The organism is Amycolatopsis sp. NPDC003731, assembly GCF_053586895.1.
Genome location: NZ_JBSFNC010000060.1, coordinates 1 through 50,135, shown reverse-complemented (window position 1 = coordinate 50,135; position 50,135 = coordinate 1). Strand labels below are relative to the sequence as shown.

At 73.0% G+C, this 50,135-nt stretch carries 43 protein-coding genes and 1 pseudogene; 17 read left to right on the top strand and 27 right to left on the bottom strand.

Annotation, left to right across the window (positions count from 1 at the left end; translation table 11 throughout):
- Nucleotides 1-99 precede the first annotated feature (99 nt).
- Together ACWDN5_RS24560 and ACWDN5_RS24555 are read right to left on the bottom strand one after the other, a co-directional pair.
- Nucleotides 100-1,794 (bottom strand): AMP-binding protein, encoded by a 1,695-nt coding sequence (locus ACWDN5_RS24560; protein WP_449677905.1) that lies wholly within the window; start codon nt 1,792-1,794, stop codon nt 100-102.
- Between the two features lie 13 nt (nt 1,795-1,807).
- Complete coding sequence (locus ACWDN5_RS24555) at nt 1,808-2,650, bottom strand: crotonase/enoyl-CoA hydratase family protein (protein WP_449677904.1); 843 nt, start codon at nt 2,648-2,650, stop codon at nt 1,808-1,810.
- A gap of 135 nt (nt 2,651-2,785) precedes the next feature.
- Between ACWDN5_RS24555 and ACWDN5_RS24550 the strand changes: the two genes are divergently transcribed.
- Nucleotides 2,786-3,661: an alpha/beta fold hydrolase gene (locus tag ACWDN5_RS24550; protein ID WP_310973032.1), complete on the top strand. Its 876-nt coding sequence runs from the start codon at nt 2,786-2,788 to the stop codon at nt 3,659-3,661.
- A gap of 12 nt (nt 3,662-3,673) precedes the next feature.
- Nucleotides 3,674-4,231: an AAA family ATPase gene (locus tag ACWDN5_RS24545; protein WP_449677903.1), complete on the top strand. Its 558-nt coding sequence runs from the start codon at nt 3,674-3,676 to the stop codon at nt 4,229-4,231.
- Nucleotides 4,232-4,337: 106 nt separating this feature from the next.
- On the opposite strand, the gene cobA is transcribed toward ACWDN5_RS24545, so the two are convergent.
- The 7 genes from cobA to rpmB form a co-directional block, all read right to left on the bottom strand.
- On the bottom strand, nt 4,338-5,558 hold the full coding sequence (gene cobA / locus ACWDN5_RS24540) for a uroporphyrinogen-III C-methyltransferase (protein ID WP_449677902.1): 1,221 nt from the start codon (nt 5,556-5,558) through the stop codon (nt 4,338-4,340).
- Between the two features lie 47 nt (nt 5,559-5,605).
- The gene (locus ACWDN5_RS24535; protein ID WP_449677901.1) at nt 5,606-7,474 is read right to left on the bottom strand and encodes a vWA domain-containing protein; all 1,869 of its coding nucleotides are present in this window, start codon (nt 7,472-7,474) and stop codon (nt 5,606-5,608) included.
- Entirely contained in the window at nt 7,471-8,532 is a 1,062-nt protein-coding gene (locus ACWDN5_RS24530; RefSeq protein ID WP_310973036.1) for an ATP-binding protein, read from the bottom strand. The genes ACWDN5_RS24535 and ACWDN5_RS24530 overlap by 4 nt, the downstream gene beginning before the upstream one ends.
- 90 nt (nt 8,533-8,622) lie before the next feature.
- Complete coding sequence (gene rpsR, locus ACWDN5_RS24525) at nt 8,623-8,877, bottom strand: 30S ribosomal protein S18 (protein WP_191306290.1); 255 nt, start codon at nt 8,875-8,877, stop codon at nt 8,623-8,625.
- The gene (rpsN, locus tag ACWDN5_RS24520) at nt 8,874-9,179 is read right to left on the bottom strand and encodes a 30S ribosomal protein S14 (RefSeq protein WP_310973037.1); all 306 of its coding nucleotides are present in this window, start codon (nt 9,177-9,179) and stop codon (nt 8,874-8,876) included. The genes rpsR and rpsN overlap by 4 nt, the downstream gene beginning before the upstream one ends.
- Nucleotides 9,179-9,346: a 50S ribosomal protein L33 gene (rpmG, locus tag ACWDN5_RS24515; protein WP_310973038.1), complete on the bottom strand. Its 168-nt coding sequence runs from the start codon at nt 9,344-9,346 to the stop codon at nt 9,179-9,181. Before rpmG ends, rpsN begins: the two co-directional genes overlap by 1 nt.
- Nucleotides 9,346-9,582, bottom strand: coding sequence for a 50S ribosomal protein L28 (gene rpmB / locus ACWDN5_RS24510; RefSeq protein WP_003091680.1), 237 nt, complete (start codon nt 9,580-9,582; stop codon nt 9,346-9,348). The genes rpmG and rpmB overlap by 1 nt, the downstream gene beginning before the upstream one ends.
- 79 nt (nt 9,583-9,661) lie before the next feature.
- Here rpmB and mrf point away from each other — a divergent pair, with 79 nt between their 5' ends.
- The 4 genes from mrf to ACWDN5_RS24490 are packed head-to-tail and all read left to right on the top strand — an operon-like array spanning nt 9,662 to nt 12,355.
- Nucleotides 9,662-10,906 (top strand): ribosome hibernation factor-recruiting GTPase MRF, encoded by a 1,245-nt coding sequence (mrf, locus tag ACWDN5_RS24505; protein WP_449677900.1) that lies wholly within the window; start codon nt 9,662-9,664, stop codon nt 10,904-10,906.
- Nucleotides 10,903-11,157: a type B 50S ribosomal protein L31 gene (locus ACWDN5_RS24500; protein WP_449677899.1), complete on the top strand. Its 255-nt coding sequence runs from the start codon at nt 10,903-10,905 to the stop codon at nt 11,155-11,157. The genes mrf and ACWDN5_RS24500 overlap by 4 nt, the downstream gene beginning before the upstream one ends.
- Nucleotides 11,157-11,309 (top strand): 50S ribosomal protein L32, encoded by a 153-nt coding sequence (gene rpmF / locus ACWDN5_RS24495; RefSeq protein WP_449677898.1) that lies wholly within the window; start codon nt 11,157-11,159, stop codon nt 11,307-11,309. The genes ACWDN5_RS24500 and rpmF overlap by 1 nt, the downstream gene beginning before the upstream one ends.
- On the top strand, nt 11,306-12,355 hold the full coding sequence (locus ACWDN5_RS24490; protein WP_310973042.1) for a GTP-binding protein: 1,050 nt from the start codon (nt 11,306-11,308) through the stop codon (nt 12,353-12,355). The genes rpmF and ACWDN5_RS24490 overlap by 4 nt, the downstream gene beginning before the upstream one ends.
- Nucleotides 12,356-12,373: 18 nt before the next feature.
- Here the strand turns inward: ACWDN5_RS24490 and ACWDN5_RS24485 are convergent, their stop codons facing one another.
- Complete coding sequence (locus tag ACWDN5_RS24485) at nt 12,374-12,670, bottom strand: hypothetical protein (protein ID WP_449677897.1); 297 nt, start codon at nt 12,668-12,670, stop codon at nt 12,374-12,376.
- A gap of 131 nt (nt 12,671-12,801) precedes the next feature.
- On the opposite strand from ACWDN5_RS24485, the gene ACWDN5_RS24480 reads away from it, so the two are divergent.
- The 4 genes from ACWDN5_RS24480 to ACWDN5_RS24465 are packed head-to-tail and all read left to right on the top strand — an operon-like array spanning nt 12,802 to nt 15,925.
- On the top strand, nt 12,802-13,236 hold the full coding sequence (locus tag ACWDN5_RS24480; RefSeq protein WP_310973044.1) for a MarR family winged helix-turn-helix transcriptional regulator: 435 nt from the start codon (nt 12,802-12,804) through the stop codon (nt 13,234-13,236).
- Nucleotides 13,233-14,903, top strand: a complete 1,671-nt coding sequence (locus tag ACWDN5_RS24475) for an MFS transporter (protein ID WP_310973045.1) — start codon at nt 13,233-13,235, stop codon at nt 14,901-14,903. Before ACWDN5_RS24480 ends, ACWDN5_RS24475 begins: the two co-directional genes overlap by 4 nt.
- Nucleotides 14,900-15,640, top strand: a complete 741-nt coding sequence (locus tag ACWDN5_RS24470; RefSeq protein WP_449677896.1) for a dienelactone hydrolase family protein — start codon at nt 14,900-14,902, stop codon at nt 15,638-15,640. Before ACWDN5_RS24475 ends, ACWDN5_RS24470 begins: the two co-directional genes overlap by 4 nt.
- Nucleotides 15,641-15,652: 12 nt before the next feature.
- Nucleotides 15,653-15,925: a DUF6295 family protein gene (locus ACWDN5_RS24465; protein WP_310973047.1), complete on the top strand. Its 273-nt coding sequence runs from the start codon at nt 15,653-15,655 to the stop codon at nt 15,923-15,925.
- Nucleotides 15,926-16,205: 280 nt separating this feature from the next.
- On the opposite strand, the gene ACWDN5_RS24460 is transcribed toward ACWDN5_RS24465, so the two are convergent.
- The 4 genes and pseudogenes from ACWDN5_RS24460 to ACWDN5_RS24445 form a co-directional block, all read right to left on the bottom strand.
- Entirely contained in the window at nt 16,206-17,621 is a 1,416-nt protein-coding gene (locus ACWDN5_RS24460) for a pyridoxal phosphate-dependent decarboxylase family protein (RefSeq protein ID WP_449677895.1), read from the bottom strand.
- Complete coding sequence (locus ACWDN5_RS24455) at nt 17,608-18,921, bottom strand: MFS transporter (protein ID WP_310973049.1); 1,314 nt, start codon at nt 18,919-18,921, stop codon at nt 17,608-17,610. The genes ACWDN5_RS24460 and ACWDN5_RS24455 overlap by 14 nt, the downstream gene beginning before the upstream one ends.
- Before the next feature lie 119 nt (nt 18,922-19,040).
- Nucleotides 19,041-20,066: an LLM class F420-dependent oxidoreductase gene (locus tag ACWDN5_RS24450; RefSeq protein ID WP_310973050.1), complete on the bottom strand. Its 1,026-nt coding sequence runs from the start codon at nt 20,064-20,066 to the stop codon at nt 19,041-19,043.
- A 95-nt stretch (nt 20,067-20,161) separates the two neighbouring features.
- Nucleotides 20,162-21,055 (bottom strand): annotated as a pseudogene (locus ACWDN5_RS24445) (oxygenase MpaB family protein); the annotation flags it as partial.
- 86 nt (nt 21,056-21,141) lie between these two features.
- Here ACWDN5_RS24445 and ACWDN5_RS24440 point away from each other — a divergent pair.
- The 3 genes from ACWDN5_RS24440 (at nt 21,142) to ACWDN5_RS24430 (ending at nt 24,654) form a co-directional block, all read left to right on the top strand.
- Nucleotides 21,142-21,732 carry a TetR/AcrR family transcriptional regulator gene (locus ACWDN5_RS24440; RefSeq protein WP_449677894.1) on the top strand — a complete coding sequence of 197 codons (591 nt, stop codon included), beginning with the start codon at nt 21,142-21,144 and terminating at the stop codon, nt 21,730-21,732.
- A 50-nt stretch (nt 21,733-21,782) separates the two neighbouring features.
- Nucleotides 21,783-22,568, top strand: coding sequence for an IclR family transcriptional regulator (locus ACWDN5_RS24435; RefSeq protein WP_310973052.1), 786 nt, complete (start codon nt 21,783-21,785; stop codon nt 22,566-22,568).
- A gap of 76 nt (nt 22,569-22,644) precedes the next feature.
- Nucleotides 22,645-24,654, top strand: coding sequence for a glycosyl transferase (locus tag ACWDN5_RS24430; protein WP_449677893.1), 2,010 nt, complete (start codon nt 22,645-22,647; stop codon nt 24,652-24,654).
- 42 nt (nt 24,655-24,696) lie between these two features.
- Here the strand turns inward: ACWDN5_RS24430 and ACWDN5_RS24425 are convergent, their stop codons facing one another.
- The 6 genes from ACWDN5_RS24425 to ACWDN5_RS24400 form a co-directional block, all read right to left on the bottom strand.
- Complete coding sequence (locus tag ACWDN5_RS24425) at nt 24,697-25,848, bottom strand: LLM class flavin-dependent oxidoreductase (RefSeq protein ID WP_310973054.1); 1,152 nt, start codon at nt 25,846-25,848, stop codon at nt 24,697-24,699.
- On the bottom strand, nt 25,845-26,852 hold the full coding sequence (locus ACWDN5_RS24420; RefSeq protein ID WP_449677892.1) for an ABC transporter substrate-binding protein: 1,008 nt from the start codon (nt 26,850-26,852) through the stop codon (nt 25,845-25,847). Before ACWDN5_RS24420 ends, ACWDN5_RS24425 begins: the two co-directional genes overlap by 4 nt.
- A complete protein-coding gene (locus ACWDN5_RS24415; RefSeq protein ID WP_449677891.1) occupies nt 26,839-27,543 on the bottom strand; it encodes an ABC transporter ATP-binding protein in 705 nt (234 codons plus the stop codon). Before ACWDN5_RS24415 ends, ACWDN5_RS24420 begins: the two co-directional genes overlap by 14 nt.
- On the bottom strand, nt 27,528-28,349 hold the full coding sequence (locus ACWDN5_RS24410) for an ABC transporter permease (protein ID WP_449677890.1): 822 nt from the start codon (nt 28,347-28,349) through the stop codon (nt 27,528-27,530). The genes ACWDN5_RS24415 and ACWDN5_RS24410 overlap by 16 nt, the downstream gene beginning before the upstream one ends.
- Before the next feature lie 120 nt (nt 28,350-28,469).
- Nucleotides 28,470-29,180: an MBL fold metallo-hydrolase gene (locus ACWDN5_RS24405; protein WP_449677889.1), complete on the bottom strand. Its 711-nt coding sequence runs from the start codon at nt 29,178-29,180 to the stop codon at nt 28,470-28,472.
- A 10-nt stretch (nt 29,181-29,190) separates the two neighbouring features.
- Complete coding sequence (locus ACWDN5_RS24400) at nt 29,191-30,063, bottom strand: LysR family transcriptional regulator (RefSeq protein ID WP_449677888.1); 873 nt, start codon at nt 30,061-30,063, stop codon at nt 29,191-29,193.
- 104 nt (nt 30,064-30,167) lie between these two features.
- On the opposite strand from ACWDN5_RS24400, the gene ACWDN5_RS24395 reads away from it, so the two are divergent.
- On the top strand, nt 30,168-30,779 hold the full coding sequence (locus ACWDN5_RS24395; RefSeq protein ID WP_449677887.1) for a dihydrofolate reductase family protein: 612 nt from the start codon (nt 30,168-30,170) through the stop codon (nt 30,777-30,779).
- Here ACWDN5_RS24395 and srmL read toward each other — a convergent pair.
- Nucleotides 30,748-31,869, bottom strand: a complete 1,122-nt coding sequence (gene srmL / locus ACWDN5_RS24390) for a PheS-related mystery ligase SrmL (RefSeq protein WP_449677886.1) — start codon at nt 31,867-31,869, stop codon at nt 30,748-30,750. The two genes, ACWDN5_RS24395 and srmL, sit on opposite strands and share 32 nt — an antisense overlap.
- Nucleotides 31,870-32,090: 221 nt before the next feature.
- Complete coding sequence (locus ACWDN5_RS24385; protein WP_310973062.1) at nt 32,091-32,603, bottom strand: DinB family protein; 513 nt, start codon at nt 32,601-32,603, stop codon at nt 32,091-32,093.
- Nucleotides 32,604-32,647: 44 nt separating this feature from the next.
- Between ACWDN5_RS24385 and ACWDN5_RS24380 the strand changes: the two genes are divergently transcribed.
- Genes ACWDN5_RS24380 through ACWDN5_RS24370 form a run of 3 tightly spaced genes read left to right on the top strand, consistent with a single transcriptional unit; the run spans nt 32,648 to nt 36,980 of the window.
- A complete protein-coding gene (locus ACWDN5_RS24380) occupies nt 32,648-33,508 on the top strand; it encodes a DMT family protein (protein WP_310973063.1) in 861 nt (286 codons plus the stop codon).
- 53 nt (nt 33,509-33,561) lie between these two features.
- Nucleotides 33,562-35,232: an ABC transporter ATP-binding protein gene (locus tag ACWDN5_RS24375; RefSeq protein WP_310973064.1), complete on the top strand. Its 1,671-nt coding sequence runs from the start codon at nt 33,562-33,564 to the stop codon at nt 35,230-35,232.
- Nucleotides 35,229-36,980: an ABC transporter ATP-binding protein gene (locus ACWDN5_RS24370; RefSeq protein ID WP_449677885.1), complete on the top strand. Its 1,752-nt coding sequence runs from the start codon at nt 35,229-35,231 to the stop codon at nt 36,978-36,980. The genes ACWDN5_RS24375 and ACWDN5_RS24370 overlap by 4 nt, the downstream gene beginning before the upstream one ends.
- 29 nt (nt 36,981-37,009) lie before the next feature.
- Here ACWDN5_RS24370 and ACWDN5_RS24365 read toward each other — a convergent pair whose 3' ends face one another.
- From ACWDN5_RS24365 to ACWDN5_RS24345, 5 genes are all read right to left on the bottom strand, one after another.
- Nucleotides 37,010-37,891, bottom strand: a complete 882-nt coding sequence (locus ACWDN5_RS24365; RefSeq protein ID WP_449677884.1) for an RICIN domain-containing protein — start codon at nt 37,889-37,891, stop codon at nt 37,010-37,012.
- 118 nt (nt 37,892-38,009) lie between these two features.
- Nucleotides 38,010-38,219 carry an MbtH family protein gene (locus tag ACWDN5_RS24360; RefSeq protein WP_191306322.1) on the bottom strand — a complete coding sequence of 70 codons (210 nt, stop codon included), beginning with the start codon at nt 38,217-38,219 and terminating at the stop codon, nt 38,010-38,012.
- An 11-nt stretch (nt 38,220-38,230) separates the two neighbouring features.
- Nucleotides 38,231-39,253 (bottom strand): ABC transporter substrate-binding protein, encoded by a 1,023-nt coding sequence (locus ACWDN5_RS24355; RefSeq protein WP_449677883.1) that lies wholly within the window; start codon nt 39,251-39,253, stop codon nt 38,231-38,233.
- Nucleotides 39,254-39,320: 67 nt separating this feature from the next.
- Nucleotides 39,321-39,734, bottom strand: coding sequence for an aspartate 1-decarboxylase (gene panD, locus ACWDN5_RS24350; RefSeq protein ID WP_449677882.1), 414 nt, complete (start codon nt 39,732-39,734; stop codon nt 39,321-39,323).
- Nucleotides 39,735-39,736: 2 nt separating this feature from the next.
- Nucleotides 39,737-50,135, bottom strand: a 10,399-nt coding sequence (locus ACWDN5_RS24345) for an amino acid adenylation domain-containing protein (RefSeq protein ID WP_449677881.1), incomplete at its 5' end; no start/stop codon positions are given.

Below are 50,135 nucleotides of genomic sequence, written 5' to 3'. Positions count from 1 at the left end.
CATCGGGTGACGCGCTCAGCCCTGCAGTGACCCGGCAGACCCGGGGTGCAGACAAGACGCATACGCCTGTCCACCCCCCAACGTCCACCAGTGAGCGCCTCAGGACTTGAGGTCCGGGAAGTCCTCCTCGCGGTACTCCGTCCCCTCGCCGCGCTTCGGGTCGCTCTCGCGGCCCCGCAGCTCGACGCGGCGGATCTTGCCCGAGATCGTCTTCGGCAGCTCCGCGAACTCCAGCCGCCGGATGCGCTTGTACGGCGCCAGGTGCTCGCGGCAGTACGCCAGGATCGACCGCGCGGTCCCGGCGTCCGCCGCGAAGCCCGCAGCCAGCACGACGTACGCCTTGGGCACCGCGAGCCGGATCGGGTCGGGGGCCGGGACGACCGCGGCCTCGGCCACCGCCTCGTGCTCGATCAGGACGCTCTCCAGCTCGAACGGCGAGATCCGGTAGTCCGACGCCTTGAACACGTCGTCGGTGCGCCCGACGTAGGTGATGTAGCCGCGTTCGTCGATCGAACCGACGTCACCCGTGTGGTAGAAGCCGCCGGCGAAGGCCGCCGACGTGCGCTCGTCGTCGCCGGCGTAGCCGGTCATCAGGCCCACCGGCCGGTGCGCGAGGTCCAGGCAGATTTCGCCCTCGGAAGCGCGTTCGCCGCTGACCGGGTCGACCAGCGCCACCACGAACCCCGGCAGCGGGCGGCCCATCGAGCCGGGCACGACGTCCTGGCCCGGCGTGTTCGCGATCTGGACGCTGCTTTCGGTCTGGCCGAAGCCGTCGCGGATGGTGACGCCCCACGCCTTCTCGACCTGGTCGATCACCTCGGGGTTCAACGGCTCCCCGGCGCCCACCACCTTGCGCGGCGGCGTCTTCAGCGCGCTCAGGTCGGCCTGGATGAGCATCCGCCACACCGTCGGCGGCGCGCAGAAGCTGGTGACACCGCAGCGGTCCATCTGCGCCATCAGCGCGCCCGCGTCGAACCGGCTGTAGTTGTAGAGGAACACCGTCGCCTCGGCGTTCCACGGCGCGAAGAAGTTGCTCCACGCGTGCTTGGCCCAGCCGGGCGAGGAGATGTTCAGGTGGACGTCGCCGGGTTCCAGGCCGATCCAGTACATCGTGGACAGGTGACCGACCGGGTACGAGACGTGCGTGTGCTGCACCAGCTTCGGCTTCGCGGTCGTGCCGGAGGTGAAGTACAGCAGCAGCGGGTCGCCGGCCTTCGTCGGGCCGTCCGGGGTGAACTCCGGGGACTCGGCGGACGCGGCCGAGTACGCGTGCCAGCCTTCGACCGGGTCCCCCACCGCGATCCGCGTGTAGCCGCCCTCGATGCCGTCGAACTTCGGCGCGTCGACCGAGCGGACGACGACGTGCTTCGCGGCGCCGCGCTCCACGCGGTCGGTCAGGTCGGCCGGCCCGAGCAGCGTGGACGCCGGGATGATCACCGCGCCGAGCTTGATCGCGGCGAGGATCGTCTCCCACAGCTCGCCCTGGTTGCCCAGCATGAGGATGAGCCGGTCGCCGCGGCGGACGCCGAGCGCGCGCAGCCAGTTCGCCACCTGGTTGGACCGGCCGGACATCTCCGGGAAGGTCCAGCGGTTCTCGCGGCCGTCCTCCTCGACGATCCACAGCGCGTACCGCTCGGCGTTGTCCGGGTCGTGCGCGACGACGTCGAACCAGTCGATCGCCCAGTTGAACTCGTCGAACTCCGGCCAGGCGAAGTCGCGGTACGCCGTCTCGTAGTCCTCGCGGTGGGCCTGCAGGTAGTCCCGCGCGACGCGGAAGGTGTGGTGGACGCTCACGCTGCCTCTCCTCCTACTCGCCCTTGAACTCCGGCGGCCGGCGTTCCAGGAAGGCCTGGACCGCCTCGCCGAGGTCCTTGCTGGGCAGGAACGCCGAGTTCCACGCCGCGACGTACCGGAGGCCGTCGGCGACCTGGCGCTCGGTGTTCGCCGCCAGTACCTGCTTCGTACCCTGCACCACCAGCGGCGGGTTCGCAGCGATCTCGCCGGCGAGTTCGCGGGCGGCCGTCAGCAGCGCCTCCTGGTCCGGGTAGACGTCGTTCACCAGGCCGATCTTCTCGGCGCGGGCGGCGTCGACGTCCTTGCCGGTGAGGGCGAGCTCGCGCAGGTGCCCCTCGCCGATGATCGAGGCGAGCCGCTGGAGGCTCCCGAGGTCGGCGACGATGGCGACGCGCACCTCGCGGACGCTGAACTTCGCGTCGGCGCTGGCCAGGCGGACGTCGGCGGCCGCGACGACGTCGACCCCGCCGCCGATGCACCAGCCCGAAACGGCCGCGACGACCGGTTTGCGGCATTCCGCGATCGAACTGACCGCCGCCTGCAGCGAGCGGACCTGGTCGAGAAACGCCGTCCGCGGGCCGGCCAGGTTGTCCCCGCCCAGCATCGGCGCCCAGTCGCCCATCATCGCGGGCAGGTCCAGGCCGTAGGAGAAGTGCTTGCCGCTGCCGGTCAGCACCACGGCCCTGACCTGCGGGTCGGCGTCCAGCGCGCGGAAGACCAGGGGCAGCTCGCGCCAGAAGTCCGGGCCCATCGCGTTGCCCTTGGACGGGCCGAGAAGCGTCACTTCGGCCACATGGCCGGCGACGTCGACCTTGAGGGACACCAGGTCGGGCAGACTGTCAGCAGTAGCGGTCATGGGGTCATCTTGACCCATGCCCGCGGCCACCCGCCATTGGCACCTTGTCAATTGGCCCCTCGGGTCACTGTGCCAACCCGGCCGGGGGATGCTTTCCTGAAACAACCGGCACCGACACGGGGAGGACGGTGGGACATGAGCCCGGCCAGCGCGACCGCGATCGAGTCCGAACCCCCGTCCGCCCCGGTCCGGCGGGCCTCCCGCCCGATCGAGCTGACCGGCTCGTTCGACCACGAGGGCCACCGGCTCTGGTACACCGAGTTCGGCAGCGGCGACAAGGTCGTCGTCCTCACCCACGGGATCATGTTGACCCGCCGGATGCACGCGCCCCTCGCCCGCCGGCTGGCCCGCGCCGGGTTCCGGGTGATCACCCTCGACCTGCTCGGCCACGGCGACTCCGACCGGCCGACCGAGTCGTGGCTGTACTCGATGCCGTCGTTCGCCGAGCAGACCCTGGCCCTGCTCGATCACCTCGAGGTGGACTCCGCCGTGATCGGCGGGACGTCACTGGGCGCGAACGTCTCCCTGGAAGTGGCGGTGCAGGCGCCCGCGCGGGCGCGGGGGCTGATCGTCGAGATGCCGGTGCTGGACAACGCGATCGTCGCCGGGCTGGTCACCTTCGCACCGCTGCTGATGGCGGCCCGGTTCCTGCCGTTCACCGTGCAGGCGGTGGCGCTGGCGGCCTCGGTGGTCCCGCACGGCAACCAGTGGGTCGACGTCGTCACGGACACGCTCTCCCAGCGCCCGGCCCCGATGGCGGCGCTGCTGCACGGGGTGCTGTTCGGCCGGATCGCGCCGCCGAAGTCGGTGCGCCGCAAGATCTCGACGCGCGCGCTGGTGATCGGTCACCAGGGCGACCCGATCCACCCGTTCGGCGACGCGGACACCCTGGCCGTCGACATGCCGGACGCGGAGTTCGTCCAGGCCCGCAGCCCGGTCGAGCTGCGGTTCGACCCGACCCGGTTGTCGGACGCGATCCGGGATTTCGCCGCGAGCTGCTACGAGAACTGACATCCTTCGCCCATGCCTTTGGTGTGGGTGACCGGCAACGCGGGAGCGGGCAAGTCGGCGGTCTGCGCGCTCCTGAAGGAGCGGGGCGAGCTCGCGGTCGACGCGGACAACGAGGGCTACCACCACTGGGCGGACCGGACGACCGGCGAAGTCGTCACCGACCCGCCCGACCCGGTGCCGGCGGGCTGGCTCGACCGCTTCGGCTGGCGGATCAGCCGCGCGAAGGTCGAAGCCCTGGCGGCGCGGACGGCCGGCGGGGTCGCGTTCTTCTGCGGCTGCCCCGAGAACCACGAGGACGTGCGGGATCTGTTCGACCTCGTGATCTGCCTGGTGATCGACGAGGACACGCTCCGCCACCGGCTCATGACCCGCACGTCGAACAGCTTCGGCAAGCACCCCGAGGAGCTGGCCGCGGCCCTCGCCGACAACGCCTACCGCCACCCCGGCGCCACGATCGTCGACGCCACCCGCCCCCTCCCCGAAGTCGCCGACGCCATCCTCACCGCGGCCCGGCTCCCGCGTGATGGAAACGCCGGCTCGCGTGATTGGAAAGCGAACTCGCGTGATTGAAGGGTCGACACGACGTCCGGCCGAAGCCTTGCCGTGTCGACCCTCCGATCACGGGTGTCGACCCTTCGATCACGGGTGTCGACTCCCGGATCACGCGGGAATCCGGTCAGGAGACGGGGGCGAGGCCGGCCACCGGGCCGATCACGATCACCGCGGGCGGGCGGACGCCGGAGGCGGCCGCGTCGGTGACCACTGTGTCCAAAGTGGACCGGAGGGAGCGCTGGGTGCGCATCGTGCCGTCCTCGATGATCGCGACCGGGGTGTCGGCCGGGCGGCCGCCGTCCAGGAGGGCCTTCGCGAACTGCGGGAGCCTTTCAACGCCCATCATCAGGACGATCGTGCCGCGCATGCGGGCCAGCAGCTCCCAGTCCACCAGGGACCGGTCGTCGCCGGGGGCGACGTGGCCGGAGACCACCACCACCTCGTGCGCGACGCCGCGGTGGGTGACCGGGACGTCCGCGACCGCCGGGACGGCGAACGCGCTCGTGATGCCCGGGACCATCGTGACCGGGACGCCGGCCTCGGCGCAGGCCAGCACCTCTTCGAAGCCGCGGCCGAACAGGTACGGGTCGCCGCCCTTGAGGCGGACGACGAACTTGCCCTCCTTGGCGCGCTCGATCAGCGTGCTGTTGATGACGTCCTGGCTGGCCGCGCGGCCGTAGGGGATCTTCGCCGCGTCGACGATCTCGACCTCGGGCGCGAGCTCGTCGAGCAGCTCGCGGGGCGCCAGCCGGTCCACCACGACGACGTCCGCGCGCGAGAGCAGGCGCCGGCCGCGGACCGTGATCAGCTCCGGGTCGCCCGGGCCGCCGCCGACCAGCGCCACGCCGGGCAGGGTGCCCTCGGGGTGCGGACGGCGGCCGTCTTCGATCGTGCCGTTGTGCAGGCCGTCGAGCATCGAGTCGCGGACCGCCGCCGAGCGCAGCGGCTCGCCGCCGGAGAGCACGCCGAACAGCAGGCCGCCGTGCCGTCCGGACGCCGGGGTCACCGCCGAACCCGACTCGCCTTCGTCGGCGCGGACGCAGAACACCCGCTCCCGCTCGGCCTCGGCGCAGACGGCGGCGTTCACCTCGGGGTCGTCCGTGCAGGCCAGCGCGTACCAGGCGTCGCGGAGGTCGCCGTCCTGATAACGCCGTTCGTGCCAGACGAGCTCGCCCGCGTCCACCATCCCCTGCACCGACGGCGTCGTGTGCGGCGACACCAGTTCGACGCGGGCGCCCGCGCTGATCAGCCGGGGCAGCCGGCGCTGGGCCACGGAACCGCCGCCGATCATCACGACGCGGCGGCCGCTCAGCTGGAGGCCGGAGAGGTAGTGCGGGTCGTCCATGCGCGGGAGTTTATTGGCGAGCGAGCCCCGCGCCAGCCCAGCGTGGGTCATGCCACGCGGAAGACCGGCCCGCGGGCCACGAACGGCAGCCGCGCGCCCCGCGGCACCAGGTACGCGTGCTCCCGCCGCGGCCGGACGTGGTCGCACTGCGCGTCGGTGATGATCAGGATCGGCCCGTCCGCCGGGAAGTCCGCGGCCCGCTGCAGCAGGTCGACGCCGGGCTGCAGGATGGTCCCGCCGCGCCCGCGGACCTTGACCCGGCCCGCGATGTCCTCCACCGCGAGGTAGCCGGCGTCGTAGGCGACGGCGTCGCAGAACACCACGCGCGCCGCCGGGACGTCCCGGGCCAGCGCGTACGACGCGATCGCGCCCAGCGCCTTGCCGAGCAGCTCCGCGTTCATCGACCCCGAGGTGTCCAGCACCACGCCGAAGGTGACGCGCCGGTCGAGGCGGTCCGGCCGGACGCGGCCCGGGCGCGGGATGTCCGGCGTCGACGACTGGCGGCGCGACGCCCGCGCGTAGCTGCGCACCGGCAGCTCCACCCGGACGTGCTCGTCGAACCAGCGGGCCAGTTGCGCGTCCCACGGCAGCGGCGGGTGGTCGAGGGCCCGGATCTCCTGCTCCAGCCCGGCCGGCAACAACCCGCGGCTCTGCGCGCGGTGGTACTCCAGGCCCTGGGTGAGCGCCCGGCGGTAGAACTCGTCGAGGTCGACGCCCCGGGTGCGGTCGTCCCACGGCGCCGGACGCGCGTCCCGGCGCGAGGAGCGCCGCCGGACCGCGTCCGGTGCGGACAGCCAGTCGCCGAGGACGTCCCCGGCCTTGCGCGAGCCCAGGGTCACCAGCTTCCGGGCCCGCCGGAGGTCGGTGGTGAGCGTGTCGTACACCGACTCCGCGGACATCCCGGTGAGCTGCTGGTCGTGCAGGCTGCCGTGGGGCAGCTCGCCCACGCCCATCGCCACGAGCCAGCCGTTGATCACGTAGTCGCAGGCGACGTTCCACAGGTAGGGCTCGCGGCCGAGGGCCCGCCGGTCGTGCCGCAGCGCCGCGTGCAGCATCTCGTGGGCCAGCACGAACCGCCACTCCTCGGCGGTGAGGTCGGCGGCCGGGTTGACGTAGATTTCGCCGAGCTCGGCGTCGACCGCGGCCAGGGAGATGTCCCACGCGCGGACCACTTCGGCGTCGACGACCAGGGTGAACCCGGCCGCGACCGCGCCGAGCAGCGGGAACGACGAGACGAACCAGGACAGCGCGCGGTCCCACTCCCCCATCGCCCGCCGGTGGCGGGTCCGGCCGCGCGCGTCGGCGGCGCGTTCCATGGCCTCGGTGGCCGAGGCGATCAGCCCGCGGGCGAACCGTTCGGTCCAGGGCGTCGGCTTGCCGTGGTACTGCCGCTGCCAGCGGGACATCGGCTCCCCGAGCACCAGGCACGGCCGGCCGGTGCCCAGGTCGGCGAACGGCGCCGGGACGCCCGTTTCCCGCCAGGCGCGGGTCAAGGCCGCCTCCTCGGTGCCCGGGAGTTCGGGCAGGTCCAGCACCGGGGTCCCGAGGTGCACCGCCTCCGCGAACCGGTGGACGGCGACGCAGCACGCGGCGGCGTAGACCGGGTCGACGTCACGGCCCGGCGTGACGGCTTCGGCCTCGGTGAGCCGGTCTTCGTCGAGGTGGCCGAGGCCGAGGTGGAGCAGCAGGTGCGCGAAGACCCACGCCCACTCGTCCGCGTCGGCGACCCGGCCGCGGTTCGGCGTGATCACCCCGCGGTCGCTGACGACGGCCCAGCCGCCGCCGCTCGTCCGGCTCAGGTTCGCGCCGCGGGCCAGGTGCTCGAGAACGGGGTGGCCGCGGACGTGGGCCCAGCCGTCCTCGATCGCCTTGTTCCGGCGCTCGCGGCGCTCGGCCTCGGCGCGGGCGTTGCTCATGCGCGGGCCGCCACCAGCCGCGGCAGGTCACGGACGGCTTCGACGAGGAACCACGCCGGCAGCCGCGGATTGCCGGCTTCGTCGTCGGCGATGACCAGCTGGGCCATCTCGAGGGAGATCTCGGCCAGCTCGACCAGGAGGCTCTTCGCGCGGAAGGCGAACTGGCGCACGGCCGCCGAGGCGTGCCGCTTGTCCGCGGGCAGGTCCTTGACCAGCCGGGCGCGGAACGTCTCGGCGAGGAAGTAGAGCAGGTCGCGGTCGGCCGGTTCGGCGGGCCAGCGCGCGTCGCCCTTGAGGATCGCCTCCAGGTCGAAGGCGTGCCGGGCCACCTTGAGGTACGCGCGGAACGAGCCGGCGTGCGCCGGGGTGAGGGTCGCGTACGCCAGCAGCGCGACCGTCTCGTCGTCGGCGGGGTCACCCGCGGAGTGCAGGAGGTCCGAGAGCATGTGCCAGGACCGCGGCGTCGAGAACGGCTCCTCGGTCTTCGGCGGCGGGCTCCACAGGTGGTCCGGGCGCTGGGTGAGGTACTCGACCACCCACGGGTGGATGCCGTTCCCGGCGGCCCAGGCGAGCCAGTCGCCCGGCGCGGCCCGCAGGTGGACGTGCACGAGGCGGTTGACCAGGGCCGAGGCCATCGGCCGGGCCAGGGCCTGGTCGGTGGCGCGGTTGCCGGCGCCGATCACGACCGAGCCCGCCGGCAGCTCGTAGGAGCCGATGCGACGGTCGAGGATGAGCGAGTAGAACGCCTTCTGGACGTCGGGTGCGGCGGCGTTCAGCTCGTCGAGGAACAGGCAGTACGGCTCGTCGCGGGCGATCTGCTCGGGCGGGCAGAACCGGCTGCGGCCGCCGGTGATCTGCGGGACACCGATCAGGTCCTCGGGGGCGAGCTGGGTGCCCAGCAGCGAAACGCAGTCCAGGCCCAGCGACGCGGCGAAGTCGCGCACCAGCGAGGACTTCCCGATCCCGGGCGCGCCCCAGAGGAACACCGGCCGCACGACGGCGGTGGTGAGCAGGAGCTCGGGCAGCCGGGCGGGCGTGACCGTGAGCTGGGCGTGCAAGCGTGGACCTCCGGTGCATCAGGACATCCCCCTGCGACGCCCCCTTTCGTGCGCCCATGGTCGCGCGCCGCCCGGCTTCGCGCATCCGATTTAGTTCGCGCGGCCCGCGGACGGGTACGGCAGCAGGGCCATCTCGCGCGCGTTCTTGATCGCCGTGGCGACCTGTTTCTGTTGCTGCGGCGTCAATCCCGTCACCCGGCGGGCGCGGATCTTGCCGCGGTCGGAAACGAACTTCCGCAGCAGGTCGACGTCTTTCCAGTCGACGTGGGTGATCTTGTTGGCGTGCAACAGGTTCACCTTGCGCTTGCCCGGGCGGTCGCGGTGCGGCTTCGGCATCCGGCTCACCAGCTCGACTTCGCCACGCCGGGCAGCTCACCGCGGTGCGCGGCCTGCCGCACCTTCACCCGCGACAGCCCGAACTTCCGCAGGTACCCCCGCGGACGGCCGTCCGCGGCGTCCCGGTTGCGGATCCGCGTCGGGCTCGCGTCGCGCGGCAGTTTCTGCAGCGCGACGACCGCGTCCGCCTTCTCCTGCGGCGACGACGCGGGCGAGGCGATGACGGCCTTCAGCGCGCGGCGGCGTTCGACGTACCGCGCGGCGATCACCTTCCGCTGCTCGTTCTTCGCGATCTTCGACTTCTTGGCCATCAGCGCTCTTCCTTGAACTCGACGTGCTTGCGCGCGACCGGGTCATACTTGCGCAGGACCATGCGGTCCGGGTCGTTGCGGCGGTTCTTCTTGGTGACGTACGTGTAGCCGGTGCCCGCGGTGGACCGCAGCTTGACGATCGGCCGGACGTCGGTGCTCTTCGCCATTACAGCTTCACCCCCTTCGCCTTCAGCTCGGCGACGACGGCCTCGATGCCGCGCTTGTCGATCGTCTTCATGCCCTTGGCGGACACGCGCAGCCGCACCCAGCGGCCTTCGCTCGGCACGAAGTAGCGACGGTTCTGCAGGTTCGGCTCCCACCGCCGGGACGTACGGCGGTGCGAGTGCGAGACCTGCTTGCCGTAGCCCGGCTTGCGGCCGGTGACCTGGCACACGGCGGACAAAGGCCCTCCCGAGTTGATAGTGGTTTTCGTTTTCAGTTACTGTAGCGCACCGTACCCCGCCCGCATTCCTGGAGCACCTGTGACCCACCACCCCCGCGTCCCGCTCGTCCTCGTGAGCGGTCTGGTCGCCGGGCCGAACGCCGCGCTCGCCGAGCTGCTGCGCGCGGCCGGGCCCGGCACCGCCGTCGTCCACCACGACCTGCGCGAGATCCACTCCGGCGTCGTCCGCCGCCGGCTGCGGCTGGGCGAGCGCGACGAGCTGACCGTGCTCGAACTGGCCCACGGCTGCGTGTCCTGCACCCTGCGGGAGGACCTGCTCCCGCTGCTGCGGCGGCTGGCCCGGCGCCCGGAGGTGACCCGGATCGTCGTCCGGCTCGACGAGGCGATGGAGCCGGAGCCGGTGAGCTGGGCGATCCGGAACGTCCTGGTCGGCGACCACCCGGTGAGCGAGGACGTCGACCTGCGGGCCGTCCTGACCGTCGTCGACTGCGCGACCTGGCTCGCCGACGCGACCGGCGACGACGAGCTGGCCGACCGGAACCTGCAGGGCAGCCCCGAGGACGAGCGGACGGTCGCCCAGGTCGCGCTGGCCCAGGTGGAGTTCGCCGACGTCCTGGTGCTGGCCGGCGCGGCCACCGACGCGTGGAGCGCCGCGAAGGCGTCCGCGGTGCTCGACCGGGTGGCGCCGTCGATCCCCCGGGTCGAGCTGGCCCGGATCGACGGCAGGGGCGTGCTCGACGCCGTCCCGGCGAACGCCCGCCGCGGCGAGGTGACCGACATGCACGGCGCGCTGCTGCGCGGCGAACCGCCGTGGCACGACGACTGCGGCATCGCCCTGCTGACCTTCACCGCGCGGCGGCCGTTCCACCCCGCGCGCCTGCACGAGGCCCTCGACGTGCTGCTCGACGGCGTCGTCCGCACCCGCGGGCGCGCGTGGGTGGCCAGCCAGCCCGATGTCGCGTTCTGGATCGAGTCGGCCGGCGGCGGGCTGGGCCTCGGTCACGCCGGGCCGTGGCTCGCGTCGCCGGATGGTCCGAAGTGGACGGACGTCTCCCCCGAGCGGCGGACGCTGGCGTCCCTGCGCTGGGACCCGGTGCACGGCGACCGCGCTCAGGAACTCGTCGTGGTGACGGACCAGACAACGCCGGACGAGATCGACGCGGCCCTGCGCGGCGCTCTACTGACCGACGAAGAGCTCGCGGCCGGGCCGGAAGCCTGGGCGCACTACCCCGACCCGTTCGGCGACTGGCACGAGGAACCGTGCGAGGACGCCGAACCCGACCCCGCGCGGCACTCCGCGGCGAACCGGAAGGAAGAACGATGAAGACCGGAATCCACCCCGACTACCACCTCGTGGTGTTCAAGGACTCGGCCACCGGGGACGCGTTCCTGACCCGCTCCACGATCACCTCCGACAAGACGATCGAGTGGTCCGACGGCCGCACCTACCCGCTGGTCGTGGTCGACATCAGCGCGTGGTCGCACCCGTTCTGGACCGGCACCCAGCGGATCATGGACAGCGCCGGCCAGGTCGAGAAGTTCCACCGCCGCTACGGGAAGCGAGGCACGCGCTGATGGCCGTCCCCAAACGGAAGACGTCGCGCAGCAACACGCGGTCCCGGCGGTCGCGGTGGAAGGCCGCCGTGCCGGATCTGGTGCCGATCACGGTCGACGGCACGGTGCGGCTGGTCCCGCGCCGGCTGATGAAGCACTTCCACGGGCAGTGAGCGTTCCGGTCACCGTCCTGTCCGGGTTCCTCGGCGCGGGCAAGACGACGCTGCTCAACCACATCCTGGCCGGCCGGGCGGGCCTGCGGGTCGCGGTGATCGTCAACGACATGAGCGAAGTGAACATCGACGCCGCACTGGTCCGCTCGCAGGAGCGGCTGGTCGAACTGACCAACGGGTGCATCTGCTGCACCCTGCGGGAGGACCTCCTGGAAGAGGTCGCGGGGCTGTGCGCGGACGACCGCTTCGACCACGTGCTGATCGAGTCGAGCGGCATCTCCGAGCCGATGCCGGTCGCGGCGACGTTCACCTTCCTGGAGGAGGTCGCGCACCTCGACACGATGGTGACGGTGGTGGACGCGGCGAACTTCGCCCGCGAGCTGGCGGCCGGCGACTCCCTGGCGGAGCGCCGGCTCGACCAGTACGCCGGGGACGAGCGGACGGTGAGCGACCTGCTGGTGGACCAGATCGAGTTCGCCGACGTCCTGCTGCTGAACAAGACGGACCTGACCCCAAACGTCGACCGGCTCGTGGCGGTCCTGCGGCGGCTGAACCCGGCCGCCGACGTCGTCACGGGCCGCTTCGGGAAGGTGCCGCTCGAGCGGGTGTTCGGGACGGGCCGGTACGACGCCGTCCGGGCGCAGGAGGCGCCGGGCTGGGTGGCCGAGCTGAACGGCGACCACGTGCCGGAGACCGAGGAGTACGGCATCTCCAGCGTGGTGTTCCGCGCTTCTCGCGCGTTCGACCCGGCGGCGCTGTGGGACTTCGTGGCCCGGCGGCTGGATTCCGGCGAGTTCGGGACGGTGCTGCGGTCGAAGGGGTTCTTCACGCTGGCGTCCCGGCCCGGGGTGACCGGTCTGTGGTCCCAGGCGGGCACGGTGGCGCGCTTCGAGCCCCAGGGCGTGGCGGCCGGGCCGCGGCAGGAGCTGGTGTTCATCGGCGTCGACCTCGCCGGGGAGGCTCTGCTCGCCGCCCTGGACGGCTGCCTCGGCGACGCGACCGGGCCGGACCTCTTCCCGGAGTGGGAGCCGGTCCACCTGCACTGAGCCGGCGAGTTCCGGGGTTCAGTGGTCGTCGTAGTGGTCCTCGTGGACGGCGTGGCGGTGGCCGTCGTGGACGTAGTCGACGTGGTCGCCGTGCGGGACCGCCATGTGGCCGCAGCCGTCGCCGTGGGTGTGGTCGTGGCCCGTGTGCGGGACGTGGCCGGTGATTTCGCACTCGTCGAAGTGGCCGTCGTGGGTGCGGTGCAGGTGGCCCTCGTGCACGTAGTCCACGTGGTCGCCGTGCGGGATCGTCGCGTGGCCGCAGCCTTCGCGGTGGACGTGGTCGTGGCCGGCGTGCTCGACGTGCAGGGTGGTCATCGGCGGTCCTTCCGGGGTGTGTCCATTTCGGACGGTAACACCGGAACCGCGGCGAAACCTCCCGGCTCACCCGATAGCGGCGCCGAAGTCCGAGTTGATCAACCCAGGTTTATCAGTCTAGGTTGACGATCGTGACGGACGAGGAGCTCCTCCAGGCGAGCGCCGATTTGCGCGTCGCGCTCGGCCGGCTGGTCCGGCGGCTGCGCCAGAGCTACGTCGCCGGCGAACCGACGCTGCCCGAACGCTCGGTCCTGTCCCGGCTCGACCGCGACGGCCCGGCCACCCCGGGCTGCCTGGCCGACCTCGAACGCGTCAAACCGCAGGCCATGGGCGTCACCCTGGCCGGGCTGGTCGAGCGGGGGCTCGTCGAGCGGCGCAAGGACGACTCCGACGGCCGCAAGGTCCTCATGTCGGTCACCGAAACCGGCGTCAAGCTGCTCACCGACCGGCGGTCGCAGACCACCCGGCGGATGGCGGCCGCGCTCGCCGGGAAGTTCACCGCGGCCGAGCAGCGCGAGCTGATCGCGGCCATCCCGCTGATCGAGCGGCTGGCGGACGAGCTGTGAGCTACAAGTGGGTCGCGCTGTCGAACACCACGCTCGGCGTGCTGATGTCCGCGCTCGACGGCTCGATCGTCATCATCTCGCTGCCGGCGATCTTCCGCGGCATCGGGCTCGACCCGCTCGCCGCGGGCAACATCGGCTACCTGCTCTGGATGATCCTCGGCTACCTGCTGGTGCAGGCCGTGCTGGTGGTGACGCTGGGGCGGCTCGGCGACATGTTCGGCCGGGTCAAGATGTACAACATCGGCTTCGTCGTGTTCAGCGCCGCGTCGGTCGCCCTGTCCTTCGACCCGTTCCACGCCGGCGCCGGGGCGCTCTGGCTGATCGGCTGGCGGGTCGTGCAGGCCGTCGGCGGGTCGATGCTGACGGCGAACTCGGCGGCCATCCTCACCGACGCCTTCCCCGCCGAGCAGCGCGGGATGGCGCTGGGCGTCAACCAGATCACCGCGCTCGCCGGGCAGTTCCTCGGCCTGGTCGTCGGCGGGCTCCTGGCCGAGATCGACTGGCGTGCGGTGTTCTGGGTCAGCGTCCCGTTCGGCCTGCTCGGCACCATCTGGTCGATCCGCAGCCTCCGCGAAGTCGGGACACCGCAGCGGGCGAAAGTCGACTGGGGCGGCAACGTCACCTTCGCCGCCGGGACCGCGCTGGTGCTGGCCGCGATCACCTACGGCATCCAGCCCCACGGCGGCGCGGCCACCGGCTGGGGCAACCCGTGGGTGCTCGGCGGGATCGGCGCCGGTGTCCTGCTGCTCCTGCTGTTCGGCGTCATCGAGACGCGCGTCGCCGCGCCGATGTTCCAGCTCGGCCTGTTCCGGATCCGCGCGTTCGCCGCCGGCAACATCGCCGCGTTGCTGACTTCGGTCGCGCGTGGTGGCATGCAGTTCATGCTCATCATCTGGCTGCAGGGGATCTGGCTGCCCCTGCACGGCTACGACTACGAGCAGACGCCGCTGTGGGCGGGCATCCACCTGCTGCCGCTGACCGTCGGGTTCCTGATCGCCGGGCCGGTGTCCGGGTACCTGTCCGACCGCTTCGGTGCCCGGCCGCTGGCCACCGGCGGCCTGCTCCTGGTCGCCGCGGCGTTCCTCGGCCTGCTGGCCCTGCCGGTGGACTTCCCGTACCCGGCGTTCGCGGCGCTGCTCGTGCTGAGCGGCATCGGCCAGGGCATGTTCGCCGCGCCCAACACCTCGGCGATCATGAGCAGCGTCCCGACCGAGCAGCGCGGCGTCGCCTCCGGCATGCGGGCGACGTTCCAGAACTCCGGGACGTCGCTGTCGATCGGCGTGTTCTTCTCGCTGATGATCGCCGGGCTGGCGGCGTCGCTGCCGCAGACGCTGACCGGCGGGCTGCAGGCCCACGGCGTCCCGGCCCCGGTCGCCGACGGCGTCGCCCAGCTGCCGCCGGTGAGCACGCTGTTCGCCGCGTTCCTCGGCAGCAACCCGGTCGGGCACCTGCTCGGCCCGGACGTCCTGGCCGGGCTCGCGCCGGCCGACCGGGCCACCCTCACCGGCGGCTCGTTCTTCCCGCAGTTGGTGTCCGGGCCGTTCCACCACGGCCTGGTGGTCGTGTTCACCGCGGCCGCGGCGATGGCCGTCGTCGCCGCGATCGCTTCCGCTTCCCGCGGCGCGAAGTTCGTCCACACCCCCGAACGAGCGAAGGAGACCCGATGACCGACGAGATCATCGCCGGGACCGTCACCATCACCGGCCACGGCGGCGACGAACTCGAGGCGTACCTGGCCAAACCGACCGACGACACCCCGCGCGGCGGCGTCGTGGTGATCCACCACCTGCCCGGCTACGACGGACCGACGAAGGAGATGGTGCGCCGCTTCGCCGTCGAGGGCTACAACGCGCTCTGCCCGAACTTGTACACGCGAGAGGCGCCGGGCGCGGACCCCGACGACGCGGCGGCAACGGTCCGCGCGGCGGGCGGCGTCCCCGACGACCGCCTGGTCGGCGACGTCTCGGGCGCGGCGGACTACCTGCGCGCGCTGGAGAACGCGAACGGCCGCATCGGTGTCATCGGGCACTGTTCGGGTGGCCGCCACGCATTCCTGTCGGCCTGCTTCCTGGACCTCGACGCGGCGGTGGACTGCTACGGCGCGTTCGTCGTCAACGACCCGCCGGAGACGCTGAAGCAGATGAAGCCGCTGCTCGGCCTGACGCCGCAGCTGTCCTGTCCGCTGCTGGGCATCTTCGGCGCGGATGACCAGTTCCCGAGTTCCGACGAGGTGGCCGTGCTGGCGGCGGAGCTGGAGAAGCACGGCAAGGGACACGAGTTCCACACCTACGCGGACGCCGGCCACGCGTTCTTCGCCGTCGACCGCCCGAGCTACCGCCCCGAAGCCGCCAAGGACGGCTGGGAACGGATTCTGGACTTCTACGCCCGCACGCTCACCGCCTGAGAGGACCCGCGCATGTGCACTTACTTGACGGAGAAGTTCGCGCTCGAAGGCAGCGGCAAGGGCGCCCGCGGCTGGTTCCGGTTGAGCGAGGGCACCGTGTACGTCGACCACCCGGTCCACGCCCCGTACGCGCACACGGTGAACATCGACTTCCGCAACCCGGCGTTGGGCGCCTCGGCGCGGGTGGCGGTGGAGCTGACCGAAGAGGACGCCCTGGCCCTGGCGGACGCGATCCACGCCGCCGTCAAGTCGGCGCCCGCCGGGCTGGCTTCGCGGAACCAGTGAGGCCGCGGCTCACCGGAAAACGCCGAGTCGGCGAGGCGGAGGAGGTCAGGATCCTCGGTGAGCAGCCGGAGAGCGAACCGGGCGTGGTCGGCCGCGGCCCCGCTCCGGTCCGCTTCCGGGTCCCGCTGCCGCAGCAGCCACAGGGAGATCACCTTCTGCGGGCTGTTCTCTCCGCCCGCCGCGCGGTGAGACGGCCGAACAGGTAGGTGAGACACGATCCGGCCAGCGTCCCGCAGACCGCGATGAGGCTGGCGAGCACGGCGTTCATGCCGACAGCCTCCTACGGGGTGTAGAGCGCGCCCAGGAATTCCAGCAGCAGCCGCTCCCGCAACGGCGCCGGTGCCGTGGCGAGGAGCGCGTTGATCGGCGCCATCCGGTCCGGCAGGCCCGCACCACCGCCGAGGCCGGCCGCGGCGAGGAGGCCCGCGAACTGATCCGACGTCAACGTCGCCGGGTCGAGGGCCGCCACGAACTCGGCGACGGCGGGGTCCACGACCACCGGCCCGGCGGCCCGCGCCGCGGCCACCGCCGCGGCCAGGTCGGTCAGGAACTCCTTCTCGCTGCCGTGGTTCGCCGCCGTCACCGTCAGGTGCAGGTTCGGCGGCGACGCCAGGTGAGCGAACTGCGGCTGGACGTACCAGCCGCGCGCCTTCATCTCGTCGGCCACCGTGAACAGGTCGAAGCCGTCGTCGCCGGTGAACGCGATCAGGGTCGACACCGGGTCGCCCAGGACCCGCAGGCCCGGCACCTCCGCGATACCCGAGCGGATCCGCGCAGTCGCCTCGCGCGCGGCCGAAGCCAGCTTCAGGTAGCCCTCGGCACCGAGGTGGTGCACCACCGCCCACGCCGCCGCCAGCGGGCCGCCCGAGCGGGTGCTCTGGATCGTCGTGTTCAGCATCGTGTAGCCCGGCCAGGCCGCGCTCGCGAAGTAGTGCGTGCGCCGCAGCTCCGCCGAAGCGTGCAGCAGCACCGACGTCCCCTTCGGGCAGTACGCGTACTTGTGCAGGTCCACCGAAATGCTCGTGACGCCGGGGACGCGGAAGTCGAACGGCGGGACGTCCGCGCCGAGCTGGGCGAGGTACGGCAGGACCCAGCCGCCGATGCAGGCGTCGACGTGCATCCGGACGCCGCGCTCGAGCGCCGCGGCCGCGATCGGGGCGATCGGGTCGAGCACGCCGTGGGCGTACGACGGCGCGCTCGCCACCACCAGGACCGTCGAGTCGTCGATCGCCGCGGCCATCGCCGCCGGGTCGGCGCGGAAGGTCACCGGGTCGACCGGGACGTCGATGCGCCGCAGCCCGAACAGGTGGGCCGCCTTGTGGAACGCCGCGTGCGCGGTGGTCGGGAGCACGATCGAAGGCGCGGCCACCGCGGGGTGCGCGTCCCGGGCCGCCAGCACCGCCAGCAGGCACGATTCGGTCCCGCCGGAGGTCACCGAGCCGACCACTCCCGGCACCGAGCCGAGCAGCGCGGCCGCCGCGGCGACGAGGTCGTTCTCCATCTTCAGCAGGCTGGGGAACGCCGTCGGGTCCAGGCCGTTGGCCGACGACGCCAGCGCGTGCGCCGCCGCGCCCAGGGAGTCCACTTCGGACAGCCCGCTGTCGTAGACGTAGGCCAGGGTCCGGCCGCCGTGCGTCGGCAGGTCGCCCGCGCGCAGCTCGCGCAGCCGCGCGAGGACGTCCTCAGGCCGGCTCATGCCGCGGCTCCAGGACCGAACGCCGCAGCAGCGGCAGGGCCAGCGCGATCAGCACGCCCGGGATGACCGACGCGCCGACGAGGATGGCCACGATCGCGCTGTGCGGCTGGAACGCCGTGGCGTCCGTGCTGGACACGTACCCGCCGAACGCCAGGATCAGCGCCCAGAGCCCGCCGCCGAAGGCCAGGCCGAGGGTCTCCCCCGCGGTCCACACGCCCGCCGCGATCCCCGCGCGGGTCTCGCCGGTGCGGTCCTCTTCGGCGGTGATCAGGTCCGGCAGGATCGCCAGCGGGAACACCGAGATCCCGGCGTACCCGACGCCGCAGAGCGCCACGAAGACGAACGAGACGACCAGCGGGATCGACTGGGCGAACACCAGCCCCAGCAGCCCGACCGCGAACGCCGCCGTCGCCAGGCGGAAGCCGTTGAGCTTGCCGACCCGCTCGCCCAGCCGCGGCCACAGCGGCATGGTGACCAGCGCCGGGCCGACGAAGATGACGAACAGGATCGTGCCGTAGGCGTCGTCGCCGAGGATGCGCTGGGCGAAGAACGGGATGGCGGCGAGCACCGTGCCGATGCCGAGCGCCTGGATGAAGTACGTGCCGAGCAGCCAGCGGAACGGCCGCCAGCCGGCGAGCGTGCGGACGAGCTCCTTCAGGTTCACCGTGTTCGGCCGCAGCGAGCCCACCGGCGCGTCCTTGAGGCCGAAGTAGACCAGCAGCGTCGCGGCCAGCACGATCAGCCCGATCACCACGGCCATGATCCGGTAGCCGGCGACCCCCTCGATCCCGGCGGTGATCGCCGGGGCGCCGCCGCCGCAGACCAGGATCGTCACGGCCAGCACGCCGATCCGGACGCTGGTGAGCTTCGTGCGCTCGGCCGCCGACTCGGTCAGCTCGGCGGGCAGCGCGTTGAACGGCACCTGGAACAGCGCGTACGCCGTCGCGCAGGCGGCGAACGTGATCGCCACGTACAGCGCGTCCGGCAGCGGGTCGCCGAAGCCGGGGTGGGCGAACATCGCCGCGAACAGGATCGCCACGCCGATGCCGCCGATCAGCAGGAAGCGCCGCCGGCTGCCGGTCTTGAGCAGGTCGGCGTCGGACAGCCGGCCCGCGATCGGGTTGAACAGCACGTCCCAGGCCTTGGGCACGAACACGATCGCCGCCGCCCAGCCCGCGGGCACGGCCATCGTGTCGGTCAGGTACTTCACCAGGACCAGGCCCGGGACCGTGCCGAAGGACCCGGTGACGAAGGAGCCGAGCGAATAGCGGAACCTCGTCCGGCCGGACAGCGTCGCCATGGTCCTCCTCGAATGGCTTACCGGGTGCCCGCATGAGTATTCGATCTCGGCGGACACCCGGTAGGGGTCGAGGGGAATCGTGCCATCGTCGTGACCTGGCGCACGGAGCGACCCGCCGGTCAGCCCAGTGCGCGGGCGATCTTCTCCAGCGTCGCGGCGTCCCCGCGCAGCAGCAGCTGGGTGACCACGGTGTCCTCCCAGGCCTTCAGCTCTTCGCGGATCTTCTCCGGCGGCCCGATCAGCGAGGTGTCCTCCACCAGCGACGTCGGGATCGCGGCGGCCGCCTCCTCCTTGCGCCCGGCGAGGAAGAGCTCCTGGACCTCGTCGGCGACGTCGCCGTAGCCGAGCCGCGCGTAGACGTCGTGGTGGAAGTTGACGCTCTTGGCGCCCATCCCGCCGATGTACAACGCCAGCGACGGCTTGATCCAGCTCGCCGCCTCCTCGACGTCGTCGTGCACGATCACCGGCAGCGAGCAGGGCACCTCGAACGTGTCGAAGGTGTGCCGCGCGCCCGGCCGCGAGAAGCCTTCTTCGAGCGCGGCCTTGTAGAAGTCGTTGCTCTTGGGCGAGAAGAACAGCGGCAGCCAGCCGTCGGCGATCTCCGCCGCGAGGGCGACGTTCTTCGGGCCTTCGGCCGCCAGGTGGATCGGGATGTCCTTGCGCAGCGGGTGCACGGTCGGCTTCAGCGGCTTGCCGAGCCCGGTGCCGCCCCGGTACGGCAGCTGGAAGTGCTCGCCGTCGAGGGTCACCGGCGCCTCGCGGGCGATCACCTGCCGGACGATGTCGACGTACTCGCGCGTCCTCGCCAGGGGTTTCGGGTACGGCTGGCCGTACCAGCCCTCGACGACCTGCGGGCCGGACGCGCCGAGCCCGAGCACCATCCGGCCGCCGGAGAGGTGGTCGAGGGTCAGCGCGCTCATCGCCGTCGCCGTCGGGGTCCGCGCGGCCATCTGGACGATGTTCGTGCCGAGCCGGATGCGGCTGGTGGAAGCGCCGTACCAGGCCAGCGGCGTGAAGGCGTCCGAGCCGTACGCCTCCGCCGTCCACACCGAGTCGAAGCCGAGCGCCTCGGCCTTGAGGACGGCTTCCAGCGCACCCGGGGTCGGGCCGCTCTGCCAGTACCCGACGTGGAATCCCAGCTTCACGAATGCCTCCTAGACGTTCGGCGCGTAGTGCTCGGGCTTGCCCCGCGCAATTGTTTCCGGGGCCCAACCCCGGACCCGGCCGGGGGCGAGCCCCCTGGACCCCCAACAGCGGTCCATGGCGGCAGGTTCCTGGGTGGAGTTTCGACCAAGGGCGCGTCCGGAGCCACCTGTCCGCGCTCGCGGCGCCACCCGGCGCGGGCTCGCGGGTGGTAGCGGCGGTCGTGCGGGACCAGCTTGAAGGCGGCATTGACCAGCTTGCCGAACCGCCGGTGCCGCCGGGCGTCGCGCTCGGTCCAGCGGAAGCCGAGCAGATCGCGGACCTCGCGGTCGTACAGGCCGATCGTGAGCCAGACGAAGTTGCGCGCGATCACCCGCTGGGCCGGCCGCCACAGCGCGTCCGGCAGCCAGGGCAGGAACGGCGGTTTGCCGAGCCCGCGGATGTCGAGCACGTCCCGGGTGGCCTTGTTGTCCTCGAGGACCTCGGTGCACATGTGCTTCCAGTAGCGCTGGAAGTCCTCCCAGCTCTCCGGCACCGGCCGCATGGTCAGGTCGTACATCCGCCACCAGCGGACGTGCTCGTCGAACAGCTGCCGCTTCCCGGTTTCGCCGATGCCGCCCATGAAGTGGTCGGCGATGAGGATGGTGCTGACGAAGAAGGTCGCGTGCGCCCAGTAGTAGGTGCCGGGGTCGAGCGCGTGGTAGCGGCGGCCCTTCGCGTCGACGCCCTTGATGCGGTCGTGGTAGCCGCGGACTTCCAGGGCGGTCGCGTGGGCGCGCGGGCCGTCGTAGACCACGCCGCCGATCGGGTAGAGCGAGCGGAACAGCCGCTGCCAGCGCTCTTCGAAGAACCGCGAGTGCTGCTCGACGCCGGCGCCGAGACCGGGGTGCATGTTCTGCATGGAGCCGGCCCACAGGCCGATGAGCAGGCCCCGCCAGTCGCCGAAGTACTTCCAGGTCAGCGAGTCGGGACCCAGTGGCTCGGGGGTCATCGGCACACTCCTCGTCGCGTCGAAACTGACTACGGCTGTTGTCAGGCTAGGATCTGACAACAGTTGTAGTCAACCGAGGAGCTGTGATGCCGGGCCGGACCTGGGCGGGCACGACGCTGGACGACCGGAAGGCGCTCCGGCGCGAGCAGCTGGTGGCCGCGGGCCTGGAGCTGCTGGGCACCGAAGGCTCGGCCGGGACCAGCGTCCGCGCGGTGTGCCGGCACGCGAAGTTGACCGAGCGCTACTTCTACGAAAGCTTCGCCGACCGCGAAGAGCTCGTCGCGGCCGTGTACGAGCACGTCGGCGAAGAGGCGCGGCAGGCGCTCGTCGACGCGGTGCGGGACGCGCCCACGCCCGTGTCGCGCGCGGAGCACGCCGTGCGCGCGTTCGTCGAGCTGATCGTCGACGACCCCCGCAAGGGCCGGGTCCTGCTGCTCGCGCCGCTGACCGACCCCGCGCTGACCCGCCGCGGCCTGCACCTGCTGCCGGTGTTCGCCGCCCTCGTCGGCGAGCAGCTGTCCCACGGCGACGAGACCGAACGCCGGATGGTCGCCGTCGGGCTGGTCGGCGCGCTGAGCAACGTGTTCATCGCCTACCTCGACGGCTCGCTGAAGGTTTCGCGTGAGCGGCTCGTCGCCCACTGCGTGAAACTCGTCCTCGGCGCCGACGGTCACTGACCCACCTCCTGCTGCTGACACTCGCGTGGCCGATCGGGCACACTCAACCCATGCGTACCGCTGGGCGGAACGACGGCGTGAGCGGCGACGGCCTGGTCGCGGCCCGGCTCGCCGCGCTCCTGGAAGCCTTCCGGCCGGGTGACGAGACGCTCGGCGTCTCCGAGCTGGCCCGCCGGACCGGGCTGGCGAAGACGACCGTGCACCGGCTCGTCGGCCACCTGACCGAGACCGGCCTGCTCGAACGCGACGCCGGCGCGGTGCGGCTCGGGCTGCGCCTGTTCGAGATCGGCCAGCTCGCCTCGCCGCGGCGCGGGCTGGTCGAGGCCGCCCGGCCGTACCTGGCCGACCTGCGCGAAGCCACCCGGAACACGGTCCACCTGGCGATCCTCGAAGGCACCGAAGTGGTGTACCTCGACGTGCTGCGCGGCCCGGACGCGCCGACGCTGCCCTCGCGCATCGGCGGCCGGTTCCCCGCGCACGCCACCGGCGTCGGCAAGGCGATCCTGGCGTTCTCCCCGGAAGCGGTGGTGAACCAGGTGATCGAAGCCGGGCTGCCGCGGATGAGCGCGCGGACGATCACCGCACCCGGCCTGCTCCGCCGTCAGCTCACCCGCGTCCGGGAGGACGGGATCGCCTTGGAGCGCGAGGAATCCGGCGTCGGCGTGGTGTGCGCGGCCAGCCCGCTGCTGGACGCCGGCGGGGTCGCGGTGGCGGCGGTGTCGATCTCCGGCTGGGCCAACCGGATGCGGACCGAACGGGTCGCCCCGGCCGTCCGGACGGTCGCGCTCGCGCTGACCCGGACGCTCTCCGGCTCCACTGCGGACAGTCGAAGATAACTTTGCCGGGCAACGGTTTTCCGGCGACCGATCGGCCCGTGGTCCCGGGTTCGCGGCACCCGCTACGATCCGTGCAATGGTCCAGCACCGCCCGGTCCCCGCCGCGCACCGGTTGCTGTCGCTCGACATCGTGCTCGCGCTGCTGGCGCTGGCCGGCGGCCTGCGCGTCCTCTACCTCGCCGCGCCCGAGCCGGCCCTGCCCACGGAGGCGGCGACCGTCGCCCACGCCTACGCGCTCGGCAACCTGACGTCGTTCGCCGACGCGGGCGGAGCGGGGGTGAGCCCCTTCGGCTGGCTGCAACTGGCGGCGGCCACGATGGTCTCGGACGCCTTCGGCCGCTCGGCCACGGCGCTGGCCGCGGTCCGCGAGACGGTGCTGGTCGCGGCGCTGGCCATCGCGGTGCTGACGTGGCTGCTGACCCGCCGCCTCGGCTTGACCCGCTGGGCCGCGGCGGCGGCGGTCCTGCTGCCGGCGGCCTCCCCGCTGGCGCTGGGGTTGCAGCGCCTGGTCGTGGTGGAGCACCTGGCGGCGGCGTGGGCGCTGGGGGCGCTGGTCCTGATCACGCGTCGCCGGGCCCGCATCCGCCACGACATCGCGGCGGCGGCGTGCCTGCTGGCGGCGGTGCTGACGTCCCCGTTGGCGCTGTTCTTCCTGCCGGCGGCGGGCTGGCTCCTGGTGCGACGGGCGCCGGCGCGGGCGGCGCTGGTGGTGGTGCTGCTCAACTTGGGGCTGGGCATCGCGTTCGGCCCGGCGGCCTCGGTCCTGCGGCCCCACCTGGCGGCGGCGACCCGCCCGTCGGTGGCCGACTGGGCGGCGCTGGACCCGGTGTGGGTGGCGCTGTCGCTGGCCGCCCTGGCGGCGGCGATGGCGGTCCGGGCGATGCGCCCGTTGGCGGCGACGGGGTCGATGCTGGCGGCGACGCTGCTCGTGCCAGGGGTGCCGGACACGGCGGTGCTGGCGTTGCTGGTGCCGGTGACCCCGGTGCTGCTGGCGGGAGTGGCACAGGCAGCAACCCACCACCGCGCCCCGGCCCGCCACGGCCGGGCAGACCGCCTTCTTCGGACCGCATCGGCCGCCCCCGCACCGCACCCCTCGCACCGCGAAGCCGCAAGCCGACCCGGCCAAGCCGAAGCTCCACCGGCCGCCTCCACACCGCACATTCCACATCGCGAAGCCGCAATCTCGCCCGGCCAAGCCGATGCCCCATCGGCCGCCCTCGCCCACACCACCCACCCCGAGCACACAAACCGGCCCGAAACTTCCCCCGCCGCCGTGCCTCGGCACGGCCGTGCCGTCCGGCGGCGGGCTGTTCCCGTCCTCGCCGCCGCCGTGGTCGTCGTCGCGCTCGGCGTCAGCTGGAGCGTCGGCTATCCCGCTCTCCGGCCTGCCGTCGACCGTGGCAGTCCCCTCTCCTCCGCCCGGGAGTGGTTGCACGCCAACGCTTCCGGCTCCCGGCTCCTCGTCGACGACGCCGCCTGGGCCGAACTCGCCGACAGCGGCTGGCCGACCGGCCTGCTCGCCCCGCCCGCCTCCTGCTCCGTCGCCTGCCCGCCCGCCGAGTGGGCCGTCTTCGGCAGCGATGCCACCTCCCTCCGGCAGCACTACCCCGCCCTGGACGGCGCCCTCGTCGGCGCCGGCCCCACCGCCGTCTTCGGCGACGGTGGCACGCGGGTCACCGTCTGGCGGCTGGGCCTGCCGCCGCCCGATCCCGCCGCTCCGCCGGAAACGTCCGCCCGGGCCCACGCCGGCGAAGCACTGGCCGCGTCCGCCCGGATCACCCTGGCCCCCGGGGCCGCCGCCGTGTTGCGGGACGGCTGTGCCGATCCGCGGCTCATCGCGACGATCGCCGCGCTCGCCGCCATCCAGCCCGTCGACGTCGCGGCCTTCCCCGGAATCCCCGGTGAGGACGCCGCCGGGCAGCCGCGCCGCCGGGTGCTGCTCCGGAGCCGCGAAGACGAAACCGCCGCCTTCTACGCCGGCCAGCGCGACCTCTTCCGGCCCGCCTCGGTCGTCCGCACCGCCGGCGGCGTGCTCGTCACCTACCCGCTGTTCGCGCCGCCCGGGCTCCTCCCCCAGACCCGGTAGGTTCCGGGCATGGGGCAGGGGACCGCGCTGCTCAGGGAGCTGCTACAGCGCCGCGACGTTGCGCTCCGGGTGGGCCGGCCGGTGCAGGGCCGGGACGTCGGCCAGCAGGCCGCGCCGGGCCAGCTCCGGGCGGACGCCGTCGCCGAACCAGTACGCCTCCTCCAGGTGCGGGTAGCCCGACAGCACGAACTCGGTCACGCCGACGCTGTGGTACTCCTCGATCAGGTCCGCGACCTCTTCGTGGCTGCCGACCAGCGCGGTCCCCGCGCCGCCGCGGACCAGGCCGACGCCGGCCCACAGGTGCGGGTGGATCTCCAGCCCGCGGACGCCGCCGTCGGTCCGGCCGCCGTGCAGCGCGACCATCCGCTGCTGCCCGACCGACTCGCTCGCCGCCAGCTGGGCCTGCGCCTTCGCGACCTGCTCGGGGCTCAGCGCGTCGAGCAGCTTCTGCGCCTCCGCCCAGGCCTCGGCCGAGGTGTCGCGCGAGATCGTGTGCAGCCGGACACCGAAGCGAATCGGCCGGTCCCCGGCCAGCTCGCGCACCTTGCCGATCTTCTCGGCGACCTGCGCGGGCGGCTCGCCCCAGGTCAGGTAGACGTCGGCGTGGCGCGCCGCGACCGGCAGCGCGGCCGGGGACGAGCCGCCGAAGTAGATCGGCGGCACCGGGTCCGGGGCCGCCAGCGTCGTCGCGCCTTCGACCCGCAGGTGCTCGCCCGCGAAGCTGAACGGCTCGCCGGACCAGACGCCGCGGACGATGGTCAGGAACTCGTCGGTGCGGGCGTACCGGGCGTCGTGGTCGTGCCAGTCGCCGAAGCGGCGCTGCTCGACCGCGTCGCCGCCGGTGACGATGTTGAGCAGCACGCGACCGCCGGACAGCCGCTGGAACGTCCCCGCCATCTGCGCGGCGAGCGTCGGCGAGATGACGCCCGGGCGGAAGGCGACCAGGAACTTCAGCCGGGTCGTCTCCCGGATCAGCGCGGCCGTGGTGAGCCACGCGTCCTCGCACCACGTGCCCGTCGGGGTCAGGACGCCTTCGAAGCCCTGCCGCTCGGCCGCGCGGGCGACCTGGGCCAGGTAGTCGAGGTCCGGGTTGCGCTGGGCGGCCGGGCCCGCGGACCGGTTGGCGTGGAAGCGTTCCACGATCGTGCGGCCGTCGCCGCTGGTGGGCAGGAACCAGTGCAGCCTGATGCTCATCCGTTGCTCCTCGCCTGGTCCAGGTCGGGACCGAACCGCCGATCGACGAAGGCGGCGAAGTCCACCTTGCCCGGCAGAGTCTTCTCGTCGGTGAACGCGTCCGCGAGCTGCTGTTCGGACGCCACCACCGAGTCGTCCAGCACGATCGGCTGGTCACGGCCCGCTTCGACGGCCTTCCGCGCGACTTCGAGCTTCAGCCCGGTCTCCTTGGCCCACGCCTGCGCCCACTCCTCGCGGTGCGTGTCGGCCCACTTCTGCGCCTTGACCACGCGCACGGCGAAGTCGCGCAGGGCGGAGTTCTTGCCGGGATCGCCGAGCGCGGCGGTGCTCGCGGTCAGGAAGCCGAGGCCGTTGGACGCGCCCCGGCCGTCGGCCAGCACCCGCGCGCGGGCTTCGATCTGCGCCTGGGCGGTGTAGGGGTCCCAGATCGCCCAGGCGTCGATGGTGTGCTGCGTGAACGCGGCGTAGGCCTCGGACGGCTGCAGGAAACTCAGCTTGACGTCCTTAGTGGACAGGCCGTTGTTGTGCAGCGTGTTCAGCAGCTGCCCGTGCGCCGAGGAGCCCTTGGCGACGCCGATCGTCTTGCCCTTCAGCGAAGCGACGTTCTGCAGCGGCGAGTCCGGCGGGACGAGGAGGGCTTCCCGCTCGACATTGCTGCGCGAGACGCTGATCACCTTGATCTTCGCCTTCGCGGCGGCCGCGAAGATCGGCGGTGTGTTGCCGACGCGCCCGGTGTCGATCGCGCCGGCCGAGGCGGCTTCGAGCAGCGGCGGGCCGGAGGTGAACGTGGCCCATTCGATCTTGTACGGCGTCCCCTGCAGCAGGTTGGCGGCGGTGAGCAGGGACTTCACGCCACCCTTCTGGTCGCCGACCTTGAGCGTCACCTTCGCCAGGTCGGCCGCGCTCACCGAGGCCGGCACGGGAGCGTCCCCGCCGGCCGCCGTCCCGCAGGCGGACACCACGAGGGCCGCCGCGATCGCGATGATTCCGTTACGCCACAGCATCTTCGGTCACTCCCAGGTCGGCCAGCACGCGGCGGCGGAGGGTGTCGTGGCCGGCGGCTTCGCGCGGCCGGTGCGCGGCCACGATCCGGCCGTCGTCGAGCACCAGGACACGGTCGGCGAGCCGCAGGGCTTCGTCGACGTCGTGGGTCACCAGCAGCACGCCCGGCCGGTGCCGCTGCCAGAGGTCCTGGACGAGGCCGTGCATGGAGATCCGGGTGAGCGCGTCGAGAGCGCCGAACGGCTCGTCGAGCAGCAGCAAGTCCGGCTCCCGCACCAGCGCACGGGCCAGCGAGACGCGCTGGGCCTCGCCGCCGGACAGCGTGAGCGGCCAATCGTCGGCGTGCTCGGCCAGGTGCACCTCGGCCAGGGCCTGCTCGGCGAGGGCCCGGTTGCGGGACTTCGCGACGCCGTCCTGGCGCAGGCCGAGCACGACGTTGCGCCAGACCTTCCGCCACGGCAGCAGTCTCGGCTGCTGGAACGCCACCGAAACGGTGCCGGTGACGTCCACACCGCCTTCGACGGCGGAATCCAGGCCGGCGAGCACCCGCAGCAGCGTCGACTTGCCGGACCCGCTGCGGCCGAGCAGGGCGACGAACTCGCCGCGGCCGACGGTCAGGTCGAGGCCGGAGAGGACGGTCCGGTCGCCGAACCGCTTGGTCAGACCGCGGACCTCCGCTACCGGGTTCGCCACCGCAGCACCTTCCGTTCCAGCAGCCGGACCAGCGCGTCGGTGACCAGGCCGAGCAGGGCGTACAGGACCAGCCCGACGACCACGACGTCGGTGCGCAGGAATTCCCGGGCGTTGTTGATGAGGTAACCGACGCCGGCGTCGGCGTTGACGGTCTCGCCGACGATCAGCGCGAGCCAGGCCAGGCCGAGCGACTGCCGCAACCCGACGAGGGTCTGGGGCAGCGCGCCGGGCAGGACGACGTGCCAGAGCCGTTCCGCGCGGCTGAACCCGAGGGCCCGGGAAGCTTCGACCAGCGCCGGGTCGGCGCCGCGGATTCCCGAGTGGACGTTGAGGTAGAGCGGGAAGGCCACCCCGAGGGCGACCAGCACGATCTTCGTCTCTTCGCCGATCCCGAACCACAGGATGAACAGCGGGATCAGGCCAAGGAACGGCAGCGTGCGCAGCATCTGGACCGGCGGGTCGACCAGGGCTTCACCCCAGCGGGACAGCCCGGAGACGATGCCGAGCAGGACACCGGCGACGGCGCCGAGCGCGAAGCCGGCACCGACCCGGCCGAGGGAAACGGCGAAGGCGGCACCGAGTTCGCCGCTGCGCGCGGCCTCGATGCCGGCCTGCACGACCGTCCACGGTGCACTGAGTTTGTCGGGCGGCAGGACACCGGTGGCGCTGGCGAGCTGCCAGGCGGCGAGCAGCACCACCGGGCTGATCCAGCGCCGCAGATCGGGCCGCCGCCGCACGGCGGTGCGCGGCGGCCCGGCGGCGCGCTTCCGGGCGTGCGCGAGCACGCCCGTGGTGGAAATCGACACGGATTTCTCCCGGGGGACGGTCGGGGTTGCGTGGTCCCGACCATCGGGTCCCCGGCAGGGGAAGTCAATCGGCGCCCACTCCGTGAACTCCCGGTGTTTCAGCCCGTGGAACGACTTGGCTCAGCCGCCGAACATGACTTTCCATTCGTCGAGCGACCGCGGCCGGTAGACGAAGTTGCTGCGCTTGACTTCGGACAGCGCGGCGGACGGCTCGGCCGAGTACTGGTGCCCGGGGTAGACGACCGGGTCGCCGGACAGGCCAGCGAGCGCCTGCAGGCTGCGGTAGATCTCCTCGGCGTCGCCGCCGGGGAAGTCGGTGCGGCCACAGCCTTCCAGGAAGAGCGTGTCGCCGGAGACGAGCTTGTCCTCGACCAGGAAGCACTGGCTGCCCGGCGTGTGCCCGGGCGTGTGCAGCAGCCGGATCGGGATGGCCCCGACCTCGAGGACGTCGTCGTGGTCGTGGGCGCGCAGATCGGTGCCGGAGACACCGGTGACCCGCTTGACCCATTCGGTTTCGGCGCCGTTGACGTGGATCGGCACCTGCTCGACGGCGAGCAGTTCGGCGATGCCGGGCAGGGAGAAGCCGAGCATCTCGCCGCCGACGTGGTCGGGGTGGTGGTGGGTGGCCAGCACCCCGGTGAGCCGCATGCCGTCCTGAGCCAGCACGTCGAGCAGATCCCGCACGGCGTAGGCGGGATCGACGATGACGGCATCCTTGGTCTCGCGGTCGCCGATGAGGTAGGCGAAGTTCACCATCTGCGTCGCGACGGGATCCCCGACGGCGAAGTCGCGGCCGGCGAGCAGCTGCCGGAAGTAGAGCCGATCAGTCATGCCGGACACCCTACGGGCCCGCGGCGGCGGCCTGGGTGAGCGCGGCCAGGACGGCGGCCACCGCGGGCGGGTCGGGTGGGTCGCCGTAGGTGGCCGCGTGGATGCCGCGGTGGATGCCCGGGATTGCGGTCGCGTGGATTTCCGGATTGCGGTGCGCCTGCAATGCCAGCCCGGGCAGGATCGCGACTCCGAGACCCGCCGCGACCAGGGACTGCACCACGACCATGTCGTCGCTGGACGTGCCGAGGCGGGGGACGAACCCCGCCTGCGCGCAGACGGCCGTCAGCTCCGCGCGGCACCGGTCGCAGCCGCCGATCCAGGCCGAGTCGCGGTGGGCGGCGAGGCTGTCGTCCGGCCGGTGGCTGATCAGGTGGATCGGGTCGTCGGCGAGGTGGCGGAGCCGGACCCCGTCCTCCTCGGCCGGGGCGCCCGCGAGCTGGAAGACGAGGGCGACGTCGAGTTCGCCTCGGCGCAGCATGTCCAGTGCTTCGACGGGATGCCGGTCGAACAGGCTCAGCTCGAGCCCCGGGTGCGCCTCCGCCAGCGACGCGGCCGCCCGCGGAACGAGGGTGCTCAGCGCGGAGGCGTTGGCGGCCAGCCGGACGCGCCCGGACCGCAGGCCGACCTGCGCGGCCAGTTCTTCGGCCGCCGCGGCCACGCGTCCGGCGATTTCGGCGGCGCGGTCGGCCAGCAGCCGGCCTTCCGGTGTCAGGCGGATTCCGCGGCCGGCCCGCTGCACGAGCCGGGCGCCGGTGGCCGCTTCCAGGCGGGCCAGGTGGTGGCTGACCGACGGCTGCGAATAGTGGAGTTCCCGGGCCGCTTCGGTCACCGACCCGTGGCGGGCCACCGCGGCCAGAACCTTGAGCTGGACCAGGTTCAGCATTCATCGAGAATACCAATGAATCGCAGGCTCGATTGGCATTGGACGTCATGTGGCGCCCTGCGCCATCCTGGGCGCCGGAGCAGCCGACCGTAAAGGACACGGACATGACCGGCAAGGTGACCTGCGACCTCACGATCACCCTCGACGGCTACGCCGCCGGGCACCACCAGACCGAGCAGCGCCCCTTCGGCGACGACGGCGGCGACGGCTGGGGCGACAAGCTGCACGCCTGGTACGGCGAAGGCCGCGACGAGCACCCCGCCGAGTTCGACCGGATGATGACGGCCAAGGCGTTCATCATGGGGCGCAACATGTTCGGCCCGGTGCGCGGCGAGTGGGACCGGCCGTGGACGGGGTGGTGGGGCGACAACCCGCCGTACCACGGCCCGGTGTTCGTGCTCACCCACCACCCGCGCGAGCCGCAGCCGATGGCGGGCGGCACCACGTTCCACTTCGTCACCGACGGCATCGAGGCCGCGATGGCCCGCGCCCGCGAGGCGGCCGGCGACGGCGGGATCTCCGTCCACGGCGGCGCGACCACCGTCAACCAGTACCTCGCCGCCGGCCTGATCGACGAGGTCCGGCTGCACATCGCGCCGTACACCCTCGGCGACGGCGTCCGGCTCTTCGACGGCGTCCCGCCGCTGGACCTCGAGCAGATCGACGCGCGGGCGACGGCCTCGATCACGCACCTGCGCTATCGCGTCTTCCGGTGAGCCCGGCCCACTCGTGGACGCTCCCCCGGTGCAGGGCGGCGTAGGCCCGATCCCGGAGGACGTTCGCCTCCTGGTCGGACAGCGTCCGGTCCAGGGGCCGGAGCACCAGGCGGACGAGCAGGTTCTTCTGGTCCGGCGTCGCACCGAGGCGGGCCCGGGCCTGCGCCGGCAGCCGGGCGTACGGCGTCTCCTGCCTGATCTCGACCGACTCGACGACGTCTTCACCCAGGGCCTCCCGGACCCGGTCGCCGAGGTCCTCGGCGCGGTCGTCCGCCGGCACCGCGATCGACAGGTCGCGGCGCACCGGCGGCAGCGCGGAGACCGGCCGGTAGGGCGCGAGGTCCGTCAGCTGCGCGGCGACGGCCGGCTCGGTGGAGCGCAGCAGCCGGATGTCCGGGATGCCCTTGCGCAGCATGACCATCCGGTCGAGGCCCATGCCGAGCGCCAGCCCGGACCAGCCGTCGCCGAGCCCCGCCCGCGCGAGGACGGCGGGGTGGGCGAGGCCGCACTCGGCGACCTCGACCCAGCGCCCGTCGTGTTCGACGTCGAGCTGCGCACCGTCCACTGTGTACGGATGACGGCGCGGCTCGAGCCGCCACCGCAGGCCCGGCACGAGGGCGGCGACCATGTCCTCGAGGTCGGCCCGGGTGACGGTCCCGCGGACGATCCGCCAGAGGTCGAGCTGGTGCGGCGTGCCGCTGTGCAGCCGGTCGATGCTGTCGCGGCGGTAGACGAGGCCGGGACACACGAGCAGGACGTCGTCGGCCGGGTTCGCGGCCAGGTCCCGGAGCGCGGCGGGGACGAGGGCGGTGGAGTGGCTGCGCAGGACGTGCTCGGTGTCGACGTACCGGGTGTAGCGGGCGTCGCGGGTGACGTCGGCCGGGTCGTAGCCGAGGTTGTCGTAGTTGTCGGCCACGGTGACGATGCGCTCGCCCGGCCATCGCCGGACGGCGCACGGCCACCGGCCGGCGAGCGCCTCGACGGCCTGGTCGACGACGAGCTGGACGGCATGCGGGCCGCCGGCCGGATCGGTGAGGTCGCGGACGGCGAGATCGCGCGCGAGCTGGCCAGGGGTGAGTGCTTCGGGCATGACGGAACCTCCGGGCTCGGGACGGCTGAGGACGTGGATCCCCCTGGCCCGGACACCCGGCGCGGTTCAGGCTGCGGTCATGGCACCGGAACCCCGCTGGCGCCCGGAACGGGCCAGGGGGCCGGTAAATCGGCGGGATTCCGCAACGACGGCCACGAGTCCAGGATAGCCGCGCCTGTCACCCGGATTTCCGCCCGGATCGCGCCGCCATCATCGTCGGGTCACTCCCCCACCTCCCCGTCGGCCAGCTCGCGCAGCACGTCCAGGTGCCCCACGTGGCGGGCCGTCTCCTGCACGACATGGGCGACCACCCACCGCACGGTGAACTCCGACCGCCGCCGCGTCCGGTCGTCCGGGCCCAGCCCGCGTAGCGCCTTCTCCACCCGTGCCCACTCCGCCTTGTACGCCGCCACCACCGAAGCCGGCGTGTCGTCCGGGCCGACGTCCCAGCTCGGGTCCGGGCTGCCCGCCCACAGCGAGGGCAGGTCCGCCCCGCCCGCCTCGATCGCCAGCCACCAGCGCTCGACCGCCGTCAGGTGCTTCACCACCCCCAGCGCGCTCATCCGGGGCGACGCGGGCAACGGGGTCGCCGAGGCCTGCGCGGCCGTCAGCCCCGCCAGCTTGTTCACCGCCGTCGCGCGGAGGAACTGCAGGAAATCCAGCAGGAGACGCAGCTCGTCGGCCGCCAGCGGGGCGGGCCACTGGCGGTGCGTCTTCGAACTCGTGTTCGACATGGCCGCACCGTACCCCACGGGTCCGACAAAATAGAGTGACCGGCATGTGGTGGGGACTGCTCTGCGCCCTCGGCGCGGCATGCGCGTACGGCGTGGCTTCGGTGATGCAATCGGTCGCCGCCCGGGCGACCGACACCGGGGCCGACGGCGTCGACCCGAAACTGTTGGTCCGCGTGCTCGGCCAGTGGAAGTTCGTGCTCGGCCTCTCCCTCGACGTCCTCGGGTTCGTCGCGCAGATCGCCGCCCTGCACGTCCTGCCGCTGTTCGTCGTCCAGGCCGCGCTGGCCGCGAGCCTCGCCGTGACCGCCGTCGCCGCCCGGTTCCTCGGCGTGCGGCTCGGCAAGAAGGAGTGGGCGGCCGTCGGCGTCGTGTGCGCCGGGCTCGCCCTGCTCGGCACCGCCGCCGAAAGCGAGGGCTCGGACCCCGTCGGGCTCGGCTTCCGCCTCGGCCTGGTGGGCGCGGTCGCCGTGCTCGCCGTGGCCGGGATCGCCGCGGGTAAGGCGAGCCGCCGGATCCGGACCCCGGCGCTGGGGCTCGTCGCCGGATTGTGCTTCGGCGTCGTCGCCATCGCCGGCCGGATCATCCCCAGCCTCGCCCCGCTCGACCTGCTCACCGACCTCGCCACCTACACCGTCGCGATCGCCGGCGGGATGGCGATGCTGTTCTACGCGACGGCGTTGCAGCGCGGGAGCGTCACCACCTCGACCGCGATGATGGTGCTCGGCGAGACGGTCTTCCCGTCCCTGGTCGGCGTGCTCGCCCTCGGCGACCGCACCCGGCCCGGCTTCGCGCTCGTCGCCGTCGCCGGGTTCGCCCTCGCCGTGCTGGCCGCGCTCGCGCTGGCCCGGTTCGGCGAACCGGCGACCGAACCGCGTTCCGAGACGAAGCCGACCGTGTTCCCGTAACTTCTTTACTTAGACTAGCCTTACCTATCCCAGCTCTGGAGAGGGAGGCGCGGGTGCGCACGACGGGACGGCAGGTCCTCCGCCGGTCGATCGCCGGGCAACGACGGTCGGTGGCGCTCGCCGCGCTGCTGACCGCGGGCCACCAAGGCGGCGAAGCACTGGTCCCGGTGGTGATCGGCGTGGTCATCGACCAGGCCGTCACGGGCGGGTCGATCGGCACGCTGCTGAGCTGGCTGGCCGTCCTGGGCGTGCTCTTCGCCGCGCTGTCCACCAGCTACCGGCTCGGCGCCCGCTTCGGCGAGCGCGCCGCCGAACGCGCGGCCCACGACCTGCGCCTGGACGTCGGACGCCGTGTGCTGCACCCCGGCGGCGTCGCCGATTCCGGCACGCTCGCCGGCGAGCTGGTGAGCATCGGGACGTCGGACGCCAAGCGCGTCGGCACCGTCAACGGCGTCCTCCCCTTCGGCGTCGCCGGCCTGGCCGGGCTGCTGGTCAGCGCGGTCGCGCTGCTCACCATGTCGCTGCCGCTCGGCCTGCTCGTGCTGCTCGGCACGCCGCCGATGCTGTACCTCGCGCACCTGATCGGGAAGCCGCTGGAGCGCCGCAGCGAGGCCGAGCAGGAGCGGTCGGCGTTCGCCTCCGGCGTCGCCACCGACCTCGTCGCCGGGCTGCGCGTGCTGAAGGGCGTCGGCGCCGAACGCGCCGCCGTCGACCGCTACCGCCGGACCAGCCAGGACTCGCTGCGGGCGACGCTGCGCGCGGCCCGCGCCCAGGCCTGGCACAACGGCGCGCTGCTGGCGCTCACCGGCATCTTCATCGCCGTGGTCGCGCTGGTCGGCGGCAACCTCGCCGCGGCGGGCGACATCAGCGTCGGCGACCTGGTCGCCGCGGTCGGGCTCGCGCAGTACCTGATCACGCCGTTCTCGATCTTCTCGTGGGTCAACGGCGAACTCGCGCAGGGTCGCGCGTCGGCCGCCCGCATCGCCGACGTGCTGAACGCGCCGCCCGCCGTCGGCGCCGGGGACGCGATGCTGCCGGTGCCGGCGGCCGGGCACGTCAAGCTGTCCGCGCTGAACCGCGGCGCCCTGCGCGACGTCGGCTTCGAAGCACGGCCGGGCGAGCTGCTCGGCGTGGTGGCCACCGACCCGGCCGCCGCGACGGACCTCCTCGACTGCCTGGGCCGCGCCGCCGATCCCGCGGGCGGCTCGGTCTCGGTCGACTCGGTGGACCTGTCCACTGTGGACCCAAGCCGGGTCCGCGAGGTGGTGCTGGTCGCCGCGCACGACGCGGACCTGTTCGCCGGCACGGTCGCCGAGAACATCGAAACCGGCCCGAAGACGGCCGAAGCGATGACCGCGGCCGCCGTCGACGAGGTGGCGAGCGCGCTGCCCGACGGCGTCGCGACCGCCGTCACCGAACGCGGGCGGTCGCTCTCCGGCGGGCAGCGGCAGCGGGTCGCGCTCGCCCGGGCGCTCGCCGCCGACGCGCCGGTGCTGGTGTTGCACGACCCGACGACCGCCGTCGACACCGTCACCGAGGCCCGGATCGCCGCGGGGCTCGCCGACCTGCGGCGCGGCCGCACCACGATCCTCGTCACCACCAGCCCGGCGCTGCTGGCCGCCACCGACCGCGTCGTCCTGCTCGACGACGGACGGGTCGCGGGCGAAGGCAGCCACACCGAACTGGCCGGCCGTCCCGACTACCGAGCGGCGGTGCTGTCATGACCCGCGAACTCCTGCCCGTGGCCGACGGACGGCGGATCCGCGCCGTCCTCGGCGAGCTCATCGGCCGGGCGAAGGGCCGCGCGGCGGCCGCGTTCACCATGCTCGTCGCGGCGACCGCGATCGGCCTGCTGACCGCGCCGCTGCTCGGCCGGGTCGTCGACCTGGTCGCCGCTCGCCGCCCGGCCGCGGACCTCGTCACGCCCGTGGTGGGGCTGGTGCTCGTCGCGGTGGCGCAGGCGGTGGCGACGGCGATCGGCGTGTCGCTGGTGGCGCGGCTGGGCGAGACGATCCTGGCCGAGCTGCGCGAACGGTTCGTCGAACGCGCCCTCGGCCTGCCGCTCGAACAGCTCGAACGCGCCGGGTCCGGCGACCTCACCGCCCGCGTGACGAACGACGTCTCGGTGGTCGCCGAGGGCGTCCGGCAGGCGCTGCCCGAGCTGGGGCGGTCGGTGCTGACGGTCGTGCTGACCCTCGGGGCGCTGGCCGTGCTGGACTGGCGGTTCCTGCTGGCCGCGCTGCTGGCCGTGCCGGTCCAGCTGTGGACCGTGCGCTGGTACGTGCCGCGCGCGAAGCCGTTGTACGCCGCGCAGCGCGAGGCGGTCGGGACGCAACAGCAGCAGCTGCTGGACACCATCGGCGGCGCGAAGACGGTCCGCGCGTTCCGGCTGGCGGACACCCACCTGGACCGGGTCCGCGCGCGGTCCGACGCGGCGGTGTCGCTGGCGCTGCAGGGAATCCGCCTGGTCACGCGGTTCTACGCGCGGCTGAACCTGGCGGAGTTCATCGGGCTGTCGGCGGTGCTCGCGCTCGGGTTCGTGCTGGTGGGCGCGGACGCGGTGACCGTCGGTGTCGCGACGGCGGCGGCACTGTACTTCCACAGCCTGTTCGGGCCGATCACGACGGCGCTGGCGCTGGTCGACGACGCCCAGGCGGCCGCGGCCAGCCTCGCGCGGCTGATCGGCGTCGCGGATCTGCCCGCCGAGGCCTCGCCGGCGCAGCCGTCACGGCCGGTCGACGCTTCGGTGAAGACGGCGGGGATCGGCTACTCCTATGTGGACGGACATCCGGTGCTGCGCGACGTCGACCTCGGCGTCGCGCCCGGGGAACGGGTGGCGCTGGTCGGGGCGAGCGGGGCCGGGAAGACGACGCTGGCCAAGCTGATCGCCGGCATCCACCGCCCGGACGCGGGCTCGGTGACGCTCGGCGGTGTGCCGCTGGACGAGCTGGGTCCGGAAACCACCCGGCGGACCGTCGGGCTGATCAGCCAGGAGGTCCACGTCTTCGCGGGGACGCTCGCCGACGACCTGCGGCTGGCCCGTCCGGAGGCGACGGACGCCGAACTGCGGGAGGCGCTGGCCAAGGTGGGGGCGCTGACGTGGGTTTCGTCGCTGCCGGACGGGCTGGCGACGGTCGTCGGCGAAGGCGGTCACCAGATGACGGTGACGCAGGCGCAGCAACTGGCTCTGGTACGGCTGGTGCTGGCGGATCCCCCGATCGCGATCCTCGACGAGGCCACGGCGGAGGCGGGCAGCGCGGGTTCGAAGGTCCTGGAGTCGGCGGCCGCGGCGGCCCTGGAGGGACGCACGGCGCTGGTGGTGGCCCACCGCCTCACCCAGGCGGCGGCGTCCGACCGGATCGTGGTCCTCGACGAGGGTGCGGTCGTGGAGTCCGGAACCCACGACGACCTGGTCGCCGCCGGTGGCCGGTACGCGAAGCTGTGGGCGGCCTGGTCCGGTCAGCGCGCTTGAGGGCGCGCCGGCCGGCACCATGATTCGCCTCAGGCGATGGTGAGACTCCACTTCTGCCAGTTCGCCAGGGAAGTGCGCTCGTAGGTCGTGATGTCGTTGGAGCTTCCGCGCGGCGTGAGGTAAGTACCGCCGGCGACGTTGCGCACCCGGAACGTGCCGATCAGGTCCGGCTCGACCCGCCACTGCTGCGCCGGGTCGGCCGAAGCGCAGGCCGTCACCAGATCGACGCGGGGCAGTCCGAACGTCCCGGTGCGCAGGCAGGTGCCGGAGGCGAGGTTGCGCAGCTGGACCACGCCCCCGCCGAGCTCGACCCGCTGGAATTTCTGGTCCACCGCGCCGGCGCAGTCGGCCAGCCGCACGGCGGTGCCGGTGGCCACGGCGCACTTGCGCTCCGAAACGCTTTTGAGCTGGACAACCTTGCCGCTCGTGTCCGCCGGCGGCGCCGGCGCGGTCCCGGTGACCGTGAACTGCCACCGCTGGTAGTCACTGCCGCTGGGGTTCTGCAGGATCACGCCGAAGTCGTCGTAGAGGTAGCTGTCGGCCACTTGGCCCGTGCCGGCGTTCTTCAGCTGGTCACCGGCGAGCACCCAGTACTGCTGCACGTCCTCGTCGTCGCATTCGAAGCGGGCGAGGTTGTTCATTCCCTTGACACAGCCCCGATCGCCGAGGTTGCGAAGGATCACCTTGTCGCCGTCCACGGGGATCCGCTCCCACTGCTGGGTTTTCGCGCCGGTGCAGTCCTCCAGCGTGACCCAGGCGTTGGTGGGCGCCCCGACGGAGAGGCATTTGCCCAGGACGACATTCTTGATTTCGAGCGTCTGATTGGTTTCCGCCAGCGCGGGAGCGGTGACTCCCAGACCCATGGCGATTGTGGCCGCGATGACGGCGAAAATGCGCGATCTCGATTTCACCCGGCGGACGATACCGATCCCGGCAAGCGGAGGGATACCGAATTAACCGGTCACCGGAACCGGAATGGACGACACGCCGGAAACCGTTCGGCTTCCGGCGTGTCGTTCGGGAAGGTGGTCAGGCGTCCATGGCGTCGGCCAGGGATTTCGGGCGCATGTCCGTCCAGTTCGCTTCCACGTGGTCCAGGCACTCCTGACGGGACGACGGGCCGAAGGCGACCGTCCAGCCGGCCGGGACGTCCGCGAACTCCGGCCACAGGCTGTGCTGGTTCTCGGCGTTCACCAGGACCAGGTACGTCGCCGACGGGTCTTCGAACGGGTTGGTCATCGCGGGCCTCCTCAGGCGGTGATGTCCGTGCGGGCACCCTTCACCAGCGCGGTCAGCTGCTGGATGACCGGCGTGGCGAGCAGGTGGTTGAAGCGCGGCTCGGCCGACCAGTCGCCGAGCTGGTTCGCCTTGACCGCGGGCAGCTGGTTCCAGGTCGGGAACTGCGTCATCTGGGCCCGCGGCAGCGCGTACGAGCGCGAGTCGGTCAGGATCAGGTCGGCCGGGTACTTGCCCGCCTGCTCCCACGACAGCTGCTCCCAGTAGTCCTCGCTGCCGCCGCCGGAGACGATGTCCAGGCCGAGCTCGCGGTAGTACGCGAGGTCGGCGAAGAAGTCCGGCTTCGCGATGTAGAGGCCGTCCTTGTCGCCGTAGAGCACCAGAACCTTGAGGCCGGCCTTTTCCTTGGCCGCCGCGCGCAGGTCCTCGGACGCCTTGTCGAAGTCCTCCTTGGCCTTCATCATGGTCTCCGAGTTCGCGTCGCCGCCCAGCGCGACCGCCAGCTGCGAGTAGCGCTCGATCACCTTGGGCAGCGTGACCTTGTACTCCGAGAGCGCGACGATCGGCGCGACCTGCTGCACCTTGGGGCCGAGGTCGTCGGTGAGCACCCACATGTCCGTCGGCTTGGTGCCGGTCAGGCCGGTGACGACCAGGTCCGGCTTCAGCGCGGCGAACTTCTCCATGCTGAAGTCGTCCCAGGCGTTGCCGATCGAGGTGACGGCGTTGAGGTCGATGTTGCCGGCCTGGATCTCCTTGCCGCCGTCGGCCTTCTTCTGCGGGCCGAATACGCCGACCGGGCGGACGCCGTAGTCCCAGAGCGCGGCGGCCGAGCTGGCGTAGGCCACCACCCGCGCCGGACGCTGGTCGCGCGCGGCCTTCTGGCCGCGGTCGTCGGTGAACTCCCACGGGCCGGAGGCGCCGGCCGCCTGCTTGTCGTCGCCGCTGCCGCACGCGGTGAGGGCCGCGGCAGCCGCGAGGCCGCCCGCGCCGATCAGGAAACCACGCCGGCTGAGCCCGGTAGCTGGGAACAAGGACATGAGCACCTCTCGCAGACCAGTAACTTAGGCATACCTTATTTAGGTAAGCCTCGCAAAAGCAACTGTGTCAGCGCCCACGGCCCGAAAGCTGCGCCTCCGCTCCCGGCACCGGCTCGGCCGGGTCGTGCCCGAAGTGGACCTGCCGGTTGTCCGCGTCGACGTGCACCACCCGCGGCCGGTGCACGGCCCGCTCGGCCTCCTCCACCTGCGCGTAGGTGATGATGATGACGAGGTCGCCGGGGTGCACGAGGTGCGCCGCGGCGCCGTTGACGCCGATCACGCCGGACCCGGGCTCGCCGGTGATGGCGTAGGTCTCCAGCCGGGCGCCGTTGGTGATGTCGACGACCTGGACCTTCTCCCCTTCGACGATGTCCGCGGCGGCCATCAGGTCCGCGTCGATGGTCAGCGAGCCGACGTAGTGCAGGTCGGCCTGGGTGACGGTGGCGCGGTGGATCTTGGCGTTCATCAGGGTGCGGTGCACGTCTACTCCGTGTCTGGGGTCAACAGCGCGGCGAGGCCCGCCGCGGTGGGGGTGCGGAAGAACTCGGCGATCGGCAGTTCGGCCCCGAGCCGCTCGGTGATCCGGTTGCGCAGGACCACCAGCAGCATCGAATGGCCGCCGAGGGTGAACAGGTCGTCGTCCGCGCCGACGGCGGCGACGTCCAGGACCTCCGCGAAGATCTCGCAGAGCGCCTTCTCCGTGGCCGTTCCGGGGGCCCGGCCGCGGGTTCCGAACTCGGGCACCGGCAACGCCGCCCGATCCAGCTTCCCGTTGGGGGTCACGGGGAACGCGGCGAGGGGGACGATCGCCGCGGGCACCATGTACTCGGGCAGCGTGCGGGCGAGGAACTCCCGCAGCCGCCGCGGATCCGCGGTCTCCGGGGTCGTGTAGGCGATCAGCCGTTCGTCGCGGACGACGACCAGCGCCTGCGAGACGTCCTCGTGCCGGGTCAGGGCCGTCTCGATCTCGCCGGGCTCGATCCGGAAGCCGCGGAGCTTGACCTGGTCGTCGGTGCGGCCGAGGTACTCCAGCTGCCCGTCCGGCCGCCAGCGCACCAGGTCGCCGGTGCGGTACATCCGCTCCCCCGGCTGGAACGGCGAGGCGACGAACCGTTCGGCGGTGAGCCCGGGACGCCCGTGGTAGCCGCGGGCCAGCCCGGCGCCGGCCAGGTACAGCTCGCCGGGCACCCCGGCGGGCACCGGCGCCAGACCGCCGTCGAGGACGTACGCGCGGGTGTTGTGCACCGGACGGCCGACCACCGGCCGGTCGGCGTCGCCGAAGCGGCCGACCAGCGCGTCCACCGTGGCTTCGGTGGGGCCGTAGAGGTTGTACGCCTCCGTGTCCGGCATCGACGACAGCGTCTCCCACAGCGTCTGCGACACGGCTTCCCCGCCGACGCCGACCACGCCGAGGGCGCACCGGCCGTCCGCGATCACCCCGGCCGCGGCCAGCTGCGCGAAGTGCGACGGCGTGAGCTCGAGGAAGTCGAGGCCGCGCTCGCGCACCACCGCCGCCAGCCGCGCAGGGTCGCGGCGGGTGTCGTCGTCGACGACGTGCACCTCGTGCCCGTCGAGCAGCCACAGCTGCGGCTGCCAGGAGGCGTCGAAGAAGAACGCCCACGCGTGCCCGACGCGCAGCCGCCGTCCGCCCGCCGCGGCGACGGCCGGGCGGTAGAGCGTCTCGCGGTGGCTGTGGAACAGGTTGACCAGCCCCGAATGCGGGATGACCACGCCCTTGGGCTTGCCCGTGGAGCCGGACGTGTAGAGCACGTACGCCGGGTTCGCGGGCGACGGCGGAGCAAGCGCGGCGTCACTGTCCACAATGTCCTCGACGAACAACGCACCGGGAACGGCCGAAGCCAGCGAACGGCTGGTCAGCACCAGCGCGGGACCGGCGTCGGCGAGGATCGCCGAGATCCGGTCGGCCGGCTGGTCCGGGTCCACCGGCAGGTAGGCCGCGCCCGTCTTGAACACGCCGAAGATCGCCTCGACCACCGCCGCCGACCGCGGCAGCACGAGCGCCACGACCTTCTCCGGCCCCGCCCCCTGCGACGCCAGCCACCGGGCGAGGCGATCGGTCCGCGCGGCGAACTCCGCGAACGTCACGCTCGAAGTCGCGTCGCTCAGCGCGGTCGCGTCCGGGGTCGCCGCCACCTGGGCGGCCAGCCGGTCGACGACCGTCGGCGCGGAGAGTGTCAGCGGCGCCCCGGTACCCCAGTCACGCAGGATGCGGTCCCGCTCCGGAGCGTCGAGGACGTCGAGGCGGCTCAGCGGCCGGTCCGGGTCGGCGACGACCGCCGCCATCACCCGCACCAGGCGCTCGGTGAGCGTCCGGGCGGTCGGCTCGTCGAAGAGGTCGAGGCTGTATTCGAGGTCGCCGTCGATGCCCTCGGGCGTCTCGACCAGGTCGAACGACAGGTCGAACTTCGCCTGCCGCAGCCCGGTGTCCCGGTAGGCCGCGTCCAGCCCGAGCAGCCGTTCCGGCTCCGCACCCGAGTGGTAGACCGCGAGCATGACCTGGAACAGCGGGTGCCGGGACAGCGACCGCGGCGGGTTGAGCAGCTCGACGAGGTGCTCGAACGGCAGGTCCTGGTGGGCGTACGCCGCCAGGTCGGCCTCGCGGACGCGGTCCAGCAGCTGCCGGAACGTCGGATCGCCGCCGGTGTCGGTCCGCAGGACAAGGGTGTTGACGAAGAAGCCGGCGAGGTCCTCCAGGGCGTGGTCGGAGCGGCCGGCCACCGGCGTCCCCAGCGGGATGTCGGTACCCGCGCCGAGCCGGGTCAGCAGCGCGGCCAGCACCGCCTGCAGGACCATGAACGTGCTCGTGTCGCTGCGGTGGGCCAGGTCCCGCAATCCCTTGTGGACGGACGCGGGCACGGTGAACGGCACGGCGGCGCCGCGGTTGGTCGACCGCGCCGGACGTGGCCGGTCGGCCGGGAGGGGCAGTTCGTCGGGGATCCCGGCCAGGGTGTCCCGCCAGAACGCGGCCTGCCGGCCGAGGAGGCTGTCCGGGTCGTCGGCGCGGCCGAACATCTCCCGCTGCCACAGCGTGTAGTCCGCGTATTGCACCGGCAACGGCGTCCACTGTGGACGCTCACCGCGGAGCCGGGCCGCGTAGGCGGTGTCGAGGTCCCGCTTCAGCGGCGGCAGCGACCAGCCGTCGCCCGCGATGTGGTGCACCAGCAGCACCAGCACGTGCCGCTCCGGTCCGGCCGAGACTAGCGTGGCCCGGATCGGGATCTCGGCGTCGAGGGTGAAGCGGTACGACGCCGCCGCGGCGACGCGCTCGTCGAGGCCGGCCGCCGTCTCGGTGACCAGCACCGGGACGGCCTCGCCGAGGACGACCTGCCGGGGCGTGCCCTGCTCTTCGACCAGGAGCGTCCGGAGGACCTCGTGACGCGCCACGACGTCACCCAACGCGGCCCGCAGCGCGTCGACGTCGACCGGGCCGGTCAGGTCCCACGCCCACGGGATGTTGTAGGTCGCGGACGGCCCGTCGAGGCGGTCGAGGAACCACAGCCGCTGCTGCGCGAACGACAGCGGCAGGACGTCCGGGCGCGCGGCCGGGACCAGCGCCGGGCGGCGGCCCCGCGCGGGGTCCAGGGCTTCGGCGAGCCGGGCCGGGGTCGGGGCGTCGAACACCGCCCGGATCGGCACTTCGACGCCGAGCAGCGCGCGGATCCGGCTGACCAGCCGGGTCGCCAGCAGCGAATGGCCGCCGAGGGTGAAGAACCCGTCGTCCGGGCCGACCGACGGCACGCCGAGGACATCGGCGAACAGTTCGCACAGCGCCTGTTCGGCCGGGGTCCGGGCGAGCCGTCCGGACGACCGGACCTCCGGGTCGGGCAGGGCGGCGCGGTCGAGCTTGCCGTTGGCGTTCACCGGCAGCTCGGGCAGGACGACGATCGCCGACGGCACCAGGTGCTCCGGCAGGCGCTCGGCGAGCAGCGCCCGCAGCGCGACCGGGTCACCCGAGGGCGAAACGTAGGCGATCAGCCGGTTCTCCCGGGCGATCACGGCGGCGCGCGCCACCGCGGCGCCGGTCGTCAGCACGGCCTCGACTTCGCCGGGTTCGACGCGGAAGCCGCGGATCTTGACCTGCTGGTCGGCGCGGCCGAGGAAGTCCAGGGCCCCGTCGGCGCGGCGGCGGACCAGGTCGCCGGTGCGGTACATCCGCTCCCCCGGTTCGAACGGCGAGGCGACGAACCGTTCGGCGGTGAGCGCGGGCCGGCCGAGGTAGCCCCGCGCGACACCGGCGCCGGCGAGGTACAGCTCGCCACGCACCCCCGGCGGCACCGGCCGCAACGCCGCGTCGAGGACGTACGCGCGGGTGTTCGCGACCGGCCGTCCGATGGCCACCGGGCCGCAGACCTGGGCCAGGCTGTCGCCGGCGACTTCCGAGCAGCCGTAGAGGTTGACCAGTTTCGCCGACGGCCACCGGGCGGCGACCTTCTCGGCCAGGGCGTCGGACAGCGGTTCGCCGCTGGTGATCCAGGTGGACACCGAGTCGAACGCGCCCGCCGGGGCGTCCTCGGCGAAGGTGTCGAGGAGGCTGGGGACGACGGTGAGCACCTGGGCGCCGGACTCGCGGACGAAGCCGGCCAGCGCCAGGGGGTCGGTGGCCGTGCTGTCGTCGGCGAGGACCACCGGATCACCGGCGACCAGGCCGCCGAGCAGCTCGGTGGAGCCGTCGATGAACGTCAGCGCGCTCTTGGCCACGCGCACGCCCCGGGCGATGTCCCGGCCCCAGTGCAGCCGGTTGGCCAGCGCCCGCTGGGTTCCGGCGACGGCCTTCGGACGTCCGGTGGAGCCGGAGGTGAAGATCACGTACGCCGGGTGGTCCGGGCTGATCGACGGCCAGGCCGCTTCCGGGCCGGTGTCGCCGGGCCGCACGAGCCGGTCGCCGAAGCCGTCTTCGGCGACGACCAGGTGCGGGGCCGCATCGGTGAGCATCAGCTCGATGCGCTCGGCCGGGTGGTTGAGGTCCAAGGGCAGGTAGGCGGCGCCGGTCTTGAGCACCGCCAGCAGCGCGACGACCAGGTCCACCGAGCGCGGCAGCGCGACCGCCACCACGCGTTCCGGCCGCGCGCCCCGCGCGAGCAGCGCCCGGGCGAGGGTCGTGGCCCGCGTGTCCAGCTCGGCGTAGCCGAGCCGCTCGGAACCGAACGTCAAGGCGAGGGCGTCCGGCGTCCGGGCGGCCTGGGCGGCGAACAGCTCGGCGGTCGTCTCCGCGGGCAGCGGGGTCGCCGGGTCGGCGGCGAGCTGCTCGTGTTCGGCGGCGGTGAGCAGGTCGACGGCGCCGATCCGGGTGTCCGGGTCGGCCACCACGGCCGCCAGGAGCGTCCGCAGCCGCTCCAGGAGCGCCTCGACGCTCGTGCGGTCGAAGACGTCGCTGTTGTACTCCGCCGTGCCGCGGATGCCGGCCTGGTGCCCGGGCCGCTCGCCGACGAAGAACGTCAGGTCGGCGCGCGCGGTCCCGGTGCGGACCGGCTCCTCCGCGACGGCCAGGCCCGGCAGCGCGAGGTCGGCGACGGCGTTGTTCTGCCAGGCCAGCATCGTCTGGAACAGCGGGTGGTAGGCGAGGGACCGGACCGGGTTCAGCGTCTCGACCAGCCGCTCGAACGGCACGTCCTGGTGGGCGTAGGCGTCGAGGCTGCGGTCCCGCACCCGGGCCACGAGCTCCCGGAACGACGGGTCACCACTCGTGTCCACGCGCAGGACCAGGGTGTTGACGAAGAAGCCGACGAGGTCGTCGAGGGCGGCGTCGGTGCGCCCGGCGATGGACGTGCCGAGCGGGATGTCGGTGCCCGCGCCGAGCCGGGTGAGCACCGCGGTGAGCCCGGCGTGCACGACCATGAACACGCTGGCCCCGCAGGCCCGGGCCAGCTCGACCAGTCCACTGTGGAGCCCGGCGTCCCAGCCGAAGGCGAACTGCTCGCCGCGGTAGGACGCCTCCGGCGGGTGCGGGCGGTCGGTGGGCAGCTCGATCCGTTCGGGCAGGCCGGCGAGGGCTTCGCGCCAGTAGGCCAGCTGCGGTTCGATCACCGGCTCGCCGAGGACGTCCCGCTGCCAGAGCGTGTAGTCCGCGTACTGCACCGGCAACGGCGTCCACTGTGGACGTCCGCCGGCGCACCGGGCGGTGTAGGCCGTCGCGAGGTCCCGCCACAGCGGCGCGGTCGACCAGCCGTCGGAGGCGATGTGGTGGAACACCAGCACCAGGACGTGCTCCCGGGCGCTCAGGCGCAGCAGCTGCGCCCGCAGCGGGAGCTCCGACTCCAGCTCGAACACCGTGCCCGCCGCTTCGGACACCGCGTCGGCGAGCGTGGCTTCGGTGACCGTGCGGACCGGCAGCGGGACCGTGACGTCGGCGAGGACGTGCTGCCGGGCTTCCCCGTCGATCTCCGGGAAGACCGTGCGCAGGGCTTCGTGGCGCTCGACGACGTCGGACAGCGCCGTGCGCAGCGCGTCGACGTCGAGGTCGCCGGTCAGCCGGACCGCCGTCGGCATGTTGTACGTCGCCGACGGGCCTTCCAGGCGGTGCAGGAACCACAGCCGCTGCTGGGCGAACGACAGCGGCAGCACGTCCGGCCGCGGGTCGGCGCGCACCAGGGCGGGCCGGGCTTGTCCGGCATCCGAGCCGGCCAGCACGGCAGCGAGCCCGGCGACCGTCGGTGTCTCGAACACCGACCGCACCTGCAGTTCGACGCCGAAGACCGCGCGCAGCCGGGCGACCAGGCGGGTCGCCATCAGCGAATGCCCGCCGAGGGCGAAGAAGTCGTCGTCGACGCCGATCGACGCCGTGTCGAGGACCTCGGCGAACAGCCCGCACACGACTTCTTCGACCGGTGTCCGCGGGGCCCGGCCGGTGGTGGCCGCCTGCTGGTCCGGGCTCGGCAGGGCGCGCCGGTCGAGTTTGCCGGAGGCCAGCAGCGGGAGCCGGTCGAGGAGCACGAACGCCGACGGCACCATGTACTGCGGCAGCCGGTCGCGGACGTGCGCACGCAGGGCCGTCACCAGCGCGTTCGTGTCCCGCTGCCCGGCCGGGTGGTTGCCCAGCGCTTCGAGGGGGACCCGGGTCGGCCGGCCGCGGTAGACCCGCTGCGGCGACCCGGTCGTGAACACGACCTCCAACGCGCCGTCGTCCGCGGTGAGGGTCGCGTACACGCGGTAACCGTGCCGCTCGCCGAGGTCGTGCAGCGTTTCGGGATCCACGCCATCTCGCTGCTCCAAAGAGGACAGTGCGGTCCCGGCGTCGCCCGCGGCCAGCGCGGCGACGGCGGCGAGTTCACCGGACAGCCGGGCGTTGGGCACGCCGGTCACGCGCAGCCGGGCCGGGCGGGCGGCCAAGGCCGGTTCCAGCGCGTCGAGTCCGACGACCAGCTCTTCGGGCGCGTCGGGTCGCGGAGCCTTCCGCAGGACGACGTCGTAGCGGTGGCGGGTCAGCTCGTTGTGGGCGTGGCCGCGCTTGACCCACAGGTCGACGTCGTCGAAGCCGTCGAGGTCCAGGGCCGTGAAGAAATCCGGGTCCAGGACCAGCTCGCCTTCGCGGGCGATCGCCTGGTCCACCGCGGCGACGTCGCGGCGGCCGTGGCGCAGCTCGGTCGCCGTCCGGAACGCCCGCAAGGACCGCAGGTTCCGGATGTCGCCGAGAAAGATGACCCCGCCCGGCCGGACGTGCGCCGCGGCCGTGCGGAGGACTTCGGCGAGGTAACCGACGCTGGGGAAGTACTGGGCGACCGAGTTGATGACCACCGTGTCGAACTCCGGCAGCTCACCGAGGTCGTGGGCGGGCCGCGCGGCCAGGTGGACCTTGCTCGCGAACGGCGTCGCCGCGAGTTCGCGCCGCAGGTTGGCGATGGCCTTCTCGGACAGGTCCACGCCCCAGTACTCCTCGGCGTCCGGCGCGATCCGGGACAGGATCAGGCCGCTGCCGACGCCGATCTCCAGCACCCGCTTCGGCCGCAGCGAGCGGATCCGGTCGATCGTCGCGGCGTGCCACTCGCGCATCTCGTCGAGGGGGATTTCGGAGCCGTCGTAGCTGGAGTTCCAGCCGGTGAAGTTCTCTTCGAGGCCCCCGGCCGCGGCTTCGGTGAAGACGTTCTCGTGCAGCTCGCGCCACTCGCCGACGTGGTCCCGTTCGGCGTCTTCGTCCCGCCCGGCCGAGGGCACGGCGTAGGCGATGAGCCGCCCGTCCTGGGCGACGACGACGGTCTGCCCGACGGCCGGGTGCTCGGCGAGCACGGACTCGATCTCGCCGAGTTCGATGCGGTAGCCGCGGATCTTGACCTGGTCGTCGGCCCGGCCGAGGAACACGAGACGCCCGTCCGGCAGCCATTTCACCAGGTCACCCGTCCGGTACAGCCGTCCGCCGGAACCGAAGGGGTCCGCGACGAACCGCTCCGAAGTCAGCCCCGGCCGCCCGAGGTATCCGCGCGCCAGGCCCGAGCCCGCGAGGTACAGCTCCCCCACCACGCCGGGCGGGACCGGTCGCAGCCCGGCGTCGAGCACGTACGCCCGGGTGCCGGGGTCGGGGATCCCGATCGGCACGACGGTCGCGTCCGCCAGCTCGGCCGGGTCGCTCTCGCCGAGGGTCGAGTTGGTGGTCGCCTCGGTCGGGCCGTAGGCGTTGAACATCCGGCGGCCCGGCGCCCAGCGGCGCACCAGCTCCGGCGACACGCGTTCGGTGCCGGCGAGCAGCACGCTGTCGCGCGGCAGGTCGAGGTCCGCCGGCATCGCGTCGAGCAGGGCGGGCGGCAGGATCATGAAGTCGACGCCGTGGGCGTGGGCGTATTCGGTGAGCGCCGGGCCCGCGACCCGCCGCTCGGCCGGGACGATCACCAGGCGGCCACCCGAGAGCAGGCCGAGGCACAGGTCCCAGAACGCGACGTCGAAACTCGGCGAGGCGAACTGCAGCACCCGGCTGTGCGGGCCGACGCCGAACCGCTCGACCTGGGTGGCGACCAGCTTCGCGACCCCCGAGTGCTGGAGGACGACGCCCTTGGGCCGCCCGGACGAGCCGGACGTGTAGATCACGTAGGCCGCGTTCTCCGGCGTGATCGTGACCTTCGGGTCCTCCGGGGACGTTCCGGCGAGCGCCGCGTCCTCGAGGAGGACCCGCGGCAGGGACGCGGGCAGCTTCGCTTCGACGTCCCGGGTCGTCACGACGCAGACCGGGCCCGCGTCCTCGACCATGCAGGCGATCCGGTCGCCCGGGTAGTCGACGTCGATCGGCAGGTAGGCGGCACCGGCCTTGAGCACCGCGAGCTCGGCGATGATCATCTCCGGCGACCGCGGTACGGCCAGCGCGACCACCCGCTCCGGCCCGGCGCCACGAGAAAGCAGCAGGTGCGCGAGCCGGTTGGCGCGGGCGTTCACCTCGGCGTAGGTGAGTTCGACGTCCTCGAACACGAGCGCCACCGCATCCGGGGCCTCGGCGACGCGGCGGGCGAACAGCCCGGGGAACGTCTCGGTGCCCGCCGGGTCGAGGGACCCGGCCCATTCGGTGAGCACCCGGTCCCGCTCGTCCCCGTCGAGGAGGTCCAGGGCGCCGACCGGGCGGTCGGGCTCGGCCACGGCCGCGCGCAGCAGCACTTCGAGGCGGCGCAGGATCCCGTCGGCGCTCGCGTGGTCGAAGACGTCGGCGTTGAACTCCAGGACGCCGGCGATCCCGGCGTCGCGTTCGGTCAGCGAGATCGACAGGTCGAACTTCGACGTCCCGGTGGTCACCGGGAGCTCCGAGACGGCGAGGCCGGGCAGGGTCACTTCGGCGCGGGCGTTGTTCTGCCCGGCGATCATCACCTGGAACAGCGGGTGGTAGGACAGCGACCGCGCCGGGTTGAGCACCTCGACCAGGCGCTCGAACGGCACGTCCTGGTGGGCGTAGGCGTCGAGGTTGCGCTCGCGGACGCGGGCGAGGAGCTCGCGGAACGTCGGCTCGCCGCCGGTGTCGACGCGCAGCACGAGGGTGTTGACGAAGAACCCGACGAGATCGTCGAGGGCCGGGTCGGTGCGGCCGGCGATGGGCGAGCCGATCGGCACGTCGGTCCCGGCGCCGAGCCGGGTGAGCAGGGCGGCGAGGGCCGCGTGCACGACCATGAACACGCTCGCGCCGCTCTCGCGGGCCAGGCCGGCCAGACCGGCGTGGAGGGCGGCGTCCCAGGTGAAGGTGTGCAGCTCGCCGCGGAAGGTCGCGGTCGCCGGGTGCGGCCGGTCCAGGGGCAGCTCGATCCGGTCCGGGAGGCCGGCCAAGGCGTCTCGCCAGTAGTCGAGCTGGGCGCTCAGCACGCTGTCCGGGTCGTCTTCGCGGCCGAGGAGATCCTGCTGCCACAGCGTGTAGTCCGCGTACTGCACCGGCAACGGCGTCCACTGTGGAGCGTCATCGGCCCGGCGGGCGGCGTAGGCCGTGGCGATGTCGCGCCACAGCGGGGCCATCGACCAGCCGTCGGAGGCGATGTGGTGGAACACCAGGGCGAAGACGTGCTCGCGGGCATGGATCCGTAGGAGCTCCGCGCGCATCGGCGCGTGCCGTTCCAGGTCGAACGAGCCGCGGACCAGGCCGGTCAGGGCCTCGCCGAGGCCGGTGACCTCGCGGACGGGCAGCTCGACGTCCCCGGCCGGGAGGATGTCCTGGTACGGGACGCCGTCGCGCTGCGGGAACCGGGTGCGCAGGGCCTCGTGGCGGGCGACCACGTCCGAGAGCGCCCGGCGCAGCGCGGCGACGTCGAGGTCGCCTTCCAGGCGCATGATCAGCGGGACGTTGTAGGTGGCCGACGGTCCTTCGAGGTGGTGCAGGAACCACAGCCGCTGCTGGGCGCCGGACAGCGGGACGAGGTCCGGCCGGCTCGCGCGCACCAGCGGCGGCCGCGCGGTTCCCTGGGCGGTG

Coding starts and splice junctions, on each gene's coding strand:
- ACWDN5_RS24555 (WP_449677904.1), bottom strand. CDS start 2,650: ATGACCGCTACTGCTGACAGTCTGCCCGACCTGGTGTCCCTCAAGGTC.
- ACWDN5_RS24550 (WP_310973032.1), top strand. CDS start 2,786: ATGAGCCCGGCCAGCGCGACCGCGATCGAGTCCGAACCCCCGTCCGCC.
- ACWDN5_RS24545 (WP_449677903.1), top strand. CDS start 3,674: ATGCCTTTGGTGTGGGTGACCGGCAACGCGGGAGCGGGCAAGTCGGCG.
- cobA (WP_449677902.1), bottom strand. CDS start 5,558: ATGGACGACCCGCACTACCTCTCCGGCCTCCAGCTGAGCGGCCGCCGC.
- ACWDN5_RS24535 (WP_449677901.1), bottom strand. CDS start 7,474: ATGAGCAACGCCCGCGCCGAGGCCGAGCGCCGCGAGCGCCGGAACAAG.
- rpsN (WP_310973037.1), bottom strand. CDS start 9,179: ATGGCCAAGAAGTCGAAGATCGCGAAGAACGAGCAGCGGAAGGTGATC.
- rpmG (WP_310973038.1), bottom strand. CDS start 9,346: ATGGCGAAGAGCACCGACGTCCGGCCGATCGTCAAGCTGCGGTCCACC.
- ACWDN5_RS24500 (WP_449677899.1), top strand. CDS start 10,903: ATGAAGACCGGAATCCACCCCGACTACCACCTCGTGGTGTTCAAGGAC.
- rpmF (WP_449677898.1), top strand. CDS start 11,157: ATGGCCGTCCCCAAACGGAAGACGTCGCGCAGCAACACGCGGTCCCGG.
- ACWDN5_RS24485 (WP_449677897.1), bottom strand. CDS start 12,670: ATGACCACCCTGCACGTCGAGCACGCCGGCCACGACCACGTCCACCGC.
- ACWDN5_RS24470 (WP_449677896.1), top strand. CDS start 14,900: ATGACCGACGAGATCATCGCCGGGACCGTCACCATCACCGGCCACGGC.
- ACWDN5_RS24465 (WP_310973047.1), top strand. CDS start 15,653: ATGTGCACTTACTTGACGGAGAAGTTCGCGCTCGAAGGCAGCGGCAAG.
- ACWDN5_RS24460 (WP_449677895.1), bottom strand. CDS start 17,621: ATGAGCCGGCCTGAGGACGTCCTCGCGCGGCTGCGCGAGCTGCGCGCG.
- ACWDN5_RS24455 (WP_310973049.1), bottom strand. CDS start 18,921: ATGGCGACGCTGTCCGGCCGGACGAGGTTCCGCTATTCGCTCGGCTCC.
- ACWDN5_RS24440 (WP_449677894.1), top strand. CDS start 21,142: ATGCCGGGCCGGACCTGGGCGGGCACGACGCTGGACGACCGGAAGGCG.
- ACWDN5_RS24435 (WP_310973052.1), top strand. CDS start 21,783: ATGCGTACCGCTGGGCGGAACGACGGCGTGAGCGGCGACGGCCTGGTC.
- ACWDN5_RS24430 (WP_449677893.1), top strand. CDS start 22,645: ATGGTCCAGCACCGCCCGGTCCCCGCCGCGCACCGGTTGCTGTCGCTC.
- ACWDN5_RS24425 (WP_310973054.1), bottom strand. CDS start 25,848: ATGAGCATCAGGCTGCACTGGTTCCTGCCCACCAGCGGCGACGGCCGC.
- ACWDN5_RS24420 (WP_449677892.1), bottom strand. CDS start 26,852: ATGCTGTGGCGTAACGGAATCATCGCGATCGCGGCGGCCCTCGTGGTG.
- ACWDN5_RS24405 (WP_449677889.1), bottom strand. CDS start 29,180: ATGACTGATCGGCTCTACTTCCGGCAGCTGCTCGCCGGCCGCGACTTC.
- ACWDN5_RS24400 (WP_449677888.1), bottom strand. CDS start 30,063: ATGCTGAACCTGGTCCAGCTCAAGGTTCTGGCCGCGGTGGCCCGCCAC.
- ACWDN5_RS24395 (WP_449677887.1), top strand. CDS start 30,168: ATGACCGGCAAGGTGACCTGCGACCTCACGATCACCCTCGACGGCTAC.
- srmL (WP_449677886.1), bottom strand. CDS start 31,869: ATGCCCGAAGCACTCACCCCTGGCCAGCTCGCGCGCGATCTCGCCGTC.
- ACWDN5_RS24385 (WP_310973062.1), bottom strand. CDS start 32,603: ATGTCGAACACGAGTTCGAAGACGCACCGCCAGTGGCCCGCCCCGCTG.
- ACWDN5_RS24380 (WP_310973063.1), top strand. CDS start 32,648: ATGTGGTGGGGACTGCTCTGCGCCCTCGGCGCGGCATGCGCGTACGGC.
- ACWDN5_RS24370 (WP_449677885.1), top strand. CDS start 35,229: ATGACCCGCGAACTCCTGCCCGTGGCCGACGGACGGCGGATCCGCGCC.
- ACWDN5_RS24360 (WP_191306322.1), bottom strand. CDS start 38,219: ATGACCAACCCGTTCGAAGACCCGTCGGCGACGTACCTGGTCCTGGTG.
- ACWDN5_RS24355 (WP_449677883.1), bottom strand. CDS start 39,253: ATGTCCTTGTTCCCAGCTACCGGGCTCAGCCGGCGTGGTTTCCTGATC.